Source organism: Trebonia kvetii (assembly GCF_007827045.1).
Classification (GTDB): Bacteria; Actinomycetota; Actinomycetes; order Streptosporangiales; family Streptosporangiaceae; genus Trebonia; species Trebonia kvetii.
Genome location: NZ_RPFW01000002.1, coordinates 393,059 through 450,729 on the forward strand (window position 1 = coordinate 393,059; position 57,671 = coordinate 450,729).

The window sequence follows — 57,671 nt, forward strand, 5'->3', positions numbered from 1 at the left end:
GACCGGGGCGGCACTCCCCCGGGCGCGGATGCCGGCACCCCGGATAACGACAACGAGGAACTGCCGCTGGCTGACCGTGTGCAGCGGGCGCTGGGCATCGAGGCGCACGGACGGATCCAGGCCGATGAGCCGCCCTGGTGGGTGCAGCAGGATCTCGTCGACTACGTCACCGGACTGCTTGGGCTTCCGTCCCGCTCCCCCTACCGCAGCGCGGAGCCCGGGAAGGTCCAGGCGATCGCCGGGGTGCTGGCTGAGCATGCCGGCAAGTCCTTCCTGTTCGCCAGGCTGGCCGCCGAGCAGCTGGCGTCCCGCTCCGGGATCGTTGACATCGACGATCCCGATTGGCTCGCGTCGATCAGCCACGGCGTGCTCGGCCTGTTCCGCGAGGACCTGCACCGGAGCCTGCCCAGCCAGGCGGAGCGCAAGAAGGCCGTTGACCTGCTCCGCGCCGTCGCTTTCGCTTTCGGTCCCGGGCTGCCTTGGGGAAGCGTCTGGCCGAAGGTCGCCAGTGCTGTCTCAGGCGTTCGCACCTACGGTGACGGTGACATTGCCTGGCTGCTCAACACCCGCCTGGGCGGGTACCTGGTCGCCGACCGCGCCGACGGCATTACCGTGTATCGCCTCCACCATGAAGACCTTCGCACCATCCTCCGCGATCACTCGACAGAACTGCTCGCGCCTTAACAACGAGCTTCATCGCATTCGCAGCAGGGCGGCGCCGATGTTATCCGCGGCTGGATGCAGCGTGGCGGCGAGGCGGGCATCCTCTCCGGCGCCAGGCGGCGCTCGCTATCATGCGGGCGGCGTTGCTGCCTGGGCCCGATTGGCGAGGACAGGACATCGAAACCGAGAGGGACGCAGCAGCGGCCGTGCCGGATACGCGGCTGCCGGTCCAGTTGGGGCCGGGAGAGCAGCACGAGGCCCTCGGCGTGGCTGCCCCCCAGCCCCGTTGCGCTGCGCGAGCGCGGCAAGGCAGCACGGCCCATGGCCCCGGCACGCGCATTGCGGCGCGCGGCTGGTCAGATCGGATTAGACGGCCAGCGGACTGTGACGACCACTGAGTCGTCGAGCGCTTCCCAGGAGTGGTCGACGCCTGGTCCCCACACGGCATAATCCCCCTGGCGTTCCAGCGTGAAGCTGGCTTCCGTGAGGTCGATTCTGAACCTCCCGCTGACGTGCAGGGCCAGGGTCGTCCGCTGATCATCGGCGGTCCACGCGCCCCGCTTGTGTCCCGCCGGGTGGATTGCCCATTTGACCTCTACGGCCTTGCTTGACCGTACGCCTTCGGCGGGGTCGATGAAGTGGCCGAGAATCCAGCCGCGCTGCTCACGGCCGTCTTCCTCTGCGTTTCCGCTGTACCAGTTGCCGCTCAAAAGGTGACCAGCCTTCCTTCCAGTATCGGGACAAGCGAACGGTACCGCGCCGATCTGCTTAGCCAGCCGCACTGCCGCCGGGCTGCCGGTTCAGCCTCGCGATCTGCTAGGTCGTGGCAGAGCAACCGTCAGGCCACGACCCCGCTCAGTGGCGAATATCGCCGGCAAGCGCTTGCGCACCTCATCGCATACCAGGACGCGGGCTCGAACCAAGGGCTGCCATATCGGCATCACAGCCGGAACCAAATGACCGTGCCGCAGGGTCATCCCGCGCGGGAAGTTGGTTCAGTCCATGAATACACCCAAATTGCGCAAGGTGATACGTCTTTGGCTCCCAAAGCGGCAGTGGAGCCTGTCTCGTAGCAATAACGATGCGCTGACTGGCCGCGGCGAAGGTGCGATGCCGTTAGTCTCACCGGCGTGCACAGTGAGCCGTTTCCAACCTGGTTATGCCTCGCGTAGCTGCAGTACGTGAATGGCCTTGGCGAGTTTCCCGGCGCGCCAGGGGCAGCAGCGGAGCTTGCGGAGGATCCTCCACGTCTTGAGCTGGGCATTCGCACGCTCGCCGGGCGCGCGGAGTTTCGCGTGTGCGCGGTTGGCTGCTTTCTGCGGTTCGGGTTTGTTCCGGCCCTTGTACGGGACTTTTGCCCAGGTACTCCCTTGGTAGCCCTTGTCCGCGAGGGTGACCAGGCCGGCTTTCTCCAGTTCGTCGAGCACGCCCCAGATCCACTCGGCCTTCTTGTCGTGCACCGAGCCGGGCAGCGCCCCGGACACCCACAGGATGTCCCCGTCCGGACTGGCGATGACCTGCAGGTTCATCCCGTGCATCTTGTGCTTGCCCGAGTAGAAAGGCCGGTCCGCGGCGAGACGGTCAATTGCGATAAGCGTGCCGTCGAGGATGACGTAGGCATGACCTGCCCTTTTAGCATCGCGGACTGCCTGCCGGAGTTTCGGCGCCCTGGCCGCGAGGAGCTCCACGACCTCGTTCACGTACCGCCAAGCCGTGGTCCTGCCGATCCCGAACCCGGCCGCGAGGTCGGCGAACGTCTCGCCCTTGCGCAGGTAGGCGAGCACGAGCAGCGCCTGCTGCCCCGGGTTCAGCTTCCGCCACCGCGACCCGAGCGCCTTCAGGTGCCGGCGGACGATCCCGGCCACGAAGTTAAGGGTCTTACGGGACAACGGCAGCGCAGCACGGTAGAAAAGCACGGAAGCCCCTGGTAGTCGAAGTGAAGCAAGTTTTGGTCGACTAGCTCACTTACCGGGGGCTTCCTCATGCCCGGCAGCGACACGCCGCGCCTACGCCAGATCGTGACGAACCCATTACACCCAGGATGGAATCAGCTCAGTGACTTCTATACGACTATGGCACAGATCCTGCCATTGCTGCTCCTTGCGTTGATCTGGGACTCGGCTTACCTGGAGCGACTGCATGGTCAGCAGAGGCAGAAGCGAAGAGAGAACCCTTCTGGAGTGCGGTTCTGGACCAAGCCTCGTGTGCGGGTGTACACGCTATTCGTTGCCTCTGTTGTGGTCGTCGCCATCGCGATCTCGCTACTTGTACCAGGCGGGATGTTGCCGGACAGTCTCGGCCTACGCATAACCTTGGCCTCTGCCCTGATCGTAGTGCTAGGGACCCTGCTGACGCGGATCTACTACGACGTCGTATGGGCTACTGCTCCTGGGCGGGATGACGAGGCTCGCGGCGATTGACAGGTCGATGATGGCGTCGTTCGTAGTTCTCGGTTCTGGCCGCAATTAGTGATGCGGCCGACTGCGCCCGGCTTGCCACTTACGGGGCCACCCTAGCTTGCTGCAGACCGCCCGTGGGGCGTGCAGACCGCCCGGCAGGAGGATCTGCGTGAGCGTAGCGTTGGCGTGCGGGTGTCCCAGCAAAGGCGGGATAGTCAGTGAACGACAAGCGGCAGCCGGTTCCACCGCCGACCTCAGCACGGGGCTGCGGCTGCCTGGAACCGGATGGAGGGTGACTTCCGAGAAGCCGGAAAGCTCGCCAAAAATCGCGGCGAGCGCCGGGAGTCATGATTAACTGAGCGCCAAGTTGGATCACAGGCTCGGCCCGCCTGCTCACCACCGGGATCACCGATTCTGGCCAGCCCGGCGGTACAGCCGGCAAGATTCCGCTTTGCGGCTGAATTCCTAGCGGAGCGGTTACCGCCCAGCTTCCTGGTAACCCGGGCCATGGAGAGCCCTGCCGGCTAACGTCGCCATCATGGCGGACAATACGGGCATAAGGCTGCTTGGATTCAAGGGTTTCAAGGCCAGCGAGCGCTTTCTGTGCGCACTCGAGGACGAGATCTGGGTGGCACGTTACGACCCGGAAACGGAACAGACGGACATACCGGTGCACCGGCCGGAAAAAATACTCTCAGGCGCCACTATGCTTGCTGAGCTTGCGCAGCCCAGCCGAGTCACCGTCGTGTCCGCGCACGCCGGATACCTCTTCAACGGCCGCCGTCTCGGCTTTTCGGGCGACGGCGACCAGGCCCCCGTCCTCACGGTGGACAACCTCGGATCCTTCACCCTCGGCGCCACCAGTATGCTGCTAATCGATGCATGCTGCTCCCCAGCCCTGGCCGCCGCGCTGGCCCCTCATGCCCGGCACGGAAGCCTGATCGTCAGCCTCGCCCACGAGCCGGACGAAGACCCGTTCACCTACGGCAAGGACAGCATCACCGCCATCGGCAGCGTCATCAGGGAACTCTGCCACGCCGCCACGCCGGACCTCAGTCCCGAGGCAGCCGCGCGGGCCGTCCGTCTCACCAATATTCAGATCTGCGCGCGCAATGACGCCGAGCGCAAGCGCGGAGTCGGCAACAAGAAGGCAATGCGGCCCCGGCTCCATATGCGCGAATGCTGATGAACTCGGCGCGTCCCTGCCCATCACCGGCGCCCGCCGCGCCTTCCGGCTGGCCGCGGCCGGGTACCGGGTGACCGGCACCCGGCAGCCAGGGGGCGGACAGCCCAGAGGCGCCGTAGCCTCGCCGGGTTACGTAGTGAGAAGGAACCAGGATGAGGTCAGATGGCTGGACCTGGCCAGGGGAACATTCCGGCTGCACGGGCCCGTGCACCGTCGGTAGGTACCGCCGAGCCTCCGGCATGTCCACCCGCGCCCGGTCCGGTGTCTGCCGTCCGCACCAGGAGAGGAGCGGACGCGGGAGGCGGCTCGCTGGCCCGCCAGAACATGGCGGCTATGTCCACGGCGGGCAGCCGTTCCCGCAGCTGATCGACAAAGGTCGCGGACTGGGCGGCATTGCCGCCTCGGCTTGCACCGACGACAACCCCAACGCGAAATCAGCTTGTCAATCGAGGCTAGTGTCCTGAGTCGATGATGCGTTGGCAGTAGGCGGCGAGGGTTTCGAGGATTTCGTCGGCGGACTTGGTCCACACGAACGGCTTGGGGTCCTTGTTCCACTCGTTGATCCACTTGCGGATGTCGGTTTCGAGTTCGGTGACGCTGCGGTGCGCGGAGCGGCGCAGCTTGCGGTTGGTCAGCTCGGCGAACCAGCGTTCGACGAGGTTCATCCAGCTGGAGCTGGTCGGGGTGAAGTGCAGGTGGAACCGCGGGTGCTTCAGCAGCCACTGGTGGATCGCGGGCGTCTTGTGGGTGGCGTAGTTGTCCAGCACCAGGTGCAGTTCCAGGCCGTTGGGGACGGCGGTGTCGATGAGCTTGAGGAAGCGCAGGAACTCCTGGTGGCGGTGGCGGCGGTAGGGCTGGGCGATCACCGAGCCGCTGGCCAGGTCAAGCGCGGCGAACAGGCTGGTCGTGCCGTTGCGCACGTAGTCGTGCGTCATCCGGGCCGGGGTCGTCGGCAGCATCGGCAGGCACGGCGCGGTCCGGTCCAGGGCCTGGATCTGCGACTTCTCGTCCACGCACAGGACCAGGGCATTCTCCGGCGGCGACATGTAAAGGCCGACGACGTCGCGGACCTTGCCGATGAACTCCGGGTCGGTGCTCAGCTTCCAGGTCTCCACGACGTGCGGCTTGAGGCCGAACGCCCGCCAGATCCGCGAGACCGACGACTGCGACAGGCCGGTCTCGGCGGCCATCGACCGGGTCGACCAGTGGCTGTCCTGCCCGCGGCCCTTCTCCGTCAGCGTCCGCGTGACCAGCACCTCGACCTGCTCGTCGGTGATCTTCCGCGCTGCCCCGGGCCGCGGCGCGTCGCCGAGGCCGTCCAGCCGGCGCTCCACGAACCGGACCCGCCACTTGCGGACCGACTCCCGCGACAGCCCGGTCCTGGCGGCGACCCGGGTCAGCGGCGCCACCCCGCCCTCCTCCGCGCAGGCCAGGATCACCCGGGCCCGCCCGGCCAGCGACTGCGACGCCGTCCGCTTGCGCGACAAGGCCTCCAGCGACGCGCGCTCAGCATCAGACAGAACCAGCGGAATCAGCTTCGGGCTCGGCACAAGCCAAGCCTACAACCTGCAAAGTCTTCAATGACTCGGGACACTAGGGGCTTATCTGCCTACGGCGGCCTGATACTTCTCGACGACCGTGGCTGGGACCCGGCCACGGTCCTTGATTTCGATGCCCTGCTCCTTGGCCCACTCCCGGACCTTGGCGGTGTCGACGGTGTCGTTTCCCCGCCGCAACCGGGGAGCGCGCCTCGCCGTGCCGGTTCGCCGCGCGTGCCTGATGTACAGCTCTAGGGCGCTGCGTAGCTCTCCGCTGTGCGCGGTGGTGAGGTCGATTTCGTATTCCGTGCCGTCAAGTCCAAAGTGGACGGTCCCGGCCGCTTCGCTGCCGTCGAGGTCATCAATGAACAGCGTCTGTATTTTTTGGGCCATGGAATCATCCTAATACCCTCAGATGAGGGAAATTGTGTAGCCCGGGCCGTGTGCATCTAGGCGGTTTGCAAGATCTCTGCCACCGTCTGAGCCGGATAGCGATGTGTCCGGCTGAGGCCAGTCAGGCGGCCTGCGGCGTCGGTACCTAAATCTCGGGAGCAGCGAGGTCGGTCTACGGGCCAGATTCGGGGAGCCAACGCGGTCGCGATCTGCGATCAGGCCGGCGAGTCAGCGCTAGCACTATCCGGTCGCGATGGCGTACCGCCGTTACGGGCGGATGAATCGGAGTATCTGCGGACTGGGAGGCCGCGCCGAAACGGATGATCGGCGGGATCCTCAATGCATCCCGTGGACCCGCTGCTATGCCTAAGGAGGGTCGGCTGCGGGCACCGGGCGGGAGGTTGCGCACCAGCCGGGGAGATGGCTGATCCTGGCTGTGCGGATGGTGATTATCGCGGCTAGGCCGTCTTTGTCTTGCTGAGCACGGGAGCCCGGGCTTTCGGGTGCCCGTCGAACCCGCCATGCAGCAAGTGCTGATCAGTGTTAATCGAGCCACAACGACCAGATGGGGATGTCCAGGATGTGCCTGCTGATCTCCGGGACATCGCGAACCGCCGTGCCGGGACGATCGATTGGCCAGAACTTATCGCAAAGAGTTCACAGCTCGGTGGCCACACCCTGCGCGTCAGGCCTGGTGCGCGGCGGCCGTCGGGCCAGCAGCCGGATGTGCGCGAAGCCGACTTCCACCAGCACCGCACCGAACCGGTCCTCCCACGACCGCAAGGCTGCCGATAGCAGTTCGGGGGTGTCGTACCCGTTGACGGAGCCTTCGTATCCGACCAGGGCCAGCACGTCGGCCGGGCGAGAGGCTGGGACCGGGCCGATCCGGGCCGGGCCGAACCGGCGAGGACCCGTGGGCGTGTCAGCCAGGTGGTCGCGGGCGACAGCCAGCACATCGGCGATGCGCTGCTTCTCCAGGTACTCGCGAAGCGGTCCGTTGTCCCGTAGGCCTCGTCCGCGGTCACCCAGCGGAATGGGATCCCCGCCGCGGCCGCCTGCTCGATCATCAGCTGCAGGAACTGCGGTTTCGTGCGGAACGCCGTACCCGCCGGAACGCCGGTGGCCGCGACCCGGGCCTCATCGCCGGCCCACGACCGGGGCAGGTAGAGCTCCCGGTCGATCAGGGCACGGCCCTTCGGGCCGGCATAGGCGAGGAAGACCCCGCCGGTCAGTTCGTGATCTTGCCCGCGGTTCCTGTGTACTGCCGCTGCACCCCCTGCCAGGTGCGATCCTTTCTTCTCAAACCCGGTGTCGTCGCTGAGCAGCACCCCGTCCGGGCAGCTGAGCGCAGCGGTGACGTAGCCGCTCACGTCGTCACGGACCAGTTCCTCGTTCCACCGGGCGGCGGTGAACAGCCGCTGCATCCCGGCCGGGTGCTCCTCCCGGCATGCTCCGCCAGCGACCAGCCGGTCTTGCGCTCCAGCCCCGACAGCATCCCGGCTACGCAGGCCCGCGCCCGGAGCCGGACCTTCCGCCGGAAGAACCGGCCCGCGACCAGCGAGAACGCATCATCAAGCCCGGATACCAGCCGGGCCGCCTCAATAGCGTCTACCCTGGCCAGCACGGCTACCCAAGATAATTCAGTCCATTCACAACTGAACCATCCCAGCGGTGGCCGCCCATCTTCAGCCAGATCCACCCGGGCCGATATCAGACGCCGTCTCTGCCTCAGCCGGCAAGATCATGATCTGCTACTGGAGTACTAATCAGCGCACCTCTTCCGAGCCAGCCGAGGTCGCTTTTCCGGTGGTGAGGTTGCTGCACTTTGGTGCTGCACGAGAGTGGCACATGCTCGTCGGTGTCCTCGCTGCGATCTTTGATCCCTGGCTGCCAGCGTCAATATGATGTACCATCTACCAGATATGAATGATCTCCCCAAGCGACGAATTTATTGGGAGGTATCTAGATGCCCTTGACAGTTATAAAACTTATACGCAACGCCACTGGTGCGAGGTGGAGTGTTTTGAATTTGGAGAATCCAGATGAAACGAGCGAGAGCGGCAAAGCAAGCTACACCATTTATCCAGGAGGAAGCTGGTCGTGTAACATACGGATTCCACAGGTCGACGCTGGATACGAGGTCAAACTTGGTGAGGGCATCCGCCATATCATGATCATCACTCCACGGCCGCGTTCGGACCTAAAAGAAACACGGCAATTTGCTGTTTGGCAGCAGGGTAACCACGTCCGATATTCAGTGTATGACGGCTGGTCAGGCAAGGGGACTTGGTCGGAAAACGGCCCGCCAGTGCCAGGGAACAATACTGTGGATGGTGATAGAAGTATCGACATAGTGGGTACCGATAGGTTTGATGCCAATCTACGATTCTACTAAGCAGATGGCTGCGGGTCGCTGTTGAGTGGTGACGGATCGGGACCCATTCAGCGGAGACGGTTCCGCAGACCGCTCCCCATTTCGTCTTGGCGATGCCCGGCCACCGCCACGCGACCCCCCAGAAAGCGCACCTAACTGGGTGATCTGCAGAGGCGAAGTACACCACGACCGACGGATATTCATCGCGCTAAATCGGCAGGGACAATGAGGCCGTGTCTGAAACGGCCTGGCCCTCCGGCGCCCGTGCCCGCCGCCCGCCCTACCTGGAGCAGCCGATGACCGGCCTCTCGGGGATGAGCCGGGCTGCGCGCGCCGCCATCCCCGGCGGCTGTGAGGAGACGGACCTGAAGCCCCGGGCGTCCGCGTGTACCGTCGGCGGTGCAAGGCCAGCCGTGAAGGCACCACGCGATGAAGAGGCCGGACGCGGTCGACGAGCTCCGCTACACCTTCCGGCCCCTTCCCCGCGCCTGCACCCCGCTGCCCGGCGAGACCGTCAGCTCCTACCTGCGCCGCCTGGCATCGGCCAACCTGATGGACCGCGAGACACGGCGCACGCTGGTCACGGGCGCCTGCCGCCAGGCCGCCGGGCCGCGCCCGGCGGTGCTGTCACGGCTGAGCGGCTGCCCGGAGCGCACGCAGCGGCGCGCCCTGCCCGAGCTCGCCTCCCCAGCCCCCGGGGCCGGCGCCCGGCGGGCATCCCTGCCGGGACGCTGGCCCGGGCTGCCTGCTCTGCAATGCCGCACGGTGCGCCGCGGGAGGCGCACAGGTGTGGCGCGCCCCGGAAGACGTGCTGTGCCTGCGCCACCGCCGGTGGACCACAGGTCTCGACCGAACCGGGCAGCAGCCCCGGCTCGACGGGCAGCCCGAGATACTGACCGCGTACCGCGCCTGGCGGCGGCTGGCCCGCGCGCACGGGCATACGCGGTAATCGACGCGTGGCGAGCGTCCGGTTCCTACGACTACACCCGGACTGACGGCTTCAGCGAAAGGATCGGGCGGTTCCTCGGCCCAGGCTGGAGCGTCTACATCAGCTCGCCGTTCGTTGCCGCGGCGAAGTACCCCCAGGCCGTCGCCCTGACGCGGCTGCTGGCCTCGCCCCACTGGACGGACCTGGTGACGGGCGACCATACCAGGGCTGGGCGCCCGGCCGGGGAGCGCAGCGCGCTCGGCGCCCCGGCCCTGCCCGGGCACCGGGGGAAGACGCTGGCCCCTGGCAGCTCCGGCGGTTCCACGGCGGGTCGCCTGACTCAATTTAGCTGGCCAACCTAGCCGGTTCTCTCCCCACCCACCGGCTGTCTCAATTTAGCTGGCCAGTCTGACGCGTTCTCTCGTGGGCTGCGCCGGCTGTCTCAATTTAGTTGGCCAGCCCAGGTCAGGGGCCTGGCCGCTGGCCAACTAAACTGAGACAGGACAGTGGGGGCGTTCACGGCTGCTATGGCACCAGGCCCAGCAGTGTGCTGAGCAAGCCGACACCGAGTCGGCCGTTCGGGTCGGTCTTGTCATCGGTCTCGGGGATCACGGCGGTGTCGGTGGGGCCGGCCCACACGGCGGCGCAGCGGCCCTGGCCGCCGGACTGGAGCAGGTCGCGCACCACGTCGAAGGCTGACTCGGGCTCGGCCAGGCGGGTCCACAGCGCCGTGGTCGTCGGCGCCCCGGCGGGGATCGGCACGCCAAGCCGCGTGGCGAGCAGTTCCTGACGGAACCGGGCGATCGCGGCGGGTGAGCCGGCGTTGTCCAGACGCCGGTCAATGGTGACGAGGTCGCAGCCACCGTCGAATGACATGCCGCGGCGGCGCCAGTGCGAGGTGCCGACGAGCGCGTAGGCGTCGTCGACGAGGACGACCGTGCCTCGGCCGACGGTGGTCCGGCCAGGGAAGCCGATCGGATGGAACGCGGCGACGCGATTGGTGTCGGCATTGACTAGCAGGTCGATCGCTTCCTTGCGCTGCTTGAGCGCGGCGCGGAACCAGTTCTCCTGCTCGACGGGGAAGTCGGGGAACCTCGGTACGCACACGATGACCTTGAGACGTGGATTGTCGGTGATACGGGTGGCGAGGAGGGTGACCAGGTCAACGAGGCCGTCTTCGGGATGGGTGTCGTCGGGCCGGGCCGTGCGGCCGAACATGGGCGACTCGACGAATACGTACTCGCGGGCCTCGGCGATGGCGCGGGCGATCGACCACATCGCGTCGCGCTGGCCGTCCTTGGCCGTTTGGATCTCGCCTTGCAGCTCGCGCAGGAGGCGCGCCTCGTTGGCGACGGCGACGACCGGCGCGGGGGCACCGAGCGCGGCGGCGACCTGACCCACCAGCGCCGGAATTGCCGTTCCGGCCGGCGGCAGGGGCAGGAACGACAGCTCGGGCGAGTCGACGAGCGGGGCGATCGTCTCGAGTACGGCGCCGGCCATGAACGGCTGGCCGGCCGGCGGCTCGGGGTCGGGGTCGGGCACATCCCAGTTGGCGCCCGCGGACTGCACGATCCAGCCGGCCGGCCCGCCGAGCGGGATGACCGGCAGGCAGCGCTTGAGTGCGTGGAAGGCGAGGTCGTAGGCGAGCTGGCCGCCGACGCGGACGCCGCTGATGTGCGCGTCGGGACCGGCCGGGTTTCCCGGATCGGCCAGGTCGGGACTCGCGCAGCGCGACTCGAGGCCGAAGCGGGCGCCGGTGAGGACGCCATCCCACGCGTAGACCTGCTGGCCGCCGGGGACCGACCCGAGCGCGAGGATCGTGTCGAAGCGCTCTTGCGTCGGCAGATGGGGCCCGATGCGCGGCGATGTCGTCTCGTTGGCTAGCGTGCGCACCCAGGCGATGACGTCGGCGGCCGTTGGCGATGCGGGCAGCGCGGGCAGGGCGGGCGGTGCCGGCACCTGCGGGTTGCCGAACGCCGTGGCCGGCGCGATCGCCGTGTTGCCGGGCGCGGCCAGCAGCGCCGCCACCGCCGCCGGCGTCGTGCCGCCGAAGTCGGTGAGGTTGCCGGTGAACGGCTGGGGTGCACCGAGGTCGAGGTGGGTGGCCGACAGCAGGCGGCGTGTACCGTCGCGTCCGACGGCCACGACGTCGATGGTGACCTGACCCGGGTCAGGCTCGCCGTCGGCCGGGGTGAGCAGGAACGGGTTGAGGAGCAGCACCGTGGCTTCGCCGCCGCTCGGCATGATCGCCGACCCGCCGTCGCCCCGGACGAACGAGGGATCCTGGCCGATGCCGCGCAGCTGCTTGAACGTCCGCGGGTACACGCGGACGTGCGTGCCGGCCGGCAGGGATCCCGCGGGGAACGACACGATCACGTCGCGCTTGGGACCGGTGGCAGGACTGCGCCACGTGGCGGTCGGGCGGGACGCGCCCGTGGCGTCGTACCGCCGGATTGCCGCGGTGTCGCCGGCGCTCGGCGCCGGCCCGGGCGGGAACGACGGCCAGTGCCCGGCGGTGCCCGCCGCCGGGGGCAGCGGCACCGTTGCCTCGATCACCGGCGAGCTAAGCAGCGCCCGCTGGTCGGGCCCGGCTGGCGGCAGGGCCGCCGAGATCGCTCCCATCGCCCCGAGCACGTCGTTGCCGTCGATGAGGAAATCGAAGTTCGAGGCGCTCTTGCGCAGCGACGGGATTGGCGCTTCGGCCGGCCGGCCGGTCTCGCAGGGGACGGCGGGGTCGCCCGGTGCGATGTCACGGTTACCGAGGAGGTGCCAGCCCAGGTCGACCGCGACGACCCGGAAGAACTGACGCGTCAGGCTCGGCGGGTTGGTGCCGGGGGGGAGCGAAGGCGCCGCTAGCGGCGTGGCTTGCAGGGTCCCGCCAGGTGCCAGCCCCCACAGCAGCGGCGCGCCGGCGGCGGCATCGTCAGCCGCATGAGCGGTAGCGCGGCCGAGGCGCTCGTCCGCGCCTAGGTCGACCACTCCCCCAGCCGGCACGGTGCGGACGAACCCGCCCGCCTGGTCGATCACCTCCAGCTCGCCGACGGCTCGGCGTGACAGGTAGGCGGTGCCGTGCGGGCTGACGACGTGGACGCGCACGCCTGGCCCAGGGAGGCCGGCAATCGTGGAGACACCGCCTGGCTGCGATGCCGAGCCGCCCGCTCCGGCGGCGACCAGGGCGGGGCGGAACTGCATCAGGTCGGCCAGCAGCGACGCCACCGCCACGGGGTCGATGATCAGGCCCCGGCGGTCGTGGAACGAGATGTCATGGACACCGCTGGTGCCGAGGGCCTCGCCGCCGCGGAACCATGACATGAGCTGCGGTCCGTCCGGGAACGTGACATCGTGGACCGCCATCGCTACCGGGACGGGGCGTTGCAGTGCGCCGTAGCGTAGCCGGACGATGGACTCCAGCCGGTGGACGGCCTCGGGGTGCAGCCGGAGCACTCCCGACGGTGACGTTATCGGGTCGCCTGACGGTCCGGCCAGCGTCACCGGGGACGACTCGAAGCGGAAGGTGCCCGTGAACGGGGCGCGCGGATCAGTGACCGACAGACGCAGCGTGGCGTCGTCGGCGGTAGCGCTGGCGGTCGACCACAGGGTAGCGAAGGCCGGCATGGTCAGGCCAAGCGCATCAAGTCCCTTGCTCTGGAGCTGGCTGGCCGCGTCGGCCGCGGTCAGCACCGTCACCGACGTGATTTCGCTCACGGGAATGGCACCACCCTCCCGATTTGGCGGCTGACGCTCGCCGTCGCGCCGTCTGGCGCCGCTATCGCCACGGTCACTTTGCCGGTGCGCCGGAGCCCGACGCCGATCGACGTGACGCCGGCTGAACGCGGCGTGCGCCGGATCGGGATCGCCTCGGCGGCGACGGCGAAGATGTCCTCGCCCGGCCGGGCGAGGGGGATGTCGGCGAGATTCTCGCCGACGCGGGCCAGCGGCCCGGCCACGGGACGGAACGTCACCGCGATCCGGTAGGGGCCGGATCCCGGCGCGGCGTCAGGCACCGAGGTGGTGAAGGCCACAAGCGTGCCGCCGGCTACCGCGCTGAGCGTCGGGGCGGTGATGTCCGGTGGCGGCACCGGCGGCACTGCCGGGACCTCGATCGTGTGCTCGGTGATGCGGCCGAGCGGATCGGTGAGCCGGATGCGCACCCGCAGAGTCGTGTTCGGGTCGGACCGGCGGACGAGAAAGTGCAGCGGGGTGCCCCCGTCCGTCGCGGGATCGCGCCACAGGCCGGAGAGCCCGGCGTCCGGCTCGGACGTGGGGAGCGCATCGAGCGCGGCCCGCGCAACGACGAGATCGACTGCGCTCGACGTGCCGGCCGAGTTGGTGGCCACCACGTCACCCTCGAGCACATGCGGGCCAAACGCGGTCACGGCCGCGGGTGCCGTGGTGATGGCGTCGATGCGGGCGGCGGGCGATCCGGCCAGCGGGAGCACGACGGTGAGCGCGCCGAGATCGGGCGGCGCGGACGGGGGCACGACAACCTGCCGCACGACGCTGGACTGCGACCTGACGCCGTACTGGCCGCGGTCGGCGTCGTCGGTGCCCCACGCCGCCGCTCGGTAGAACACGGGCTTCCACGAACCGGGGACGAGGTCGACGCCGGTGATGGTGCCGATCGGCTGCTCGCGACCGTCATCGGCTCGCGAGCCGGGATCGCCGGGCGGCGTCGCGACGACGGTATAGCCGCCGCCGCTGCCGGTGATGGCGGCCAGGGGCGGACCCATCGTGTCGAGCGACGTCGCCGCGTCCGCGACGCGGACGCGGTGCAGGTCGACCTTTGATACGCGTGCGCCCGCTGCCGTCTTGACGCGGACGCTCGCCGCATAGGGCACGGACTGGCCGTCACCGGCGAGCGACACCTCCAGCGCCGGCGGTCCCGGCGCTACCGTCTGCGGCGCGGCGAACGCGACGAATCGCTTCCCGCACTGGGTGTCGGTCGCCGACGGCCAGTCCGACTCCACGCCGCCGGCGCTGACGCCCAGTACGACGAACAGGTGGATGTCCTTCGTGCCCCGTGGCAGCGAGACCTGCGCCGAGGTACCGGTGACCGCGGCCGACGACGTCCGCGTGAAGGGGCGCCGCGCCGGATTCGCCTGGAATGCCGCTCGCAGCTCGGCGAGGCGCTGCGTCAGCGTCATGTCGCTCTTGACGGGCGGCAGGCCAGCGAGGGCACGGAACGTTGACTCGGCGGCGGTGTACACGCGGTACTCAGCCGAGCCGGCCATCGGCGCCCACTCAAGCTTGGCGTGGTGAAGGCCCCCGGCGTCGCGCAGGCTAGCGAGCCGCACTGCTTCGTAGGCTGACTGAATCACCGGGGGCCGCGGGTCAGATGCCGACGCCACGGCGGGCGCCGAGGACCACGGCCCGGCGCGGCCCGGCGCGGCATGCTCCGTGCCGCGCGCCCACAGCCCGAGGCCCCAGCGGCCGTTAACGTCGAAGTCAAGGTCGAATCCGGTGACCGTGAGGCGGTAGCGGCGCGGCCCGCGCAAGGTCACCGGCGCGGTGACGATCTCAGTCGAGTCGGCCGACAGATGCCGCAGGTCCGCTGTGAGCCCGTTCCCGGCGGTGACGGCGGTGATCGAGCCGTCAGGCGCGAAGCCAACCGACGCCAGGAGCCCGGACAAGGCGGAGGCGAAGGTGCCGGGTATCGCGGGCACCGAGAGGTCGTCGGGCGGGTCCTGGGCCCACACCTGACCGAAGCAGCGGCCAGCCACGTCGATCGTGCGCGGGCTGCGGCTGGCCCAGTCCCACGACAGGTCAACGGTGAGCGTGGCGGGGCACGGCCCCCCGGTGAGCGTCGCGTCGAGGCGCGGGCCGAGCAGGGTGACCTTCCCCGGCGGCGGCTCCCCCGCCTGGCAGGAGTCGCTCCCCCAGGGCGACCAGCGCCCGAAGATATCCTGCGTCGCCACCGAGTACCGCACGACGTTGGCGGGAAGCGTGCCGTCGATCGGGTAGGAGCCGTCGGACAGGGAACGTCGCAGCGGGTTGGTGGTGCTGACCGACGCGCCGGTCGGCTGGAGCGCGGCGTCGCCGGGGCGCTTGTCCATCAGTGCGACCGACGCCGACGCCGGCGAGCCGCCGCGGCGGGCCAGCGCCTGGCTGCCGAGGTGGAACGGCAGCTTCGCCGGCGTCGCGTCCCACGACACCGTGACCACCGGCTGGAACGGGCCGTCGGGTACGGCGGGCGACTGCACCCCCTGGCTCACCGCCGTCACGGCGGCGGGCGTGGCCGGCGGCAGGCTCGTGCTGACGCCGCCCAGCAGCAGTGCCGCCCACTCGGCGTCGTTGCCGAGAGCGTCGACGAACGTGGCGGTCACCATGAAGTCGACCTGCTGCGACAGGCTTGCGATTGACCCGGGCGTCCCGGCGCCGGCCACCTGGTCGCCCAGGATCGCGGCGTCGTAGGCGGTGCCGAACCCGGTAACAAGCGAAATCAGCGGATCGGTCACGGCACCGATCATCAGCACCCGCAGCGGGTTGAACGTCGTCTGCGCCGTCTGCCCCGTCGGGGTGGCCAGTGTCCGCGTGTAGGTCCGCAACTGCTGCCCGGAGGCGGCCGCGCTGTCGACCATGTCGACGAAATCGGGCAGCATCTCAGCCTGGAACACCTTGATCATCATGACCGGGTCGGCGAGCATCCACGACGGCGCTGGGGCACCCGGCTCCAGGTCGCTGTCCCAGCCGTAGAACGGGGCGCCGCGGTTGAACCGGTCAAGGGCGGCCGGCACCGGGTCGGTGAGCGCGCTGACGAGACCCTGCTTGGCGAGCAGGTCGGTGCCCGCGGCAGAGGTGCCGTCGCCGGGCAGGCCGACGATCTCGACCCTGGCCCACCCTTTCCCGTCCGTGGTGGAGTCGCCGAGCGCGAACACGCCGCTTACCGTGGTGCCGGCGGGGAGCAGGACAACCCGCAGGGCGGGGGCACTGAGACGCACGCCGGCGGCGCCGGCCGCCAGCGCCTTGATGTCGACGACAGGCGCCGCGGACGGCATGCCGTTGATTCCGAGCACCTGGCCGCCCGGGCCAGCGCTGGCCTCAACCAGCACCTCGGGATACGGGCCGTCGAGCAGCAGCGCCGGCGCGCCGCGGAACTGGAACGTCCTGAAGCCGATCTTGCTCGGGCCGACGCCGGCTGCCTTGCGGTTTCGCGTCCACACCGTGAACGGGGTCTTCGGGTACCCCAGGACCGGGTCGAAGAACCAGCGCAGCTGGAGCACCCGCGGGCTCGGCAATCCGCGCTTGCGGGCGAGTTCGCCGGCGGGAACCTGCTGCGCCTGAGCGGCGCTGACCGCCTGCCAGTCGGTAACGCAGCCGATGAGCATGAACCGTCGCGGGTCGACTCGCCTGGGCACGGGTCTACACCTCTTCCCACGGCGCGTGGTCTAGCGTGACGTCCACGAGACTGTAGGCGTGCTCTCCGCCGTCGAGGAACGGCAGGTCAGGCATTGCCACCGACACCAGGTCGACAGTCACGTGGCGGCCTCGCGAGCCCGGCGCCAGCACGATGAATGCCCGTTGATCGCCCGGCGCGTAGACGATGCCGGCGATCGCGCCGGGGTCACCCCCGCCACGCAGCGTCAGCCACTCGCGCGGCTCGAGGATCCACCGCTGGGGTGCGTCGGGCACTGTGGCGTCAGTGATCTCGCGCGGGTAGTCGCGCGACCGCGACAGCGGCTCCGTGGCGTCGATCATGATGGCGGCCGGCTGCGGGTCGGCCCCGCCGGCCTGCTGCCAGAAGACAACAACCTGGGGGTGGTCAGGCACGGGCAGCGGGTCGATCTGATAGCCGGCGAGATGGGTGTCAACCGCGCTTCCTTCCGGGTGCGAGCCGAGGGTCGCCAGCATCGCGGCGAACGCGTCAACCGGGCACGCCCGCGCGGTGCGCAGGACGCTCGACACCGACCAGGCGAAACCCTCAACCGTGCCGAAGCCGCCGGTGGTGAAGTGGCGGCGGAACACGCGCGGGCCGCGGGCCGACTCGGCGGCGCCTTGGTCAACCAGCTCGACGTCGAGGAGGTACTCCATGAACGGGTGGAGCGGAATGTCGAACTGCACCTCGCTGTGCTGGGTGCGCGTCTCGTCGACGTCGACGCACGGCAGCTGGCCGCGGGCGACGGCTTCGGTGAGTGCCTGATCCCATGGCGACAGCAGGGTCGCGGCGACAGGGATCAGGTTCGCGCCCGAGATCGGCAGCGGATGCGGCGTGGATCCGTTGCCCTGCGGGTGGTCCCCATTGGCTGCCTCGAGGCGGAGCCGCAGTTCCTTGCCGTACGCGCCGAAGAACCGGTCGACGTCATGGGTGTTGAAGACGAGGCGCAGTTTCTCCCGGCCGAACCAGCCCGTCTCATTGTCGCCGGGCATCGTCACCATCGTCCACGGGTCAAGACGCACCGGGACGGGGGCCGGCGTGTCGGTGTAGACGAGCTGAGTGCTGTCGGTCGGGTGGGTGGCGAGCGTGTCGGTGCGGAACCAGAACGTCTGGCTGCGCGGATGGCCAGCGTCGCCGAGCGTCGTGCTGTCACTGGCGCGCGTAGCGAAGTACTCGACGACGATGCGATAGCGCGAGCCGGGCTCGAGCAGCGCGTGGTCGCTGCTGGCCGGCCCGACGGCGTTGGTGAGAGTCGCGAGGTCCTGGCTGATCTGCTCCTGGTCCCAGTCGTGACGCGCGACCTCGGCCGCCGACCGCATCCCGACCGCGGCCACGAGGTAGCGCGGCGCGACAGTTCCCTTGGCTGCGTCGGAACCGGCCGTGGTCGAGGGCGTTTTCAGGCCGATCTCGACTGTTGATCCGGGATCGGCGGTCGACGGCACCGTGATGTAGACGGGCATGTTCAGCGTCGCGTCCGCCCATCGCACGAGGTCGTCGATGTCCGCGGCCCATGGCCCGGCCGGGTTGACCCAGTTCGGCGGCAGCACCGCACCGGCCGCGAGCAGGTCGCCGCTGCTGACCGCAACGCGGCCGGTCTCAGTCCCGCTGCCGTTAAGTACCCGCACGACCAGTGTCTTGGCGGCGGCGATCGCCCGGGGCACGGCCAGCAACAGGTCAAGCGAGTCGTAGGCGCCGGTGCGCAGCTGGATCACGTCGTAGAGGTCGCGCTTCTCCCCCTTGATGCCGGCCGCGGCCAGCGTGCTCAGCGCGGCCTTGTCGGTGAAGTTGCTCGCCAGCCCGTTGTCGAGCACCGGCGCTTCGAGGGCCTTCACCGGGCAGGCACCGCCCGAGGCGCCCGACGGCTGGGTTGCCGCGACGGCGGGACCGGGCGCTTGCAGGGCGAGGTGCCACTGCGACGTCGGGATCTCCAAGCCAGCCACTGCCTGCCGCAGCAGGTGATCGAGAGTTGCCGCACGACTGGCGCCGGCCAGGGCGTCCAGGCCGGCCCTCGCCCCCGCCTCCTTGGCGGCGAACACGGGCGACCGGCGCGCCGCCAGGGCGGCGCGATCGGCCGTCACGCCGAGCACATCGCGAATGTCCGGGCCCCCGGGCGGGGCATTGCCGTGATCGCACGGCACGGTCGCCCCGACCACGACAGCGGGGATGATGCCGCGCAGTTCGTCGAGTTGCGGCTCGCCGGTACGCCACCGCTCGCCGACGTGCAGTGTCGTGCCGGGCGGCACGCTGCGCTGGGTGTCGGCCGGGTCGGGCCAGGCAACGCCTTCCAGGTCCCACCCGGCGCCCGACGGCCCGAGCGGTTCGAGCAGGAACGTCCAGAGGACCTCGGCCGGCGGCGCGGCCGGCGTGCACACGGTGCCCCACCGGTCGGTGATCGTCCCGACCAGCTTCTCGGTGTACTCGATCGCCTTCGTCGCCGGGGCGGCCTGCCAGGTGAGGAGGGCGAGCTGCGCCGCCGGGCTGGCCTGCGCCGCCGCATTGACCGTCCACCATGCGACCGGTGCGGCCCCTCCCCCGAGCGCGGGCGAGTCGAGCTGGCCGTTGTCCTTAATCCGCTCGAGGCGCAGGCCGGTGATCTCGTAGTGGTACCGGTCGCCGGAGCGCTCGGCGAAACCGTCTGCGGCGACGCCGGGGGCAGTGCTGAGCGGGGTGCCGAGTCCGCCGATGGTGACGCCGGCCACCGGAGGCACGATCATCGAGATCACGGGAATGGCATCGATCGGCACCACCGGCAGCGCGCTGTCGGCGGGGACGCCGGCAGTCTGCTCCGGCGCCTGGCCGAGGCTGGTGTCGATGCCGCGATCGACCGCCGAACCCTGGGCGAGCGCCGGTGACCGCGACTGAAGCGTATGTGCTCAACAGTGATCAGTCAAACTTGAGTAATAAACTATGACTGGCTGTCTTATCTTCCGGCGCTCAGCATCCTGATCAGCAGCGTTCAGTCCGCGGCCAGCGCGAGCGGCTCGCCCGGCGGCGCTGGGCGGGCCCCGTAGGTGAGTGGACCTGCTTCGGGATTGATCTTGACGATGCGCCCGGGCCAGCCGCGGGGCGGCACGGTGGCTACTCCTGACAGTCATGGAAGGACCTCATCTGCGCTCCGAAGGAAGGTCTCGGTGCCGTGCGCGTGGCGCGCTGCCGTCCCGGTGAAGGAAAACCCGATCGTGATGGCCGACCAGGGTGCACGACTCTGGACAAGCCACTGCTGTGGGCGGGAAGACCAGGATGCGGCCCGCCTGCGGCAAGTACCGGAAGAAGGCCGAGCGCGGGATCGCCCTATTTCTTGTCATGGCGGCTTCCTGATGCCGGACCCCGCCGCCATCGCGGCCGCCGGTATAACTGTTCAGCCAACACTGCCCGCAACCGGACCCGCGGCGTGCAACCATGACGGCACGGGACACAAGCCCGCCTTACAAGTTGTCTTGGCCTTCCGCGCCAGAGCACCACGCCTGAGGGCTGAACCTTCACCGGGGAGACGGGCGGGACGGCCGCGACAGGCTGTCTGCACGAGCAAGGAGTGGGGGCTGGGGGGCCGCAAAGGACCTCCCTCGGCATCATGTTGGCTGGCTTTACTGCTTGGTTCCGCCGCTGGATCCGCCCGCGCCGCGGGAATTCCTACCCTGGCGCACGCAACGCCAGTGCACCGCATCCTTACCCGCCCCCGCACCACCCTGGGCAGTTGCCCGCACCAGGCCAGCAGGTACCGGTACCTGGTCATCGCAGCCAGCGGGGAGGTTCCCATGCGGCGCATCGCCGCGGGGCACCCGGTCCCGGCGTAACGCCCTGGCCACCCTCGGCGGCACCGGCCCCGTGGCCTGCACCCGGCCGGCCAGGCCCCGCCGCACCCGGGGTTGTCCCACGGTTTACCCCGGCTCAGCCGTCAGGGTGGCCGCCTGCAGATCGCACGCAGGCGGCCGCTCCGCGCAGCCATCGCCCGGCCGCGCCTCCTGCTCCGGCCCCGCGCGCCGCTGCCCAGCCGGCTGAGCCGGGGGATGCGGCCTGGATGCCTGCCGGGCAGGCCGCTCATGCTGGCGGGTACACCATCCACGGCGGGCTGGTTTACAGCGGATGCGGGCTTGCTGCTGAGAAAGGGGGGATGCCAGAGCCGGCGCTGATCGACCCGCGGCTGCCGGTCGACACGCGGAACCCTGACTACGCGGGCACCAAGATGGGCTACTGGCCGTCCTACGCCAGCATCCCGCCGGACTGCCGGGCCGCTTACCTGCACTGGCTGCTCGATGGCCGGCGAGCCCCTGGCGCGTACATCGGGTACGTCTTCCTGTACTTCTACGGGCTGGAACGCCGGCTGCTCGTGGACTCGCAGCAGTCACCGGCAGCCCGGGCCGAGCACCCGGTCCTTGTCCGGGAAGTCGAACGGCTGCTGCGCATCTACGGCTCGAACGGCTCGTTCAGCGGGTACGCCAGCAGCCTGCTCCGCTTCCTTTCCCTGGACGGCGGCCACCGGCGGTACCTGTCGGCACCACCACAGCAGCAGGAAGGCTGGGAGCTGCCTTTCGAGCTGCGCCTCGGTCTCGGGCAGCTCGCGGCCGATGGCAGGCCGGTGCCCGCCGGCTGGGCCCTGGCCTGGATTCGCCAGCATCCGGCAGCCTGGCTGCGGACGCCCGCGGCCCGCTGCCCGGATGAGTTCGACGAGCTGTTCACCCGCCGCTACCGCGAGCGTTTCGGTGACGGCATGATGCTCGAGCGCGGCGGCCCGCTGCTGCCGGCGGAGTACCGGCCCGCGAGCCCCGGGATCACCAGCCGGGACCGGCCGGCGGGGCTGCGGGTCCCGGACGCCGGCAACGCCGAGGCCCCGCTGGGGGAGCTGCGCGAGGTTGCCAGCGCCGTCTGCACCGAGCTCGACGCCTACAGCCGCTACCTCGGCCGCCACCCCGACGCCGCCGGGACGGCGGGCGCCCTCGCCCTGCTCCCGGCCGGGCTCGAACGGCCGGCCAGCGCCGCCTCCCAAGCGCTGGCAGCCTGGGCCCGGTCGAGGCTGGACCATGAGGACCAGGCGACGGTGCCGGCAGCTGACCTGCTGGCGCACTGGTCAGCGGCATCAGCCGGGGGCGGGTCCCCGAAAGCCGAGGCGGAGCTTCTCGCCCGGGCGCTGGAGCGGTCCGGCGTAGGCATGGAACCCGACGTCCGGTTCGGGGGGCAGGCCCCGGCGGCGGGCACCCGCGTGGTGCTGTTCCGCCGCGCAGCCGAGATCACTGCCGTGCCCGGCGCCGGGTACGCGGCCGCCGCCACGCTGATCGAGCTCAGCGCCGCGGTCGCCCTGGCCGACGGCCGCCTTGCGGACGCTGAGCGCACCGTGATCGCGCAGCGGGTCATGAGCCGCCCGGGCCTGGGCGAAGACGAGCGCCGCCGGCTGCACGCGCACTTCACCCGTGTCATCGTGGACCCGCCGGCACCTGCGGCACTGCGCAAGCACGTCACCCTGCTGCCCGCTGACCTGCGGCAGGAAGCCGGTGACCTGCTGCTCGCGGTGGCACTCGCGGACGGCAGCATCGACCGCGCCGAGGTCACCCGGGTCAACCGCTACTTCGACGCGCTGGGCCTGGACCGGCCCGGCCTGGCCAGCGGCCCGCAGGCAGCCGGGAACGGCGGGCTGACCCCGGTGCGGACCGCCGGGGCGCCCTCCCCCGGTTACGCCATCCCCCGGCCGCCCCAGCAGGATAAGCCTGTTAGTGCCGGCGTCGCCCTGGACCCTGAGGTGATCAAGGCCAAGCTGGCTGAAACCGAGCAGGCGGCGTCTATCCTGGCCGGGATCTTCACCGGCGAGGACACGTCGTCCTTCACGGCGCTGCCCGCCACCGCAGCCCCGGGCTCACCGTCCCCGCAGGCCGGGGGCCTGCTTCCCCCGGCACTGGATGCCGCGCACCGCTCCTTCCTGGCCCGGCTTGCCGAGCGGCCCAGCTGGCGGCGCAGCGAGGTCGCCAGCATCGCGGCAGGCCTCGGCCTGATGCCTGACGGGGCGCTCGAGGTCGTGAACGAGGCCGCCTTCGAGCTCGCCGGCGACCCGGCGACCGAGGGCAGCGACCCGATTGAAGTCAACACTGATGTTGCTAAGGAGATTCTGCGATGACTGACTCCGCGCCGGTGGCGCCCCTGCGGCTGCGCCCGCGTGACCGCGACGCCATCGTCAGCTCGCTGCGGGCCGGCGTGGTCCCGCAGCGCGGGTTCGCGCACATCCAGGTCGGGCGGGCCAGCGAGATCGCTGCCTTCGCCCGCGACCTGGACCGGGTCGCGGACGGCGGATCGATGGTCCGGTTCGTGATCGGCGATTACGGCGCGGGCAAGACGTTCTTCCTGCACCTGGCCGCCTCCATCGCCCAGGAGAAGAAACTCGTCACCGCCAGGGCCGACCTCACCCCGGACCGGCGGCTGCAGTCATCCGGCGGGGCGGCCCGCGCCCTGTACGCGGAGCTGATCGGCAACCTGGCCACCCGCTCGACCCCGGACGGCGGTGCCCTGCCCAGCGTCGTGGAACGGTTTGTCGCCACCGCCCAGTCTGTTGCCGGCAGCGGCGGCGTCAGCGTGAGCTCGGTCATCGCCGAACGGCTCGCCGACCTGTCGCAGATGACGGGCGGGTACGACTTCGCCCACGTCATCGGCCAGTACTGGGCCGGGTACGAGAACGGCAGCGACCAGCTGATGGCCGATGCGGTCCGGTGGCTGCGCGGCGAGTTCACCACCAAGACCGACGCCCGCAACGCGCTCGGCGTCCGCACCATCGTCGATGACGCCAACGTCTACGACATGATCAAGCTGATGGCGCGGTTCGTCCGGCTGGCCGGCTTCGCTGGGCTGCTGGTGTGCTTTGACGAGATGGTCAACCTGTACAAGCTCGCCAACACCGTCGCCCGCAACGGCAACTACGAGCAGGTGCTGCGGATCGTCAACGACTGCCTGCAGGGCCGCGCCGCCGGGCTGGGCGTCGTGTTCAGCGGCACCCCCGAGCTGCTGGCCGACACCCGCCGCGGCCTTTACAGCTACGACGCGCTGCGCAGCCGGCTGGCCGAGAACAACTTCGCGGTCGGCGGCCTGGCCGACTACACCGCCCCCGTGCTGCGGCTCGCCAACCTGGCCCCCGAGGACGTGTTCGTGCTGCTGACCAAGCTGCGCCACGTCTACGCCGGCGGTGACCCGGCCCGCTACCTGATCCCTGATGAGGCCCTGACCGCGTTCATGAGCCACTGCGCGCAGCGGATCGGCGACGCCTACTTCCGCACCCCCCGCACCACCATCAAGGAGTTCATCAACCTGCTGGCCGTGCTCGAGCAGAACCCCGGCGCTGGCTGGCACGCCATCATCGGCCAGGTCGACCTGGCCCCCGAGGCCAACCCGGACCTCGAGCCGCTGCCCGAGGACGACGCGCGGCCGCTGGCGCCGGTCACCGTGCTGCGCCCCGGTGGCGGTGACGATGACCTCGCCAGCTTCCGCCTCTAGCGGCCCGGCCGCCGCCAGCCGGGCCTTTGACCTGCTCGCTGAGCCGGTCCGCAGGTGGGTCTACGACCAGGGCTGGCAGACCCTGCGCGACGCCCAGGAAGCCGCGATCCCGCTGCTGCTGGACGGCACCGGGGACGTGATCATCGCGGCCGCGACCGCCGCCGGGAAAACCGAGGCGGCCTTCCTGCCGATCTGCTCCCGGCTCGCCGCCGGCCCGCCCCCGGGGCCGGGAGTGCAGGTGCTGTACGTGGCGCCGCTGAAAGCGCTGATCAACGACCAGTACCAGCGGCTGTCCGGCCTGTGCGAGCGGCTGGACATCCCGGTGCACCGCTGGCACGGTGACGTCCCCGCCTCACGCAAGGCCGCCGTCCTGAAAAAGCCCGGCGGGATCTTGCTGATCACCCCGGAGTCACTCGAGGCGCTGTTCGTCACCCGGGGCGCGGGGGCGGGCACCCTGCTCGCGGGCCTGGCGTACGTCGTGGTCGACGAGCTGCACGCGTTCCTCGGCACCGAACGGGGCGCCCAGCTGCGCAGCCTGATGCACCGCGTGGAACTCACGCTCAGGCGCCGGGTCCCCCGGGTCGGGCTGTCGGCCACCCTGGGCGACATGAGCCTCGCCGCTGACGCGCTGCGCCCCGGTGAGGCCGGCGGGGTCCGCTGCATCGAGTCGGCCCAGGGCGGGCAGGAACTGGCGGTGCAGGTCCGCGGCTACGTGGAAGCCACTCCCCCGGCTGGACAGGAAGACGGCGAGGGAACCCACCTCCAGCGGATTGCGGCAGACCTTTACCGGGTCCTGCGCGGGCAGGACAACCTCGTCTTCGCCAATGCCCGCACGGCGGTTGAACTGTTCGCTGCCCGGCTGCGTGAGCTGAGTGAGGAAGCGGGGGTGCCGAACGAGTTCCTGCCCCATCACGGGAACTTGTCCCGGGAACTGCGCGAAGACGCCGAAGCGGCCTTGCGGGACCCGTCGCGGCCGGCGACAGCCGTCGCGACTACGACCCTTGAGATGGGCATCGACATCGGCAGCGTCCACTCAGTCGCCCAGGTCGGCCCGCCGCCGTCGGTGGCCGCCCTGCGCCAGCGCCTGGGCCGTTCCGGGCGCCGCGGCGAACCCGCCGTCTTGCGCCTGTACGTGACCGAGTCGGCCGCCGGCCCCCGGACATCCCTCCCAGACCAGCTCCGGGCCGCGCTCGTGCAGAGCATCGCGATGCTGGACCTGCTGCTGGAGGGATGGTGCGAACCTCCCGACCAGGACGCATTGCACCTGTCAACGCTGATCCAGCAGGTCATGTCAGCCATCGCGCAGCACGGCGGCGTGACCGCGGCGGCCGCCTACCGTGCCCTGTGCGGGCCGGGCAGCCCGTTCACCGCGGTCACCCCGGCGCAGTTCGCGGCGCTGCTGCGCGGCCTGGGCGCGAACGACGTCCTCGTCCAGTCTGATGACGGCACCCTCCTGCTCGGCCAGGCCGGCGAGCGCACCGTCAGCCACTACAGCTTCTACGCGGCCTTCACGAGCCCCGAAGAGTACCGGCTCCTCATGAGCGGCCGCCCGCTCGGCACCGTGCCAGCCGACCAGGCTCTCTACGCCGGCGCGCTGCTGATCTTTGGCGGCCGCCGGTGGAAGGTGACCGCAGTCGACCACGTGCAGAAGATCATCGAGGTGACCGCTGCTGCCGGTGGCCGCCCGCCCCGTTTCGACGGCGGACACGGCGCGGTCCACGACCAGGTCAGGGCGAGGATGAGGTCGGTGCTCGCAGCAGGCCCTGTCCCGCGCTACCTGTCTGCCGCTGCGGTCTCCCTGCTCAACGAAGCCCGAGCCGCCTACGGCCGCTACAAGCTCGCCGAGCACATGGCCTTGCGGGACGGCGCGGACACAGTCCTGTTCCCATGGGCCGGCAGCCGCGTCACGCAGACGCTGGCAGCCCAGCTGACCGCGGCGGGTCTCGAAGCCAGTGACGACGGCCTGGTCATCACAGTGCTCAAGGCCGACCCAGGACAGGTCCGCGAGCGACTGAAGGCGGTGGCCGAAGCCGGGCCCGCCGACCCGGTGTCGCTCGCGCTCCGGGTCGCGAACAAGAAAGCCGCCAAGTACGACGACTGGATCGAAGACGGCCTGCTGGCCGCCGACTACGCCCGCCGTGCCCTTGACTGCCCGGGTGCCTGGCGGCAGGCAGGCGTCATCCTCGACTCCTGGCCTGCCGGGCTGTGAACCGGCATCCGGGGCAAGGCCAGCGCAAGAACCCGGGCCCGTGCGGGCCGCTCAGGCCGGGCGCTGCCGCTGCAGGTGCGCGAGCAGCGTGTGGTTGGCTTCCCAGCCGTCGGGGAACTTGGCCCTGATCCCGGGATGGGCCGGCTCGCTGGGCGGGTAGGCGTCGAGGAGCCCCGCGATGCCAGCCCGGGCGACGACGATGCACGCGTGCCGGTGCCGGGACGCCAGGACGCACAGCCGCCCGGCCTCGAGGTGGAACGCGGTCGCGTCGTGCCGCCCGCCGAGGGGGTGGAGGATGACGGTGACCTCGTACTCGGCGCCCTGCAGGCGGTTCGCGGTGTCGACCCGACCTGCCCGGCGATGGCGGGCGCGGTCTCGGCCAGGGCCTGGCGGACCTGCTGGGCCTGGTCGCGGTGGGTAACGCCGATCGCGATGCCGGCCGGGGTCAGCACCTTGCCGCCGGGATGGCGCTCGCAGGAGGTGACAGCCCCGCGGGAGATCAGCCGTGCCGCGAGGGCCGCCGCCGCCGCGGCTGCCTCACTGTCGGTGCGGGCAGTGTGCCGCGCGGGCAGCTCGTGCAGCGCCCACCCGGTGCGGGCGGCCGTGTCGAGGGTGTCATCGAGGGCGCCGCGCATCCCCGCCGCGGTGAACTCCAGGCGCCGGGCACCCGGCTCGGTCCCGGCCTGGAAACCAGCGAAAGGGTAGAAGGCGCTGGAGATGATGCCGGCTGCCGACGGGGGCAGGCGCCAGGAGACCGGGAGCCGGAACACCGGCTGCCGCAGCACTGGTGCCCCTTTGCGCACCGCTGCCGTCATCGCGCAGGACGCGATGATCAGCGTGTTGAGCGGCGGGCAGCGATCAGGTCTCCCGCGCCACTCCCGGTCAATCGCTTTCCGGGCGTCCCGCTGGCACCCACGCTGGCGAGATCACGGAGCCACCCGGCCGCCGTGCCCCGTCCGGGGAACGAGGGGCATGGCTGCGGGCACAGTAGGCCACCGGCCTGCTGCGCGCAGTCCCCGGCGTCAGCGGCAGGTCTTCGCCCGAACCATCGACGGCTGGATGCCTGCTGAGATAGCGGCTTGAGGAGCTTGGCCTTGATCAGGCGGGACGCGATCATCGTCACCGATCCAGGCGGCTTCGCCGGCTCGCGGATCCTGAGCCGGATGCGCATCCAGGCCGGTCCTGATGGCGATGCGCAGACGTGCCGCGCGGCGGCCTGAGCGGCCATGTTGTCAGCACCCGCCGAAGTCCTTTTGCATCTCCTCGTATTCGTCCAGGTGAGCCGAGTATCCGTCATGCAGCAGGTGGGCGAGCTTGTGCAGCTCGTTGACCTGCTCGTAGAAATTGACGTTCTCCTGGATCGGCCGTGCCCGGATGCGACTGTCACCCCGGCCAACCTTTGCGTATCTGTAGGACTCGCCCGTTCCGTCCTCGCTGTCCAACCAGGCTAGGAGTTTCCACGACTCGGGGTCGATACGGTTCTCCGGCCCGATCAGCGAGAGGTGACTCATGTACCTGTTGAGGCAGTCCGCCAGTCTCTTGATGTTGTGCGTGTGCAGCCTCTCGTTCAAGCTGGCGGGGCTGAGGTTCTCTGGCTGACGGCGATCTCGTGGATGTGCCACTTCGGCCGGGGCAGGTTGAAGTCGTCGTCAGGCTCGCGCATCCGTACAGCATGGAACTCGGACACGCGCAGCCGCTACAGAATTAGTCTTTGGTGGCCTTCGGACGCCGTGTCGGCGTGAAAGTGCAGGGGGCTGCGGGTCTGCGCGCGGCTGGGGTTGCTGGCGCTCCGTGGCCGGGGCTAGCGGGCCTGGGAGTTTCCGTCTTCGCGGGCCAAGTGCGGCGGGATGATGCGGGTGGTGCGGCCGCGCGCTCGCGTGGTCCTTCTATGGCGGGCCTGACCCGTGAATTAGTCTGAACGCCGGGAGCCTGCTTGAGGGCTGTGCATTGGCGCTTCGAGCCCGCGGATCAGATTTCCGCTTGCCCCCTGGCTCCTGCGGGCGGCCGTCACCTTTTTCCGCATCCCCACGATGGGAGAAGGCGATGGAAGAGGCCGACGACGAGCCGCTGTTCTGCGAGCGGGCCGCCGGGATCGACGTCGGCAAGCAGGCGGTGATGGTCACGGTCCGGGTGCCGAGCGAGACCCGGAAGGGCGGCCGGGCGCAGGAGACCCGGGAATTCGGCACGACGCGGCGGCACCTGCTGGAGCTGGCACGTTCTTCGATTACTCCTACGCGCGTCCTGTGGCGCGACCTGCAGGCATGGTGGGAGTAAGCCCGGCAGCTCCCCCGGCGACGGCAACGCCAAGGCCGCGCTGTACAAAAGGCTCCGCAGCTGCGTGCCTGCCAGCTCGCTACCGCAGCGGAACCTGTTCGACATATACCACCACATCCGCGCGGACCACCTCCCCGGCCTCTCGGCGCTCCTGCCCGAGGTCTGGCTGCACTGGGGCCCAAGACGGCCCGCGAGCGCGGCCCCCAGGCCATGCTGAGCTTCCGCATGGACTTCCTGCTCTTGCTGCCCCACGGCCACCGGATCGTGCTTGAGGTCGACGGCGCCGCCCACTACAGCCCCGGTGGCCGCCCGGATCCCGCGGTGTACGCCAGGGGCGCTCGCTCCGACCGCGAGCTCAGGCTCGCCAGGTACCTGGTCTTCCGCTTCGGCGCCGCCGAGCTGGGCGACGCCAGGAGCGCCGGCTATATGCTCAGCCACTTCTTCGCGGACCTGTTCCGGCAATATGGCGTGACGCCTCGCATATCCTGACCGTCCCGGAGTGCCCGCGTGGCGCTTGGGGCAGCGGCTCCCCTCGAGGAGAGGCAGCCGACTGACCGAGCGCTACTGCCGAGACCAGATCGCAATCCCGGGTTCACCCTGAACGGAGACCCAAGACTGAGTCTGCGCGGACAGCCGGACGACGACGGCCACGCAGATGGAACCACCTGGACCTGGCGCAGGGAATCCGCATCGTTGCGGCAGCACGCTCGCGATGTACAACCTCATTGAGCCAGCTCCACTTGACGTGCGGCGCAATGGCCCGCAGATGTGCGACCGCCCGGAGCAGCCGTGCTGGGCGTCATCTCTGTCGCGATCATGGCGTCCCGTTGGCTTGATCCAGCGCACAGTAGGTGTTGGGTGTGGGCTGCCCGAACGTCACTTGATACTGCGGATTCAGGGTGATTCTTGTGACTGTGCCCGTGACGGTGTGCTGATCGCCTGGGTTGAACTGCTGCGAGTAGGCTAGCGAACCGGAGTCCTCAGGCGAGCCGTCGCCGACCCCGCCGAACGGCTGGGCGGCTGAATCGTAGAAGTCGATGACTAGTGACGAAACATCCTCACCGGACACATCGCCGTTTTGGCCGCTGAACCCGAGAGATCCCAGCCTGAGGGTCACCGTCACATTCGGGTAGCTGTTGACGGTGCAGTTTGACGCCCATCCCGCGACCGGGTCAGCCAGCCCTCCCGGGGATGGCGACGATGAGCACGCGGCGACAGCCAGCACAGCGACCGCGAGCATGACCCTGATCATGGTCCATCACCGCCAATGGAATGATCGCGAGCACCAGGGCGACCGCTGTGGCACCGCGGCGACCACGCGCCTGTCCCCATCCTGATGCCGCCTGACTTCCTTCGGAACCCCGGCCGAGGTGATCCATGAGGGCGTCCGCTGCTGATCGTGTTCAGTCCCTTCCGGTGCACCTGGCCGGGTGCCTCACTTTGTGCCTGACATTATGTCCACGTAGGGTGCCCGGCGCCGCGTGAGCCTGCGACTGACATGCGACGCATTCCCGCCAGTTGACGTGCGACACGCCCTCGGCTGCTTTCCTGGGTCCGATCATGGCGGGCTGAGGAGCTGTGCCGCTATGGATTCGGCTAGGCCGATGCAGGGCCTGCCTGAAGGCTCGCGGCGGCGCCGCCCGCGCGACGCCGGGGCTGACATGGCGGCGTGCTGGCGGGCGGTCCCGGGCGGCGGCGGTCCTCAGACCCTCCGCAGCACGGCGACCACCTTGCCGATGATGGTCGCGCGGTCGCCGGAGATGGGCGGGTAGACGGGGTTGTGCGGCATGAGCCACACGTGGCCGTCGCGCCGGGTGAATGTCTTTACGGTTGCCTCCGCGCCGTCGCCGGCGTCGCTGTCGAGCATCGCGGCGACGATGTCGCCGTTGTCCGCGCCCGCCCCCCGGCGGACCACCACCCAGTCGCCGTCCGCGATCGCCGCGCCGGTCATGGAGTCGCCCGCGACCGTAAGCATCATCAGGTCGCCGTACCCCACCAGCAGGCGCGGCAGCACGAGCACGTCATCCGGCTCCTCGGCGGCCATGATCGGCGCGCCCGCGGCGATCTTGCCCACCCTTGGGACCCGGGCCATCTGATGCCCGCCGGCCGGGTCGTTTCCCCGGGCCTGGTGCCCTGCGCCCGGGCCGGGGCACGCCCGCAGCATCGTGGTGCGCGGCCGGCCGTGCTCGCGGACCACGATGCCCTGCTCCTCGAGCTTGCCGAGCTGGAAGGACACGCTCGACGCGCTCGACAACCCCGCTGCCGCGCCGATCTCCCGCAGGCTGGGCCCGTAGCCGTTGCGCTGCACGGCCTCCTCGATGAACCGCACGATCGCCTCGCGGCGCGGGGTCAGGTCCCCGCCCTCGGGACCAGCCTGCCCGGAACGTCCCATTTTCGAATCCCCCCAAGGTATCGATGCTGTTTAAGGCAACACAATAGCTTCCCAGTTCGAATATGAACAGCATGTTCGAACTCTTCATCGTCATTGCGGATCACGCCTGCCGCGGCCGCGCGGGCTTTCGCGGACGTCCTCGCCGAGGCGATCGAGGACGGCGGGGCGGTCGCCGTACAGGCCGAGGCCGACGACGGCTACGACCTGGGCGTCTGGTCCGATGAACTCGGCGCGATAGCTTCCAATCCGCTGCTGGTCGAACTGAAGATCTCACTGAGCCGTCAAGCCGTGCGGCAGGCGCGGGGGCTGGCCGAAGAGCATCCCACCGCCCGTGCCGTCCTGCTTGTCTACCTCGACCCCGCCGACCCGGCGGCGCTCCGGGACGCGCGTTTCCCGGTGCTGGCAGTTTCCCTGAGCGAACTGCTCGCCAGGATGAGAAACGCCAGCTTCGCCGAGGCTGTGCGCCTGCTCCGCAGCCAGAGCGTGCACGGCCCGGCCGCTCCGTGACCGCAATCAATCCCGAACGGGTTGCCGCCTTCTTCGCTGCCGGGGACCAGGCGACAACAGCCGCCGCGCGGGGCCGCGCCCTGGAAGACCTGATCGTCTACCTGTTCGAACTGATCCCGGGGATTACCGTGACAGCGCGCAACGAGCTGAACGCGTTCGCGGCCGAGGAGATCGACGTCGCCTTCTGGAACGAGGGAGACCCGTCCGGCCTGCGGCAGTTCGACCACATCCTCCTGGTCGAGTGCAAGAACTGGTCCGGGCCGGCCGGCTACCCCGAACTGGCCATCTTCCAGCAGAAACTCGCCAGCCGCGGCCGTCCCCTCGGCATCTTCGTCGCGGCGGCAGGCATCACCGGCGATCCCGCGGTCCTCACGGCGGCACACAGTGTCCTGGCGCAGGCGCTACAGCAGGGCCGCGAGATCATCGTCCTCACCCGCCGTGAGATCGAGCAGCTCACAGACACCGCCCAGCTCGTCCGCCTTCTAAAGCAGAAACGAGCTCAGCTGGCAGTCTCAGGAACGATATTCCAGGCAGACAGGAAGGGCTCCCCGCCCGTGGCGCTGGGCACCTGACCCGGGCCGACGGCCCATCAGCCCGATGCGCGCCAGGAGACGAGAAGGTGAAACGCCTGCGCGGGTTAGCGGGCACGGGAGACACAGGTGAGCCCGCCGCGCACGGGACCGTAGCGGTGCCGCTATCCGAGCTCGCCGTACGCTGCCCGCCGCGGTCCCCGGCTCGCCGCGGGGCGCCCGGCGGCTTCCGCGACACCGCGGGCCGCGGAAGGTGACCTCGCGTGGCCACCTTGCCCGTCGTAGTCACGCAGTGCCGCGATGACGACGGCGACTACCAGCCGGGCCAGTTCGTCATCCATCGGATCCTCAATCACCCGGTGTTCGTTACGCAGCAGCGTCCGCTTCACCGCGGACACGGCAGCCGCAGGCACGTCCGCCGGCGCCACCGGGAACGGACTGCGCGCCGGCTCGACGCTGTCAGCTCGCTGGCCCATCAGGTGCCCCTCCCGACGTGATGCTGCCGTCCCGAGCGGGGACAAGCCGCCCGGCCCCGGCCAGTGCCCTGCCATCATGATGCCCCGCCATCCGTCCCCGCCCGGAAGGCGGCCGCGACGCGGCCGGCTTCCCGCGCCAGCACCAACCCCCTGTCCCCCGCCAAGTGCGCCGAGCCAGCGCGCCGGGTGCCGGCGCCAGGGCGGCGCGCCGGGGCACGCTATTCGCGGGTTGCCCGGCTGGCCTCCGGCTGCAGCGGATCTGATTCCGCATCGGACACTACGCTCCGTGCCCGAGGTGCAACTTACAGTTAATTAGGCTTCGCGGCAAGTGCCGGCCTGCTGACAGCCGGCAAGAGCAGTGGGAGGCGTACCGGCAAGACGGCGGCTCGCGCTGCGGCCTGCCAGGTCACCCCCGGGGTTTTTGCGCGGGCGCGTCCGCTGCCTTATGCGCGAAGCGGCAGATGGCCCCCGCAGCCTCGCGCGGACGGGCCGGGCTGCGACTGCGCCATTCCAGGCGGCAGCAAGGAACGGATCGTCCCGGCAACTGGCGGCAGGCGCTCCCGGCGTTCCGGTCCGGTCCCGGGGGCACGGCCTCGGCAGCCCGTACCATTCCGCGGCTTCAGGCAGCCGGCCGCCGCGCTCCGCGAGCCGCCTGCCGGAGAGGAGCCAGGGCCTGTCCCTCGCACTACGACTCCCTTGCAGTCCTCGACCCGATGCGCGCCATGGCCGTACGCGTGCGTGGACTCCTTCGCGCCGAGGATGCATACCGGCCGGTCTGCTAAACGGACCCTCCGGTTATCTCACTCAACCTCGCATCAAGTCGCTATATTGCGATCGACCTATTACAGAGAGTGAGATGAGATAACCATGAGTGATGTGAGGGGGAGGTCGCCGGCAGGATTCACCCTGCTTTACCTGGGCGAGGCCGACGGCCGGCTCTGCGAGCAGAAGGTAAGGCTCGCAAACGCGGAGAGCGTCCGGTTCGAGCATGTCCGGCCCGTTCGCGAGTTCTCCTCTTACCCTGGCCAGCGAAGCTTCCCGGGGCTGTGGTGGTCATCAACGATGCAGGACCTGGTCGGATTCGAGTCCTGGCTGGAGCGGGACCGGCTCATGATGCTCGATTTCTCGCCCGAGGTCACGGCCTTCTCATCACAGCCGTTCTGGCTGACCTGGCCGGAGGCAGGAAAAGTTCGGCGGCATGCGCCGGACTACTTCGCGCGGATGGCTGACGGGACCGGGCTCGTGGTCGACGTCCGCGACGATGACGACATCGAGCCCGGGGACGCGCAAGCCTTCGCCGCCACCGGGGAGGCGTGCAAGTCGGCCGGCTGGGCCTACCAGCGGGTCGGAGCCGTCGACGCGGTGCTGGCGGCCAACCTGCGCTGGCTGTCGGACTACAGGCACCCCCGGAACCTGAATCCCGCTCATGCGAGCGCGCTCGCGGAAGCGTCCGCGCAGCCTGTTGCCCTGATGGAGGCAGCGCGGACTGCGGGTGACGCGATCGCGGTGCTGCCGTCAGCGTTCCACATGCTGTGGTCGGGCAGGCTGCGAGCCGACCTCGCCAGCAGCCCGCTGAGCGGCTCGACCACGGTGACGTCGGCGGGTGCGGGCCGGTGACTGTCTCCAGGCCGCCGGAGATCGGAGCGGGTGACGAGGTTCGCCTTGGCGATACGGCCGCCGCCGTCGTGGCTGTGACCGGCACCGCAGTGTGCCTGCGGGATGTCACCGGGGCCGGGTTCACCCTTGCCCGCGGCGAACTGCTCGCCAGCCCGGGCTTCCGTGTCATCACGGCGAGGACCGCGCCGCTTGCTCCGGCGGGGCTGCTGGACGGGCTGCCCGATCATGCCGTGCAGAAGGCGCAGTGGTGGGAGCAGCACATCGTCGAAGTCCTGGCCGGGGCTGCCCGCGGGGAGCCGGCGGGGACGGAGCAGGATCAGCGGGCCACCCTGCGGCAGCGGGAACTGGCCAAGGTAGCGGACCTGTGCTCGGCCGGCCACCAGATCGAGGTGCGGACGTTCCAGCGGATGCGGTTCCGGTACGAGAAGAAAGGGCTGTGGGGACTGGTCGATGCCCGGCTGACACGCCTGTCGCTACCGACAGGCCGGGCGGACGCGAGACTCGTCGAGGCCGTCAGCCAGGCCGTGAAGGCCGAGACCGACGCCTCCACCGGCGACGTCGACCGGCTGCGGCGGCGGACCGAGGAGATCCTCGCCGCCGCCGGGGTGGACCCGCGGCAGGTGATGCCGCGCCGGACGGCCTTCTACCAGCTGGTCAGCGTCGTTTCCGCCGGCAAGCACACCTTCGGGTCGGCGCGCTCTCGCCGGTCAGCGGCAAAGCCGCCTTACCGGCCGTTCGGGACCGTGACGGGGTTCCGGCCCGGCCAGTGGATGCAGGTCGACTCCTCGCCGCTGAATATCCAGATGCGGCTGGACAACGGGCTGACGGACCGGGCCGAGCTGACGTGGATCATCGACCTGGCAACCAAGACGATCCCGGCGGCGGTCCTGCGCCCCTCCACCAAGGCCGTGGACGCCGCGCTCCTGCTGGCACGCTGCCTGACACCGGAGCCCATGCGGCCGGGCTGGGCGGACGCGCTGCGGATGTCACGGTCGGTGCTCCCGCACCAGCGGCTGACCGACATCGACCAGCGGCTGGCTGACGCGGCGGCCCGGCCGGTGATCGTGCCGGGCACCATCGTGTGCGACCACGGCAACGTGTTCATCTCCCAGACGTTCCGCAACGCGTGCCGGGCGATGGGCATCAACTTCCAGCCCACCCACAAGGGTTCCCCGTGGGAGAAGGGCACCGTCGAGACGAGCTTCAACGCGGTCGACACGCTTTTCGCCCAGCACGTCGCGGGCTACGTCGGCAACAGCGTGGAGAACCGCGGCAAGGACGCCGGCCAGGCAGCGGTCTGGTCGATGGCCGAGTTGCAGGACCTCCTGGACGAATGGATCGTCACGCGGTGGCAGAACCGCCCGCACGACGGGCTGCGCGATCCCTTCTGCACTAGCACCGTGCTCACCCCGAACGAGAAGTACGCCGCCCTGGTCGAGGCCGCCGGCTACGTCCCGGTCGCGCTGTCACACGACGACTACATCGAACTGCTGCCGGTCACCTGGCGGAGGATCAACGCCTACGGGGTCAAGATCAGGCACCGCAAATACAACAGCAAGGCAGTGCGCCGCTACGCCAGGGAGCACTCCGGCGTCACCGGCATGGACGGCCGATGGGAGGTGCACTACGACCCCTACGACGTCTCCCGGATCTGGGTCCGCAACCACCGGGAGAGCGGCTGGATGGAGGCAACCTGGACCTACCTGCAGACGGGCCCCGTCCCGTTCGGGGACCTGGCCTGGGACCAGGCACAGCGGATCCTGGCCCGCCGCGGCGTCAGCAAGCCCACCGAGGAGCAGCTCGCCCAGGCTGCCGACAGCCTGCTCGACCGGGCCGGGAAAGGCCCCGGCCGCCCGCCTTCCAAAGCCCGGCCCGCCGCCGGCGAGGTCCGCCAGGACCTGCGGGCGGCGGCCCGCACCCGGGCGACGACAAGCAAGGACACCAAGGCCGCGTGGCCTGGCCGCGCGGCCCAGGCACCGGCGGCCACCCCAGAAATCAATCCCGGCGACGAGACCGGCAACGAGGGACAACAGGAAGGAGCAGTGACGAAGATGACCCCGCTTGGCATGTTCGACGCGGCTGAGGAGGCCAGGAGACGATGGTGACCGAAGACGCCAAGGAGACGACAGTGACCAAAGACACCAAGGAGACGATAGTGACCGAAGACGGCCAGGCCCCGGAAGAACCGTGGGCCGACAACGGGCCGCGTGAGCCGACGGTAACGCTGCAGCGATGGCGGCGGTTTGTCGACACCCCGCCCGCGAGCTTCACCCTGCTCCCTGAGCACCAGTGGCTGCAGCTGGGCGGCGCGAGCAGGGAGGCTTACGGCGACGCCCGGATCAGCTATCACTCAGAAATGATCGTTGTCGCTACTTCGCTGGTCCGTGATGTCGCCCGCCAGGGCCGGCTGCTGACCTTGCTGAACCGGCAGGAGACGGGCGCGCGCCGGATGATGATCCTCTCCGGGCCGCAGACAACGGGGAAGACAACTGCGCTGAAGCAGCTCGGCCGGCTGCACGAACTGCGCCTGCGGGCCAGGCAGCCCGGGCGCGCAGGTGACCGGATTCCGGTCGTGTACGTCTCGACCCCGCCCAAGGGATCCCCCGCAAGCTCGCCGCCGAGTTCGCCCGTTTCCTCGGGCTCCCGCCGGTTAAGCGGGTCTACAACACAACCGACATCACCGACGCCGTCTGCGAGGTCCTGATGAAAGCCAGGGTCGAGCTCGTTCTCGTCGACGAGATACACAACCTGAACCTGTCCACTGCCGCAGGCGAGGACATGTCCGACCACCTCAAGTACTTCACCGAGCACCTGCCCGCCACCTTCGTCTACGCCGGGATCGACGTTCCCGGCAGGTTGTCCGGACTGCGCGGCGCGCAGATCCTCGGCCGCAGCGTGGTGATCAGCACGGCCGCCATGCCCTGCGGCGAGGAGTGGAGCCAGATGATCGCCACGCTGGAAGACGCGCTGCGGCTGCACCGTCACAAGCCCGGCACGCTGCTGCGCAACGCCAGGTACCTCCACCAGCGCACTGGCGGCATGATCGGCAGTCTTTCGCACCTGATCCGCGCCTCAGCGCAAATTGCGATCCTCGAGGGAACGGAGTCGATCACCCGCAAGCTGATGCAGGACATCCCCGTCGACTACATTGCCCAGTAATGCGTCAGGTTAACGCGGACGGGACACCTGTCCCCAGTTAAGTTGGCCAAATCTCAAATGATCCGGCGAGGCCTGATTTTTGCTCGCGCCATGAAATTGATACAAGTCATGTCGCGTTCGGGACGACGGCCGAGGTTAGTCGCGTTCGCCAGGCGCTCCAGGAAAGCGCCGATGACGGCGGCCGCAGGCCGATGCGATAGAGAACGCCCCACTATGGCCAACAAATTTGAGACAGACGGCACAGCAGGAGTAGTCATGGTCATGGTCGTCCTCGCCGCGCTCCGCGATGTCGGCCTCGCCGGCGGCCTGGTGAGGCTGTCGTCAAGGGCCGCCGGCTGTAGTCTGCCTGGCTGCCCTGCGATGCCTCAGATCTTGGGGGCGGGCCAGGAGCTGAAGCAGGTACAGGTAGGCGAGATCTGCCAGGCCGGCCGGGATGTCGCCGTCGTGCGCCGCCAGGAGAACCCCGTCGGCCGGCTGCGGGCGCCCCCCGTACGCATGCCCGCCGTTGCGGAGCACCCGCAGGTAGGCGGAGACGGCCATCTCAAGGCTCATGACGCGTTCGGTGCCGTTCTTGTTCGGGACGAGCAGGCCGCCGTTCTGCAGCCTGGACAGGGCAAAGAACCCGTCCTGAAGCTGGCGCAGCGCGGCGACGGCCTGCGTGGCGCGCGGCAGGAGAACCCGGCCGGCTGCCTCGCTCATCAGGCCGGTCATCTCGCGTAGTGCCCGTTCGGCGTAGGACAGCTCGCACATCCTCTGAAAGCGCGGGCGGCGCAGCCCTTCCAGCATGTCCAGGGTGTCGAACAGCAGGAGCCGGCGTACGTGGCTGTCGCGGACGTGGGCTGACAGCGACTGGACGTTCCGGAACGCCTGCTCGATGCTGAGCAGCGCCTCGAAGTTGTCCTTCGCGCTGTAGGTCCCGTCCGCCTTGGCGTACCCCGCAGGGTCGGTGACTTCGGTGAACAGACGGTCCAGCGCGCCCGCCCACCAGGTCAGCGCGGCATCCATGTCGGCTGCGCAGACCTCGGGCCGCGGGCCGCTTTCCGCCCGGCCGTCGGGAATGAACAGCTGCAGCAGCTCTGACGCCTCGCCGCGGCGGCCGGCTACCGTGCGGCCGAACGTGTAGACGACCACGCCGCCGGCCCGCTTCCCGGGCACTGCCCAGACCCACGGGGACAGCGAAAGGAAAAGCGGCGAGAGATAGGCGCCCAGGCCGAGGCTCGTGTCGCTGAAGAGCCCGCGCGCCGCCCTGAAAAGGGGCTTGTCGGCCAGGACCGGCGGCTGCAGGACATGGCGCTGTCGTCTTCCATCTGGCGGAGCACGCGGGCCGCCCCGTAGCGCTTGGCCAGGGCATCGTCAACTTCCACGAGGTAGGCGGCCGCCTCGGGCAGGAGGGGCAGAAGGTGGACCTGCAGTGCCTGCCGGACGACGCCGGGGAGTTGGTCGTGGGGTGCCGCCAGCGTCGCTAGCGTGACCTGGTACATCAGGGCGGCCAGGTCGCCATGTCTCTGCGAGCTGATCCGGTCCAGCTCGGCCTGCACGCGGTCGCCGGGTACGCGCCCGTAGAGGCTCGGGCTGGGCGGCAGGCGGCGCAGCCGCGAGTAGGCGCCCGCCGCGGCCGCGTTGCGGCTGCCTGCCAGGCGGGTTACCTCGACCAGGCGTGCGGGCCGTCGCCGCACGCGCTCGTCAAGCCGGACATCCCAGGTTCCGGCGGCTAGGTCGGCGGCCTCCATGCGCCACCGGCACATGCGGCCGAAGTCCAGCGGGTTGCTTCCCGCCAGCCAGGCGGGCAGCCGGACCCGCACCGACCGGCGCGCGAGCTCAGCGTCGGCCTCCGGGTCCGTCGTGATCGTCACCGGTGCTCTCCTGCCCTGCCTTGCGTCCGGGCCCGCCCGGCTCCCCCTGGGAAGCTACCGTGACTGACCGCTGTGCAGGGACTGGTTTTTGGACGAGACCGTCGTTTGCGCCTGGCCCGGGCACCAGCGGCGCCTGGACCTGGCGGCGGTTGCGCGGTAAAAGTAGTTGGTCAGCAAGGGTCGATTATGGTCGTGAGCAGACTGACTTAACATAAGGCATTTATCGGCACATAGCGGACAGGGTGCCGGCGCCCACGCGGCAGGTCCAGCCACAGCAGGCGTGATGAGCGAAATGCCCGGCACGGTCCTGTCCGCTGATTTCCCATGGAAGGGACCGGACCGCTGTACGCGGGCAGTTACCGGCCGCACGCCGCATCGGTGGAAGATAGCCGGATTTAGGTCATATCTCTTGCGCCGGCAGGCGACTGAGCGTAATGTCCTGGTAGTTTCCGCAGGTCAGGGCTACGGGAGGTCCTGCGTGCAAGACGGCATCCAGGCCCAGCAGCGGCCGGCGGCGAAGTACAGCGCGCTGCCCGCCGCGGCGGCTGGGAAGGCCCGGGAATGAAGACCTGGCTCGGGTGCCTGGGGGGTGTCCTGCTGCTGCTCGCGGCACCCGGCCTGATCATCGCAGGGCTGGCGCTGATGGCTCACCCGCAGTGCGCCGGGCACGTGCTCACCGGCTGCCCCGGCGATGGCGGGACCAGCGGCGCGGGCGTTGCCCTGCTCGTACTCGGCATCCTGGACGTCGCCGTGCTCGTGGCACTCGCTGCGGCGAACGGGCACCGGCTCGACTAGTGATGAAGCTGTGCTTCCCGCCGGGCCCGCGAACCGGGACCGCCGCTCCCCTCCCCCGCAGCCCGTCCGCGGCGGCCCAGCCGAAGCCAGTCAGAGACGGTTACACTCCGTGTTATCGCCGCCAGCGTGCCGGCCGGGCAGCTGCACCCGAGCGGGCACAACGCCTGCCGGGTCATCGCTCCGGCGGTAGCGGACATCCATGACGGCGCTGGCACCAGCAGCTACTACCCTCTGGGCATGAGCCGCCGCTGGTCACAGGGCCGCCATCCCTCATCGCCGCGAGCTTGCCTGTTCTGCGACGCGACCGGTCCGCTGACCGATGAGCACGTATACGGGAAGTGGCTGCGGAAACTCGGCTACGCCGGTGAGGGCGTCCGGGTGACCAACCTGGACGCCGATCTCCGCCTCATCGCTAGCCCCGTCACCCGCACCCTCGACGACGAGGCCGTGCGCCTGCTTGCCTACGGTTACGCGAACGGCAACCGCGATGGCGACGGCGTCCCCGAATCGCGCCCGCTGAACGTCGTGGTACTCATGCCGAGGATGAACGCGGCACAGGCGTGGGCCCGGTACGCGAACCAGACCTGGCGCGTCGGCGACCTGGAAGCCGAGGTCACCGCGCTGCGGCGCGGGCACGTGGGACTCGTGGTCCTGGTCAACAAGCACGACGGCGTCGACCTGCCGGGCAGCGCCTGCGAGTTGCTGGTCATTGACTGCGTTCCGCGCCCGCTGGACGCCTGGGAGCGCCGCGAGGCAGTCGCCCTAGCCGACAGCCCGGCCGGCGCGCGAGGTGCAGCGGATCGAGCAGGGCATGGGCCGCGGCGTCCGCGACACCTGAGACCACTGCGCGGTGGCGCGGTTCGTCCGCCTGGTTCGCCCGCTGAGGCGGGCACCCGCCCGGCTGGGACCGGCGCGAGCTGCGGCGTGACCGCCAGCCGGCCAGCCTTCTGAGATTCACGCATGCCAGCGTAGGCAGTAGAGCTCCTCCTGGTGCGCGGCTTTCCCCGCGTGCCGTCCTAACCAAGCGGAGCCGTTCAGGGCCTCCTTATCCGGGATGCACTTCGCACCGGGGCCCCGTCCCGCGGGGTCCTGTCTGCCGACTGCTCCGCCAGTGCGCTCCTTAGCGATGGCCGGCGCGGCCCATCGCGTCCAGGCGGGCAGGCCGCTGGCCCGGCGGGCGCAGACGCGGCGCATGAGAAGGCCGTTGATGGCGGCAGACCAGCAGGTGACGGCTTATCCGTTGCCGCCGACCCGAAGATTGGGCGACTGGCGGGCACACGGCTACAACCGCGTAATTCCACGTCGTGATCGGAGGTGCCCGTAGGCGATCTCAAGGGCCACCATGCGCTTGTAAGCTGAACTGACCAGTGGGGCCGGCTCTGGGAGCGCGGGCCTGGCACGCTGCGGCGTGTCCGCCGCGACAGGAGTACGCCCGTGACCGCGGCGTCCCCCCGCCCATAGCGCCGCGATTAACGTCATCCAGCCATTAACAGGCCACGCCTGGCCGGATGCCGACGTGTGGACGAGCGGCGGGTCCTCACACGGTCCTTCGGGCCGCCTCCGTCGCCTTCACGCGCGGCCGTGAAATGCTTACGCGGGCCGCCCGCAGGATGCCAGCCGTCAGCGACCAGAGCCGGGGACTGCTCACCTGCCGGGCACGAACGGGAGCGAGCCAGTCTCCTCGTCCCCTTTTGCAGTCGACCGCCGCCAGTTCAGTCATTGGCTGGTTAACCCCGCCCCAGGAAAGCAAAAACCGCAATAGCCGCGCCTGTACCATGCTTTCGTGACTTCTCATCCCCTCTACGAGGTAACTGATGAGGACCTGCGGGTCCTCATCCTGGCCTGGTACCGTCGCGTACGGCTTGCGAACCAGGCACATGCAGAAGCCGGCTCGCACGCCAGGCGGAACAGCATGCTTCTGGGTATTCCGGCGGTCACCCTGAGTGCCGTAGTGGGAAGCGCAATATTTGCAACCATCGACAAGACGCCAAACAGGTACTTGCAAATAGCCGTCGGTTTGCTGAGCCTGACGACGGCAGTCTTGGCAGCGTTCCAGACATTTCTCCGGCTGGACGAGCAGGTTCGGGAACATGAGGTAGCGTCACGTTCCTTCGGGGCGATCCGCCGCGAGCTTGGGCAACTCGGCGCGATAGCGCATCACAATAGGGAAGAAACTGAGTCCCGGCTGGAGAAGGTGCGCGAAAGATACGATCAGGCATCAGCTGCCTCCAGGAACGTTCCGCAGAAAATATGGGACAGGCTAGTACTCCAGCCGTAGATCGTGATCTGGCTTAGATGGGCGGGAGCCGGGCCGACTGGGGCGAAGGTGGTCTGGGAGGCTGGTTGCATGACTGTTCCCCCGGATGGGCTGCCGGTGTACCGAGTCCTTACTGGCCCTGATGACGCGGCGTTCTGCCGTCGGGTCAGCGATGCGATTGCCTTGGGGTACCGCCTCCACGAAGGTCCCGCTGTGACGTTCAACGGCGAGCGAGTGATCGTTGCGCAGGCGCTGGTATGGCAGGGAGCCGGTGAGCTTCCTGCGGGCTAGCGCGCAGCACGCCCGGCCGCGGGCTCGTGATCGCAGGCGTGTCGGTGCTGGAAACTGGACGGCCACCGTCTGATCATCGCGGTTTGTGACGACTCGTGATGATCTTCTGGTGGCCGCTGGCCCCAGCGTAAACCCCGGCCGGTGGCTGGGGATACTCGATGACCTGATGGCCCGGGCGGGATCCCGTTTCCGCAGGGTGGAGCCGCGCAGGCGGGCGCGGGCGTTCGTACTTGGCCTGCTGTCGGAGCTGCCGAAGGTGAACTGCTGGACGATCGCCGAGCAGGCCGGCGATTCCTCGCCGGACGGGATGCAGCACCTGCTTGCCCGGGCGAAATGGGACGCCGGCGGGGTCCGCGACGACGTGCGCGGGTGCATCGTCGACGTCCTGGGGGATCCCGGGGCGGTGCTGGTCATCGACGAGACCGGGGACCTGAAGAAGGGCACCGCCACCGCAGGCGTGCAGCGGCAGTACACCGGCACAGCCGGCCGGATCGAGAACGCGCAGGTCGCGGTCTACCTCGGCTACGCCGCCCGGGGCGGGCGGGCCCTGATCGACCGGGAGCTGTACCTGCCGAAGTCCTGGACCTCTGACCTGGCCCGCTGCGCGGCGGCCGGGATCCCCGACGGCACGGCGTTCGCGACGAAGCCGCAGCTCGCGAGGCAGATGATCGAGCGGGCGGTCAGCGCGGGCGTGCCGTTCGCCTGGGTCGCCGGCGACGAGGTTTACGGAGATAACGGCTCTCTGCGCGGCTGGCTGGAAGAGGACGGCATCGCCTACGTGCTCGCGGTCGCCTGCCGGCACATGGTCCCCGCCGGCGGCGGCCGCACCCTGCGGGCCGATGAGCTGGCCGCCCGGCTGCCGAAACGCGCCTGGCAGCGGCTGCCGGCCGGGCAGGGCGCCAAAGGCCAGCGCTGGTACGACTGGGCCTGGATCACTGTCGCTGATGACCGGCCCGGGCACCGGCACCTGCTGGTGCGCCGCAACCGCTCCACCGGGGAACTGGCCTTCTACCGCTGCTACGGCCCGCAGCCGGTCACGCTCGCCGCCCTGGTCCAGACCGCCGGGCTGCGCTGGACCATCGAGGAGAACTTCCAGGCCGGCAAAGGGCTGACCGGCCTGGACGAGCACCAGGTCCGCCGCTGGACCTCCTGGTACCGGTGGGTCACCCTGGCCATGCTCGCCGCTGCCGTCCTGGCCATCGCCACCGCGACCGAGGACGCCGCCCCCGACGGCCTGATCCCGCTGACCAGGAACGAGATCGCCCACCTGCTCGCCACCGTCATCATCCGGCCCGGCCACGGCACCGCCCATCGGCTGCACTGGTCACGCTGGCGCCGCCGCCACCAGCACCGAGCACGGACCTGCCACTACAAACGGCAAGCGGCCCAAGATCAGTCAACATAACGATCTACGGCTGGAGTACTAGCCGTGAATGCAGGCACTTACTGGCCGGCGGAGTTCTCATCCTGGCCCGAAGCATCAGCGACCGGGGCGGCACAGCATATTCCTTAGCTTTTCCGGTCAAGGTGAGCACCGCAGCGGAAGCTACATTGGCGCCGGCCCTGCTACCACTCGCACGGCCTTAATGGAATCAGGCTGAAGCCGCAGTACCGTGTTTGTAGTCTCTTTGCCGGCGTTTGCACAGCCCTCGGGGCCGCAGAACACGACGCACGCAGTGCCATCATTCTGCGAGCTGGTAAACAGGATCCCATCGATGGAAAAGTCAGGGAGCCAGCGCAGGTACTCGGTGAGAACCTGCGTCGGGACGTATTCAATGTGCTCCCGACCGTCTGCCGTGACTGGCGCGCTCAGGTCCTCGGCAAATCCGTACATGAACAATAGCTCATAGTAATGCTTGCGACCGTCCGGGTCGAAGTAACTAGGCGCGGGCGGAAGGTTGGCCAGGTCAACCATATGGAGCGGCCGGACGGTCTCGAAGGCGCCTACGACCGCAAACCTCTTGCTGGTATGCGCACCTATTTCTGCAATCACCGTCGCTATGTCGTCGGCACCGTAGAACATTGATATGCCTGCCGGACTCATTCTGTTAACGGAAGCAGCATCGTCGGGCGGCGAGCCAAGGCTGGACGCGTCGTATGACCCGTCAGGCTCATCGATCATCCGGCCCCGGTAGAACACTCGCCCCGCCGGGACTTCCGTGAGAATATCCTGCGTCTGGATAATGTCGACCAGCTTTTCAAGGATTTCCGCTGCCCCATATTCGTCCGGATGCCGCGAGGACTCTTCGGGGATGGAAAGGAATACAAAGCGGGTCTTGTGCTTCACCGTCTGGCGGAAGTCATCCCATGCATACCGGAAAGCGTCGCCTGGATTCACGGCGCCTGGATCCTTATTCCAATGATTGTGCTCTATGCAATCGAAAATTTCTTGGAGGACGGAATCCGAGACGGCTCCCGAGCAGACATCCTCTGCCACTTCCTGCGACGTGTAGCGGCGCGTAACGTCATCATCCCAGTAAAGACTATCGTTCGACCGTACGTAAAAGAAGTGAATCGCTTCCATCACTGACAGCATCAGGAGTTCGAAGCTGGCCGCGATCGGGTCCTCGCCGGCTTGGGCCTCCCTGTCGCAAAAGCTGCAGGCATTTTCCGTCAACTGGTCAGCGACCTGGCTGCGCAGCCCTTCGTCGGTAATGCATTCGAGGCAGACCGACTGCTCGCCAGTATCACCGAAGCCGCGGGCTGCGAGTTCTTCGTAGTAGTCTTTCGTCCGCGACATAGACGGTTACCAGCTTCCCTCGCATCCGTGCCGAACGGCGACGCCGGGACTTCCGGGGCTCGAGTGGCGATCGTCCGCTGTGCAGTTTAGAGCTTGAGCGTCGGTTCAGTCCGGGCGTTGGCGATGACGGCTGGAAAGTGCGCCGGGGAGGGCGTCGTTCGCCTGCGGCCTGTCACCAGGGCGCACTGCGGTTAGCTTTTCCAGGTCGTCCGCGTAATGCTCGCCTGCGGGCATTACTGAACATGCTGGGGGACGTTCAACGCAACGGCCTGTTCTGCGCCATCTTAAGGAACGAGGCAGGATGCTGAGGGTTGCGGCAGCCCTGCCCCCTTCGTGATCGGTATGCGCGTGCCAGTCTGGGAGCGGCGGTGAGCTGTGACAGGTAAGTCCGTCGCGCTTCATCTAGCTGCCGGGCTTGGCCGGGTACGTCCAGATCCGGCCCTGGCGGGGATGTGTCCCGCAGTGGTTGATCCCGCTCGGCCCGGGGGACCGGGAAGCGGCGGGTTCAGGTACGCCGTGTGACTGGTGAGCCGGAGTCACCCGAGGCCGGTGACAGTCCAGGTGCTTCAGGTACGGCCGATCCGGGCAGCCGGGGCGCATGAGCCTGCTCTGATGCTCGATTTCTCGCAGACCGTGAGCGGGGTTCTCGCTGCCGTCTGGCAGTACCCGCTGTCAAGGGACTGGGCTGTGCCGTCGCCGAATGCGACCGGGTGCGGACTACAGGGCGTCCAGGACGGCCTTTCCCGTCTGGCCTTTCGGAAAGCCGTCTTGCCATCCTGGTCGGATAGCCCATCTAAAGTTACGCGCTTTCCGGCTAAGGATGTCCTAGCTGAGTATGTTTAGCTGCGATTCGGAACAAATTTCGCTGCTGCGGGGGGCCGCGTGGGCACCAGGAAACCGGCTCGGCGGACAGCATGGCTGACCGTGTCTTCCAGGCTGGCCTTCCTCGCCGCCGGCCTCGTGGCCCTGCTTGTCTTGGGGGCCCTGGCCGGACTCGTGGTGGACGCGCTCGAGGCAACCGCCCCGGTGATAGCGTCGTTCCAGGCCGATTGCGCCCCGGGCCAGTCGAACATCATCCTGAACTCACGCGCGGCCGATCCCAGGGCCTGCCAGTGGAATGATGCGGTGTCGCAGGATTTTTCCCGGACGCTGATGCTGCGGATCAGCGAGAATAAATCAGGGGCCTTCCATGCGACCACAACGATCACGACCGTCGCGGCCGACCCCCTGGTCAGAATGGTCCAGCAGGGTGACGGCCAGGACGCCGACGAATTTTACTCGGCTGTCGTCGGGTGGAGCGCTGCAGGGCAAGCGACGTTTGACTGGTCGGCGCCGACCGTAACGGTGAATAGCACTAGCTCGAAAGCCGTCATCTCCACGACGGGACAGCCGGCCAGCGGAATTCCTATTCCGTCCTCCGTGCAGCTGGTCATCGGCAATTACCGCATGCCGGCCACGGTAGAGGTCAGCACCCAGGACCGGGTCGTCGCCGGGGTGCCCGGCACCGCCGGGACTGGCACGGTAGCCAGCGAGAACGCTCACTCGCTCACGGTGCAGAACGTCCGCAACGAGCAGCTGCGAGTGAACTTGCAGCCCGGCGCCCCGCAGCCCTACTCCCGGCCGCCGGGGCCGGCCGGCGGGGCGTGGATCGGGCGCGCCGCGTCGGCCGCGTGGGCGCTGGTAAGCGGCTTCGCGGGCGCGATCGTCCCCGCGGGCGCGTGGATCGCCCTGTTCCTTGCCAGCCGGTTCGGGGCCTTCGGCGCTGCGGGCCGGAGACCGGCATGGCGCCGCATGGAGCGGGTACTCGGCGCTGTCATCGTGGCACACCTGGTGATCGCCGGATGCGGCCAGATAGCGACAACCGGCAGTACCGTCGCCAGCGCCCTGAATGATTACGCAAACCGCCTGGACAGCACGCTGGTAGTAAAAGCAGGACTGTGGAACATTGTTGAGTTTCCGCCTGTCGAGGGCGGAACTATCCTGCTGATCGTCATCAGCCTCGCCATCGCGGGCTGGGAGCCTCGCGGGGACTCCGACGGCCGTGAGCGCCCGCTGCCCTGGCTCCGCCCCCTCATTGCGGTGGTCGCGCTGGGGGCCGCCGTGGGGGGCTACGCGGCCATCGCCGGCGCGAGCATGCCGCCGGTTCCCGCCGAGGTGCTTCATGCCGGGAAGGCAGTGCCGGCCCCCAGTCCCTGGGCCCTGGCCGTGGAGATCCCCGTCGCCGCCGTGTCCATGCTGGCTGCCTTGTTCCTGGCGTCCGGGTGGGCCGCGGGCGCGGCCGTGGCCGGCCGGGCGGCCAGGGCCCGATGGGGCCGGGGCACCATCGGCGTGACAGCCCTCGTCATGTCGGTGGCACTGCCTGGCGCGGGGCTGGCCGGGGCGATTGCCATCACCTACGGGCACTACCCGATCGGGGGGGACACCCCAGCGCTGGCAGGCCCGGCAGTGTTCATCGCCGCGACGGCCGCGGCGGCGGTATTCGCGCTCGGGGCGGCCGCCGCGAGCCTCCCGTGGCGCCGGGCAGGCCTCCGGTACCGGCGGTACTGGATCGCCCCGCTGGCCGTGGCCCTGGCCGTTGCGGCGACGATCACCACTGACAGCGGCTATTTTCCGGCACTTCTGCGTTGGGGTGTCGTAATCATCACCGGCATGTTCATGGGGATGGCGGTCGCGCGCCTGGCAGTCATGGCGGTCGGGCCGCTTCGCCTCCCGGCGAGGGGGATGCCGCATCTGCGGGCCGTTGCCCTGCTGGCCGCGGTCATCGCCGTCCCCTGGGGGGAACTCGGCCAGCCCATCGCCCAACTCGGCTGGTGGGACCTGCAGACCTACGCCGACCGGATCGACGGGGTCCTCGGCCTGGTCCTGGTGGCGGCTGGCGTCGTTGCCCTGCGCCGGATGGGGCTGCTGCCCTGCCGGGACGAGGAGACCCTGGCGAGCCACCGGATACTCGGAATCGCCGCCTGGGTCGTGGCGCTGTCGGCTGGCTATGCCTTCGGCGGGGAAGGGAACCTGGCCACGGCGGCGGCGCTGGTCACGGCAGCCATCGGCGCCTGGCTCCTCATGCCGCGCAGCCAACTCAGCCGGGCCGCCGTCATCTTGAGCCAGCCCCGGGAAGACTCGGTCGCGGCAGTGCGCCAGTCCGTCGCAGCGGGGGTCGCGCGCCGCGCGCTTCCCAGCCTGGCCAAGACCATGCGGGATGAGGTAGCAGCCGGGACGACAGGCTTCGATGCGGCGCAAGAGAAGGTCACCGCACTGGAGGAACGCGCCGCCGCCGGCGCCGGGGAGTCGCCCGTAGCTGCGGACGAACGGGCGTTCGGCGCCCTGATCAGCGTCCGGCCCTGGGCGCGAGCCCGCTGGGGGCTTCGTTACGCCGTCCTGGCCGGCGCTCCCTGGGTGGTGCTCGGGCTGGTCGGAGCCTCCGTCGACCTCAGCGCGCCTGAAGGCTATCCCGAGCTGGCGCTCATCTCGGCGGTAGCACCGCTGGTCTTGCGCTGGGCCGGGTACGGCTTGCTCTTCGGCTACCTTTTCCCGCTCCTGCGCGGCCGGACAGGCATGGGCAAGAGCCTCTCGTTCTTCGCAGCCGCATCCGCACCGTCCATCCTCAGCACGCTGGCCAGCCCGCACAGCCATAGCCAGCAGTGGCACGCGGCGGCGATCCTGGTTATCCAGCTTCTGATCTTCGCCATGACCATGGGGCTCCTGGCCGACCTCGCTGTACTGCGCAAGAACGGGTTCACCCCGGGACGCCTAGTCGACCTGCACAGCCTTTGGGCCGTATCGGCCTGGGCATCGTCGGTCACGCTAGCCGTAGCCACGGGCATCGCCACCATCATCCTGGCCGGCCTGCAGCCGTTCGTGATCGGCATCGTCACCCCCAGCAATCCGAGTACTCCCAACACCCCGCCAGCGGCTACGAGTCATCCCTAGCACGCGCAGGCCCGCCCGGAAAACAGGGTCGCGCCGACGCGCTGCCGGCGTCGATTCGACGCGCGGGTTCCGGCCCTCGACGGTGTACTCGGGCCGCTGCAGTCGCGTGGTGACGCCTTCCGGTGACGTCCTGCGCCGCTGAGCAGTCCCGGCAGGATATCCCGCCTCCTGCGCGGCCGGTGAACAGGCAGGCGCCAGCCGGGACAGGCGAGGCAGCGAGTGCGTACGCCGGTCATGCGAGCACCCGGGGCGCGAAGGACCGGCGGCTGCCCGGGCCGCCCGCCGCATATGTCCGGTATACCGGACATCGCGACTCGCGTCTCAAGTGCCATTTCCACCCGGGATTTCTCGCGTTACACGGGACAGACGACCGGCGCGCTGGTGCAATTCCACGGTGCCCTTGAGGACGAGCGGACCCTCAGCCTGCGTGCCGCGGGCGGCGACCGGTCCGCCTTGGCTGCGCTACCGGGGCGGTGGGCCGCCACAGACAGGGCGTGGGCGCACGCGCAGCACGTCATCTACGCCTTGCAGGGCCTGAACCAGAACGTGATGACCGCCAGCGCGCAGCAGTTCCCGGAGATGGCGGCCCAGCTGCAGGCCGTCCGCAAGGGCGTGCAGGCTGGCCGGGAAACCCTGGCTCAGGTAGACGGCTTTTACACGAAATTCGGCGACCTCGGCGCGCCGTCGATGGTGCTGAACGCGACGGACGCGCCGGACGCCGCCGTCGCCGTGGACGCGCTGACAGCGGTGGACCTGCTGCCGGTCGTGGACCTGCACTCGTGCGCGGGACTAGGCGCCGCCTGGGCCGAGCGCGGGACCCTGACCACCGCGGAGCGGACCATGGTGGCGCGGCTGACCGGCGCGTCCCGCAACGACATGCAGTCGCTTGACAGCCGGCTGCCCGCCCGGGAGCAGTCGGCCTACCAGCGGCTTGCCGCAAGCAGTGCGTGGCAGGCCGCCACGGCAGGCGAGGACGAGCTGGCCGCCCGCGGACGCCTGGGCACCTCGGTGAGCGCCTGGCCTGGTCGCGAGCCAGACGCTGTCCCGGTCGGTGCTCCTGGGGCTGCTGGTACTGGCGCTGTCGGTGGGCGCGTTCGCGGCCGCATTCGCGCTGGCGAACGGGGTGGCCCGGCGGCTGCGCGCCAGCACGCTCGAGCTTGCCGACGTCCGCCTGCCGGCGATCGTGCGCCGCCTGGGCACCGGCGAGCAGATCGTCACTCCCCGTCCATCAGCAACGTTTTATCATCACGGTAGCGGTCACGAGTCGAATAAGTGGCCAAAATTCGAATAAGAAAGTTAATCGATAGGATCCGGCGATTCTGCTGCCGCTACGAGGGCGTTGAAGGCATCAACCCATTCTGTTACTTTGCGACAAGTTAACTCGGACAGAGGCGCCGCATGAGTCCGCGCCAAAATGACGCACTGCAGGTCAGAGGCACGATCATGCGTCAGGTCAACGCGGACGGGACACCGGCACTGCTGGCCTGGCACCCGGCTCACCCGCAGCCAGGTCTCCTGCACGGCGTCGTCGGCTTCGGTGAGCGACCCCAGCATGCGGTAGGCGATCGCACGCAGGTGCGGGCGCTGCCGTTCGAACTCCTCGACGAACTGGGCGTCCCAGGTTGGGTTGTCCGTCATTGTCAGCTCTTCTTGAACGCCTCGCGGCGGATCATCTGCCACAGTGTGGGTGCCCCTTCGGAGGTCGTCACCTCGATCGTCTTCCTGACGAACCTCGAGTCCCTGGCCTGCTCGAGCAGGCAGGCGGCGAGATCTTCCCTGCTGGTGAATACGCCGTCCAGGGGGCCGTCACTGACCTGGTAGGACGAGACCTGGCCGGCCTCGAAAAGCCCGGCGGACCGGATCACTGTCCAGTCGAGGTCGCTTGCGCGCAGGATGTCATTTGGTCACTGCCTGAACTTCAGCCACATCGGCCCGGACGACGATCAGGTGCGGGTGGGTAAAGGGGAACTCGGCCGGGCGGCGGGTCACGGCGGTGACCTCGTCGCCCGCGTCGAGGGCCTGCCTGACGAGCAGGCGGCCGGTGCCACCGTTGGCACCGAAAACGGAAAGTCGCATCGCGGAACTCCTACGTCAGTTGGCTGAACGCGGCGCCGGTCACGTCACGCCCCTACCGGGTTGTCGTAGCGCGGCACCCGCTTGTGACAGCACCTGCCGGACGGGCGTGACTGTCACCTTTTGACCACTAGGTCCGACTTCCTTGTTGGGCACGAAGAGCCTGCCCAGTCAAAGGAGCAGAACCTTGAGCACGTACGCAGAGACCCGGACCGAGGCATGGAACCGTAGAGCCGACCTGGGCGGCCAGGTTGACTTCACGATGATGTACATCGCCCACGACGCCTTCAGCCGCGACATCGCCCGCCTCATCACCGCCGCCGAAGGCGGCCAGGGGCTATCTTCGGCTGCTGTGGCGACATGGCGCCGGTTCAGCAAGCAGCTGCACGTCCACCACACAGCGGAAGACAAGGCCCTCTGGCCGCGCCTCGCCGCTGCGGTCGCCGAGCTGTCCGAGCGCCGGATCCTGGATGAGATGGAGGCTGAGCATGCCACCATCGATCCCCTGGTCGGGCAGATTGACGCCGCCATCGCCAGCGGCGACCGCGCGGCGCTGGCCAGCGGGCTCGTGACGCTGGGCAGTGGTCTGACCGCGCATATGATCCACGAGGAGACCGACGCGCTTCCGCTGCTGGACAGGCGTCTTGGGCAGGCGGGCTGGGACGCCTTCACCAGGGAGGTCCGCAGCCAACAGGGCGGGATCAAGGGTGCCGCCGAATACCTTCCGTGGGTGCTCGACGGGGCGACCGCACAGCTGGAGGTCACGGTGCTGCGGATGCTCCCGCCACCCGCTCGCTTGCTGTACCGCCGGATGTGGGCGCCCAGGTATCGCACGGCGGAACGCCTCGGGTGAGGCGCGGATCACGAGTGATTCATCGCACGTCGCATCACCTACGGCACGGTAGGAGGTGAAGATGTAACCGTGAACTCCTCGCCGCGGGCTGCGTCTGCCCCTGATCACCGTTACCTCCTCGACAACGCGCAGGCCGAGGCGGGCGAGCGGTTCGTCGCGCTGGCGGAGCTGTTCGACGGCGTGACGCGCGGGCATTTCGACCGCCTTGGGGTGGGGCCGGGATGGCGCTGCTGGGAGGTAGGGGCTGGAGGCCGCAGCATCCCCGAGGCGCTCGTCGCGGCCGTCGGACCGACCGGGTACGTACTGGCGACGGACATCAATCCAGCGTGGCTGGACCCGCATGGGACCTACGAGGTACGCCGGCACGACATCGTCGCGGATCCGCCGCCGGGGACGTTTGACCTGGTGCACGCCCGGCTTGTCCTCGTCCATGTGCCCAACCGCGCTCGAGCGCTGGCAACGATGGTGGCGGCGCTGCGGCCCGGCGGCTGGCTTCTGGTGGAGGATGCGGACACCGAGCTGCAGCCGCTGGTGTGCCTCGACGAAAGCGGCCCGGCGGAGCGGCGAGCCAACCGGCTGCGGCATGCCTTCCGGGAGTTGATGACACGCCGCGGCGCCGATCTGCGCTACGGCCGTACGCTGCCGAGGACGTTGCGCGAGGCCGGCCTGGTCGACGTCGCGGCGGCGGGCAGTTTCCCGGTCGGCGGGGCGGTCCTCGACCGCCTGGAGATGGCGACGATGCGCCAGGTCCGCGCCGAGCTGGTCGCCGCCCGGCTGGCCGATGAAGCCGAGATCGACGCGCACGTCGCGGCCGTCGGCGCCGGCGCGCTCGATCTCACCCTCGCACCGCTGATCTCGGCGTGGGGACGTCGCCCCGACTGAGGTGATCCTGGTCGCCGGTGCGCCGAGCTCGGCCGCGAGCGTAACTGCTCAGCCGACGACTGGTCGCCTGTGCGTCAATCGGGGTATCGACCTGTTCGCGAGGATCCACGCAGGTCCGCAGCGACAACCTGGAGGTGACCTGATGACCGCACCCATGAGCTGGCCGTCCCTGCCGCTTGAGCAATGGCAGCCGACGCGCGACACCGTTCACTTGTGGACTCAGATGGTCGGAAAAACCCGCCTCGCGCTCGCGCCTCAGGCCAACCACTGGTGGAGTTCGGCTCTGTACGTCACCGCCCGCGGCCTGACGACATCCCTGATGCCCTACCGTGGCGGCGGTGCGGAGATCGAATTCGACTTCACTCGTCACGAGCTGATCATCACTACCACTAACGGCGCCACGCGCCGGGTGCCACTGGGACCGCGGACGGTCGCTGACTTCTACGCCGAGTACCGCTCGCACCTCGATGCCCTCGGCATTGACGTGGTCATCCACCCGATGCCGAACGAGATCCCCGACGCTATCGCCTTTGACGCCGATACGGTCCATGACCAGTACGATCCCGAGGCCATGCACAAATTCTGGCTGTCCCTTGTCAGTGCGCACCGGGTCATGAGCCAGTTCCGTGCCGGGTGGCGGGGAAAGGACAGCCCGGTGCACTTCTTCTGGGGCGCCTTCGACCTGGCGGTCACCCGGTTCTCCGGCCGGCCCGCGCCCAAGCACCCGGGCGGCATCCCTAACTGCCCGGACCCTGTCATGGCCGAGGCCTACTGTGCTGAGCTTTCCAGTTGCGGCTACTGGCCCGGCGCCGCCGCGGAGGGCATCTTCTACTCTTACGCTTATCCCCTGCTCGAGGGGTTCAGCGAGCAGGGGGTCTCCCCCGACATGGCCTATTTCGACGAGCAGCTCGGCGAGTTCGTCCTGCCGTATGCCGCCGTCAGGACGGCCAGCGACCCTGAGGCCTGCCTGCTCAGCTTCCTGGAAACGACCTTCCAGGCCGCGTACCAGCTGGCTCGATGGCCTTCTGCTGACGGGTAGCCGAGCCCCGGGTTGGCGATCGCGCGACACCTCGCGTCTTCCAGTCACTACGGGCCAGATTCAGTGAGTGGGAGAACTTTTGGTTCAGCCTGTTTCACTGAATCTGGCCCGTAAACAACGGTCAGGACCTTCTCAGCGGTCGCTTGGGGCGAGCGCCGCCCCGCTGACCGGGCGCTGCGGGGCAGACGTGCCGGCGACCGCGGGGTCGTCGCGGCGGGTCCGGATGGCGAGCGCAGTTATGGCGAGCATGACCAGCGTGAACCCGGCAGCGACGAGGAACCCACGGCTAATGCCAGCCGCAAGGGCGTCGTGATACAGGAGACACGCAACTGGCCAGGCCTCGGGGCGTGACCCAGGCGGGCCGCTGCGGCCGCGGCTCGAGCCAACTTGGCCGCGTAGGGTGTTCGCCGCCACGGTCCAGGTCACGGTGCCGAGCACGGCCAGTCCGATCGCGCCGCCGATCTGCTGGCCGGCATTGAGCAAACTGGAGGCGAGGCCGGAGTCCTCATCGCGCACCCGGTTGAGCGCGACCAGGGAAAGCGGGACGAACACCGTGCCTATGCCGGCCGCGGTTAGCACAATTGGACCAAGCAAACCGCCAACATAGGTCACATGCGCGCTGATACGGGAGAACCAAAACAGCCCGATGGTGGTGCACGCGGCGCCCGCCAGGAGCAGCGGCCTGGCCCCAGTACGGGCGATCAGGTTGCTGACGATCCCGGAGGCCACCGCCACGGTCCCGGCAAACGGGAGGAAGGCCAGGCCTGACCTCAGCGCGCTAAAGCCGAGCACCACCTGCATGAAGATGGTCAGGAAGAAGAGTACGCCGAACAACACGGTCGCGACGATGAGCATGATCACGAATGCGGCCGAGCGGCTGCGGTCGGAGAAGATGCGCAGCGGCATCAGCGGGTTGCGGCTCCGTCGCTCGATGACCACGAAGCTGACGAGCAGTACCGCCGACGCCGCCAGCGAGGCCAGTACTTTCGTGTCGGCCCAGTGCGAAATCCCGCGCTGGTCGGTGCCCGCGCTGGACAGGCCGTATACGAGCAGCGCCACGCCGGCGGTACCGGCGATAGCCTCGCTGAGGTCGAAGCGGCCTAGGCGACGGGCTGACTCCGGCAGGACGGATGTCGCGGCGGCTATGCCGATGCCGATCGGCACGTTCACGAACAGCACCCACCGCCAGGACACGTAGGTGGTCAGCAGCCCGCCGAGAACTAGGCCGATCGCCGCACCGCCCCCGCTCATCGCGGCATAGACGCCCATCGCCCGGTTTCGGGCCGGCCCCTCGGCGAAGGTCGTGGTGATCAGTGCGAGTGCGGTGGGCGCGATCATCGCGCCGCCGGCGCCCTGAACCGCCCGCGTGCTCAGCAGCCAGGCCTGCGAGGTGGCAAAGCCACCTGCCAGCGAGGCAGCCGAGAACAGCAGCAGCCCTGCGACGAGCACCCGGCGGCGGCCGAGCAGATCCCCGGCCCGGCCGCCAAGCAGCATCAGCCCGCCGAAGCTGAGCGCGTACGCGTTGACCACCCACTCCAGGCCCGTTCCGGAGAACCCGAGCGCAAGCGTCCCTGCCAGCGCCAGGCGCCCGCGACAGCCTGCAGCCCGTAGGCCATCGCGTAGGGATCGCCGCTGGCCAGGCTCGCATCCCGCGCCGCCTCGGACTCCTTCATGGCAGGCTCGGGTCCGGACGTGGACAACAAGTGCAGGCACTGCGCTGCCAGGCCGTGGAACCGGGCCCGTTCGGCCTGGCTGAGATCGCAGTCGTCCAGCTCCCGGCGCGCCTCCTCCAGTGCCGCCTGAACGCGACCCTGGTTGAGGATGGACTGAGCCAGGACCCAGCCCAGCTTCCCCCGTGACCCGCGGTCAGGGCCGACGGCAAGCGCCTTCGCGGCGGTCGCCTCGGCCGCGGTGTACCGGCCCGCGCGCAGCAGCGCGTTCGCCAGCGCGAGCCGCAACGGGGCGGCCAGGTCGCCTGCCGCCCCGGCCGTGTCGCATACCCGGGCGAGCAGGTCGGCTGCCAAATCCGGAGCGCGGGCAGTGAGCTGACCGGCCGACCTGACCAGCCACTCCACGGTCCTTGGGTCGAGAGTCGTGCCAGCCAGGAGGTGCTGGGCGGCTCGCTCCACCGGGACCCCGGCGGCCGCCAGGGCCTGTCCGGCTTGCAGGTGCAGCGCGCTGCGGGCGGACGCGGGCAGGCTCTCATAGAGCGCCTGGCGGATTACCTCGTGCCGGAACGCCAGCCGATCGGACTCGGCGGCCAGCACGCCGGCCGCGGCAGCCTCCTGGATCACGCCAAGGAATTCCAGTGGCGGTGTAGCCAGCACGGCCGAAAGCTCAGCAACGGTAAAGCTTGGCCCGAGAACTGCCGCGAGCTGAAGGATCTGGCGCGCCTGACTGGACAGTCCTGCCAGCCGCCGGGTGACCACCGCGATCAGCGACTCGGGCATGGTGGCGCTTGCTCGGGCATCTGGGCCGGTGCCCTGCGCTTCATCCGGCGCCTGCCCGGAGTTACCCGTGAGTGTTCGCGCTAGCTCGATCACGTACAGCGGGTTGCCCCCCGCAGCGGTGACCGCGTCGCGCAGGCCTGCTCCTGCCTTGGCGCCGACCACCTGCCCCGCCAGCGTGGCGATCGACGTCTCGTCAAGCGGGCCAAGCGTCAGCGCATCCGCGCCGCGGGCCTCCCAGCTGCGCACTAGGGGTGCCAGATCAGCTCCACGCCCACCGGAGCGTCGGGCGGCGGCCAGCAGCAGCGGCAGCTGACCAGCTACCCGGCCGAGCCGGTGCAGCACCAGCACACTCGCCGAATCGGCCCACTGCAGGTCATCGACCGCCAGCACGACAGGAGCCGCCGCGCACCACCCGTCGACCAGCCCCAGGATCGCTTCGGTGACGAGGAACTCGGCATCTGCCGCTGGAAAGGTGCCGCCCGCCGGGCGGCCAGCGCCTCGGATCAGGCCGGCGATCTCGGTCACCTGCGGGTCGGCAGAAGTGCTGGAAAGACCGAGGCAGTTCGAGACGGCCGCGAACGGTACCCGCATTTCCAATTCCTCGGCCGCGCCGGAAGCGAGCCGAAGTTCCACAGGTCGTGGCCGCGGTGCATGTGGCCTGGGTTGGCCTCGGCGAGCTTGCGCGGGTTGGGGCCGTCGCCGGTCTCGTCCATGACGACGTAGGTGCTGCCGTCCGGGCGGGGCATGAGCAGCCGCCGGCTCCGCCGGCATGCTCAGCGCCCTGTCCGGGCACGACGTCGACGTGGCGTTCGCCGGTTCCGCCCGCCCCCTGCCCCGCGAGTACGCCAGCCGCACGCTGCTGCACGTCCCCCAGCTGCTCGCGGTCCCCGCCGGGCACGCGCTCGCCGGAAAGCGCGCGGTCGGGATCCGCCAGCTGGAGCACGAGACCTTCATCGACCTGCCGCCCGGATTCGCCATGCGCACCGTCGCCGACGAGGTCTTCACCGCCTACGGGATGCGCCGCGCT

General features: G+C 69.3%; 49 protein-coding genes and 2 pseudogenes (2 of these 51 running past the window's edge). 29 read left to right on the top strand and 22 right to left on the bottom strand.

The genetic code is table 11. The annotated features are described in order from the left end of the window. A protein-coding gene (locus tag EAS64_RS10510; protein ID WP_145852750.1) for an ATP-binding protein crosses the window boundary here: on the top strand, nucleotides 1-684 show its 3' portion. 1,344 nt of this gene lie to the left of the window's left edge; the window shows 684 of its 2,028 coding nt (coding positions 1,345-2,028); its start codon lies off the left edge, out of view; its stop codon occupies nucleotides 682-684. 335 nt (nucleotides 685-1,019) lie between these two features. On the opposite strand, the gene EAS64_RS10515 is transcribed toward EAS64_RS10510, so the two are convergent. Together EAS64_RS10515 and EAS64_RS10520 are read right to left on the bottom strand one after the other, a co-directional pair. Further along, nucleotides 1,020-1,373: a signal peptidase I gene (locus tag EAS64_RS10515; protein WP_145852751.1), complete on the bottom strand. Its 354-nt coding sequence runs from the start codon at nucleotides 1,371-1,373 to the stop codon at nucleotides 1,020-1,022. A 447-nt stretch (nucleotides 1,374-1,820) separates the two neighbouring features. Beyond that, complete coding sequence (locus EAS64_RS10520; protein ID WP_145852752.1) at nucleotides 1,821-2,579, bottom strand: transposase family protein; 759 nt, start codon at nucleotides 2,577-2,579, stop codon at nucleotides 1,821-1,823. A 1,021-nt stretch (nucleotides 2,580-3,600) separates the two neighbouring features. Between EAS64_RS10520 and EAS64_RS10525 the strand changes: the two genes are divergently transcribed. Then, a complete protein-coding gene (locus tag EAS64_RS10525; protein ID WP_145852753.1) occupies nucleotides 3,601-4,248 on the top strand; it encodes a hypothetical protein in 648 nt (215 codons plus the stop codon). Between the two features lie 452 nt (nucleotides 4,249-4,700). On the opposite strand, the gene EAS64_RS10530 is transcribed toward EAS64_RS10525, so the two are convergent. From EAS64_RS10530 to EAS64_RS43455, 5 genes and pseudogenes are all read right to left on the bottom strand, one after another. Then, the gene (locus EAS64_RS10530) at nucleotides 4,701-5,798 is read right to left on the bottom strand and encodes an IS630 family transposase (RefSeq protein ID WP_145852754.1); all 1,098 of its coding nucleotides are present in this window, start codon (nucleotides 5,796-5,798) and stop codon (nucleotides 4,701-4,703) included. Between the two features lie 51 nt (nucleotides 5,799-5,849). Next, entirely contained in the window at nucleotides 5,850-6,179 is a 330-nt protein-coding gene (locus EAS64_RS10535; RefSeq protein ID WP_145852755.1) for a histone-like nucleoid-structuring protein Lsr2, read from the bottom strand. Nucleotides 6,180-6,836: 657 nt separating this feature from the next. Further along, the gene (locus EAS64_RS43450) at nucleotides 6,837-7,133 is read right to left on the bottom strand and encodes a DUF4253 domain-containing protein (RefSeq protein WP_222849185.1); all 297 of its coding nucleotides are present in this window, start codon (nucleotides 7,131-7,133) and stop codon (nucleotides 6,837-6,839) included. Nucleotides 7,134-7,210: 77 nt separating this feature from the next. Further along, a pseudogene (locus EAS64_RS47390) lies at nucleotides 7,211-7,603 on the bottom strand (transposase); the annotation flags it as partial. Continuing rightward, nucleotides 7,546-7,803 carry a hypothetical protein gene (locus tag EAS64_RS43455; RefSeq protein WP_187365932.1) on the bottom strand — a complete coding sequence of 86 codons (258 nt, stop codon included), beginning with the start codon at nucleotides 7,801-7,803 and terminating at the stop codon, nucleotides 7,546-7,548. The gene EAS64_RS43455 and the pseudogene EAS64_RS47390, both read right to left, overlap by 58 nt. Before the next feature lie 1,179 nt (nucleotides 7,804-8,982). Between EAS64_RS43455 and EAS64_RS10545 the strand changes: the two genes are divergently transcribed. Further along, nucleotides 8,983-9,843, top strand: coding sequence for a hypothetical protein (locus EAS64_RS10545; RefSeq protein ID WP_145852757.1), 861 nt, complete (start codon nucleotides 8,983-8,985; stop codon nucleotides 9,841-9,843). A gap of 163 nt (nucleotides 9,844-10,006) precedes the next feature. On the opposite strand, the gene EAS64_RS10550 is transcribed toward EAS64_RS10545, so the two are convergent. Genes EAS64_RS10550 through EAS64_RS10560 form a run of 3 tightly spaced genes read right to left on the bottom strand, consistent with a single transcriptional unit; the run spans nucleotide 10,007 to nucleotide 19,552 of the window. Continuing rightward, a complete protein-coding gene (locus tag EAS64_RS10550; protein WP_145852758.1) occupies nucleotides 10,007-13,186 on the bottom strand; it encodes a phospholipase D-like domain-containing protein in 3,180 nt (1,059 codons plus the stop codon). Beyond that, on the bottom strand, nucleotides 13,183-16,836 hold the full coding sequence (locus tag EAS64_RS10555; protein WP_145852759.1) for a hypothetical protein: 3,654 nt from the start codon (nucleotides 16,834-16,836) through the stop codon (nucleotides 13,183-13,185). Before EAS64_RS10555 ends, EAS64_RS10550 begins: the two co-directional genes overlap by 4 nt. Before the next feature lie 4 nt (nucleotides 16,837-16,840). Further along, nucleotides 16,841-19,552, bottom strand: a complete 2,712-nt coding sequence (locus tag EAS64_RS10560; protein WP_187365827.1) for a hypothetical protein — start codon at nucleotides 19,550-19,552, stop codon at nucleotides 16,841-16,843. Between EAS64_RS10560 and EAS64_RS43460 the strand changes: the two genes are divergently transcribed. The 7 genes from EAS64_RS43460 to EAS64_RS46680 all read left to right on the top strand — a co-directional run bounded on the left by EAS64_RS43460 (nucleotide 19,536) and on the right by EAS64_RS46680 (nucleotide 27,749). After that, nucleotides 19,536-19,715, top strand: coding sequence for a hypothetical protein (locus EAS64_RS43460; protein ID WP_187365828.1), 180 nt, complete (start codon nucleotides 19,536-19,538; stop codon nucleotides 19,713-19,715). The two genes, EAS64_RS10560 and EAS64_RS43460, sit on opposite strands and share 17 nt — an antisense overlap. Nucleotides 19,716-20,506: 791 nt before the next feature. Beyond that, a complete protein-coding gene (locus EAS64_RS43465; RefSeq protein WP_187365829.1) occupies nucleotides 20,507-20,647 on the top strand; it encodes a hypothetical protein in 141 nt (46 codons plus the stop codon). A 224-nt stretch (nucleotides 20,648-20,871) separates the two neighbouring features. Then, nucleotides 20,872-22,956: a tellurite resistance TerB family protein gene (locus EAS64_RS10565; RefSeq protein WP_187365830.1), complete on the top strand. Its 2,085-nt coding sequence runs from the start codon at nucleotides 20,872-20,874 to the stop codon at nucleotides 22,954-22,956. Then, nucleotides 22,953-24,320, top strand: a complete 1,368-nt coding sequence (locus EAS64_RS10570; protein ID WP_145852762.1) for an ATP-binding protein — start codon at nucleotides 22,953-22,955, stop codon at nucleotides 24,318-24,320. The genes EAS64_RS10565 and EAS64_RS10570 overlap by 4 nt, the downstream gene beginning before the upstream one ends. After that, nucleotides 24,295-26,529: a DEAD/DEAH box helicase gene (locus EAS64_RS10575; protein WP_145852763.1), complete on the top strand. Its 2,235-nt coding sequence runs from the start codon at nucleotides 24,295-24,297 to the stop codon at nucleotides 26,527-26,529. Before EAS64_RS10570 ends, EAS64_RS10575 begins: the two co-directional genes overlap by 26 nt. Before the next feature lie 135 nt (nucleotides 26,530-26,664). Beyond that, on the top strand, nucleotides 26,665-27,234 hold the full coding sequence (locus tag EAS64_RS10580; protein ID WP_145852764.1) for a hypothetical protein: 570 nt from the start codon (nucleotides 26,665-26,667) through the stop codon (nucleotides 27,232-27,234). A 389-nt stretch (nucleotides 27,235-27,623) separates the two neighbouring features. Then, the gene (locus EAS64_RS46680) at nucleotides 27,624-27,749 is read left to right on the top strand and encodes a hypothetical protein (protein ID WP_281283231.1); all 126 of its coding nucleotides are present in this window, start codon (nucleotides 27,624-27,626) and stop codon (nucleotides 27,747-27,749) included. 12 nt (nucleotides 27,750-27,761) lie between these two features. Here EAS64_RS46680 and EAS64_RS10585 read toward each other — a convergent pair whose 3' ends face one another. Beyond that, nucleotides 27,762-28,040 carry a hypothetical protein gene (locus EAS64_RS10585; RefSeq protein WP_145852765.1) on the bottom strand — a complete coding sequence of 93 codons (279 nt, stop codon included), beginning with the start codon at nucleotides 28,038-28,040 and terminating at the stop codon, nucleotides 27,762-27,764. A 532-nt stretch (nucleotides 28,041-28,572) separates the two neighbouring features. On the opposite strand from EAS64_RS10585, the gene EAS64_RS10590 reads away from it, so the two are divergent. Further along, nucleotides 28,573-28,803 (top strand): hypothetical protein, encoded by a 231-nt coding sequence (locus tag EAS64_RS10590; protein ID WP_145852766.1) that lies wholly within the window; start codon nucleotides 28,573-28,575, stop codon nucleotides 28,801-28,803. A 225-nt stretch (nucleotides 28,804-29,028) separates the two neighbouring features. After that, nucleotides 29,029-29,292 (top strand): hypothetical protein, encoded by a 264-nt coding sequence (locus tag EAS64_RS10595; RefSeq protein WP_145852767.1) that lies wholly within the window; start codon nucleotides 29,029-29,031, stop codon nucleotides 29,290-29,292. Between the two features lie 325 nt (nucleotides 29,293-29,617). Here the strand turns inward: EAS64_RS10595 and EAS64_RS10600 are convergent, their stop codons facing one another. Next, nucleotides 29,618-30,043: a hypothetical protein gene (locus tag EAS64_RS10600; RefSeq protein ID WP_145852768.1), complete on the bottom strand. Its 426-nt coding sequence runs from the start codon at nucleotides 30,041-30,043 to the stop codon at nucleotides 29,618-29,620. A 462-nt stretch (nucleotides 30,044-30,505) separates the two neighbouring features. Continuing rightward, the gene (gene lexA, locus EAS64_RS10605) at nucleotides 30,506-31,195 is read right to left on the bottom strand and encodes a transcriptional repressor LexA (RefSeq protein ID WP_145852769.1); all 690 of its coding nucleotides are present in this window, start codon (nucleotides 31,193-31,195) and stop codon (nucleotides 30,506-30,508) included. Nucleotides 31,196-31,288: 93 nt separating this feature from the next. Between lexA and EAS64_RS10610 the strand changes: the two genes are divergently transcribed. Beyond that, nucleotides 31,289-31,702 carry a hypothetical protein gene (locus tag EAS64_RS10610; RefSeq protein ID WP_145852770.1) on the top strand — a complete coding sequence of 138 codons (414 nt, stop codon included), beginning with the start codon at nucleotides 31,289-31,291 and terminating at the stop codon, nucleotides 31,700-31,702. Beyond that, nucleotides 31,699-32,274 (top strand): restriction endonuclease, encoded by a 576-nt coding sequence (locus tag EAS64_RS10615; RefSeq protein WP_145852771.1) that lies wholly within the window; start codon nucleotides 31,699-31,701, stop codon nucleotides 32,272-32,274. The genes EAS64_RS10610 and EAS64_RS10615 overlap by 4 nt, the downstream gene beginning before the upstream one ends. A 122-nt stretch (nucleotides 32,275-32,396) precedes the next feature. Here EAS64_RS10615 and EAS64_RS10620 read toward each other — a convergent pair whose 3' ends face one another. Beyond that, nucleotides 32,397-32,708 carry a hypothetical protein gene (locus EAS64_RS10620; protein WP_145852772.1) on the bottom strand — a complete coding sequence of 104 codons (312 nt, stop codon included), beginning with the start codon at nucleotides 32,706-32,708 and terminating at the stop codon, nucleotides 32,397-32,399. Between the two features lie 867 nt (nucleotides 32,709-33,575). Here EAS64_RS10620 and EAS64_RS10625 point away from each other — a divergent pair. Genes EAS64_RS10625 through EAS64_RS44635 form a run of 4 tightly spaced genes read left to right on the top strand, consistent with a single transcriptional unit; the run spans nucleotide 33,576 to nucleotide 37,484 of the window. Next, nucleotides 33,576-34,325, top strand: a complete 750-nt coding sequence (locus tag EAS64_RS10625; RefSeq protein WP_145852773.1) for a TnsA-like heteromeric transposase endonuclease subunit — start codon at nucleotides 33,576-33,578, stop codon at nucleotides 34,323-34,325. Next, nucleotides 34,322-36,430 (top strand): TnsB C-terminal domain-containing protein, encoded by a 2,109-nt coding sequence (locus tag EAS64_RS10630; RefSeq protein ID WP_222849186.1) that lies wholly within the window; start codon nucleotides 34,322-34,324, stop codon nucleotides 36,428-36,430. Before EAS64_RS10625 ends, EAS64_RS10630 begins: the two co-directional genes overlap by 4 nt. Further along, on the top strand, nucleotides 36,424-37,029 hold the full coding sequence (locus EAS64_RS44630) for a TniB family NTP-binding protein (protein ID WP_222849187.1): 606 nt from the start codon (nucleotides 36,424-36,426) through the stop codon (nucleotides 37,027-37,029). The genes EAS64_RS10630 and EAS64_RS44630 overlap by 7 nt, the downstream gene beginning before the upstream one ends. Next, complete coding sequence (locus EAS64_RS44635; protein ID WP_222849188.1) at nucleotides 37,029-37,484, top strand: hypothetical protein; 456 nt, start codon at nucleotides 37,029-37,031, stop codon at nucleotides 37,482-37,484. Before EAS64_RS44630 ends, EAS64_RS44635 begins: the two co-directional genes overlap by 1 nt. 321 nt (nucleotides 37,485-37,805) lie before the next feature. Here the strand turns inward: EAS64_RS44635 and EAS64_RS10640 are convergent, their stop codons facing one another. Together EAS64_RS10640 and EAS64_RS10645 are read right to left on the bottom strand one after the other, a co-directional pair. After that, entirely contained in the window at nucleotides 37,806-38,639 is an 834-nt protein-coding gene (locus tag EAS64_RS10640) for a hypothetical protein (protein ID WP_145852774.1), read from the bottom strand. Next, nucleotides 38,585-39,337: a hypothetical protein gene (locus EAS64_RS10645; protein WP_145852775.1), complete on the bottom strand. Its 753-nt coding sequence runs from the start codon at nucleotides 39,335-39,337 to the stop codon at nucleotides 38,585-38,587. Before EAS64_RS10645 ends, EAS64_RS10640 begins: the two co-directional genes overlap by 55 nt. Before the next feature lie 561 nt (nucleotides 39,338-39,898). Here EAS64_RS10645 and EAS64_RS10650 point away from each other — a divergent pair. The 5 genes from EAS64_RS10650 (at nucleotide 39,899) to EAS64_RS10670 (ending at nucleotide 44,085) form a co-directional block, all read left to right on the top strand. Continuing rightward, the gene (locus tag EAS64_RS10650; RefSeq protein ID WP_145852776.1) at nucleotides 39,899-40,132 is read left to right on the top strand and encodes a hypothetical protein; all 234 of its coding nucleotides are present in this window, start codon (nucleotides 39,899-39,901) and stop codon (nucleotides 40,130-40,132) included. Between the two features lie 126 nt (nucleotides 40,133-40,258). After that, entirely contained in the window at nucleotides 40,259-41,083 is an 825-nt protein-coding gene (locus tag EAS64_RS10655) for a hypothetical protein (RefSeq protein WP_145852777.1), read from the top strand. A gap of 832 nt (nucleotides 41,084-41,915) precedes the next feature. Next, on the top strand, nucleotides 41,916-42,410 hold the full coding sequence (locus EAS64_RS10660; protein WP_187365831.1) for an SLATT domain-containing protein: 495 nt from the start codon (nucleotides 41,916-41,918) through the stop codon (nucleotides 42,408-42,410). A gap of 69 nt (nucleotides 42,411-42,479) precedes the next feature. Next, complete coding sequence (locus EAS64_RS47130) at nucleotides 42,480-42,680, top strand: DUF1737 domain-containing protein (protein ID WP_145851113.1); 201 nt, start codon at nucleotides 42,480-42,482, stop codon at nucleotides 42,678-42,680. Between the two features lie 166 nt (nucleotides 42,681-42,846). After that, complete coding sequence (locus tag EAS64_RS10670) at nucleotides 42,847-44,085, top strand: IS701 family transposase (protein ID WP_145852305.1); 1,239 nt, start codon at nucleotides 42,847-42,849, stop codon at nucleotides 44,083-44,085. Between the two features lie 141 nt (nucleotides 44,086-44,226). Here EAS64_RS10670 and EAS64_RS10675 read toward each other — a convergent pair whose 3' ends face one another. Further along, nucleotides 44,227-45,420: a HEPN-associated N-terminal domain-containing protein gene (locus EAS64_RS10675; protein WP_145852779.1), complete on the bottom strand. Its 1,194-nt coding sequence runs from the start codon at nucleotides 45,418-45,420 to the stop codon at nucleotides 44,227-44,229. 924 nt (nucleotides 45,421-46,344) lie between these two features. On the opposite strand from EAS64_RS10675, the gene EAS64_RS10680 reads away from it, so the two are divergent. Next, nucleotides 46,345-49,347 carry a hypothetical protein gene (locus EAS64_RS10680; protein ID WP_145852780.1) on the top strand — a complete coding sequence of 1,001 codons (3,003 nt, stop codon included), beginning with the start codon at nucleotides 46,345-46,347 and terminating at the stop codon, nucleotides 49,345-49,347. A 381-nt stretch (nucleotides 49,348-49,728) separates the two neighbouring features. Then, on the top strand, nucleotides 49,729-50,601 hold the full coding sequence (locus EAS64_RS10685) for a nitrate- and nitrite sensing domain-containing protein (protein WP_187365832.1): 873 nt from the start codon (nucleotides 49,729-49,731) through the stop codon (nucleotides 50,599-50,601). 237 nt (nucleotides 50,602-50,838) lie between these two features. Here the strand turns inward: EAS64_RS10685 and EAS64_RS46685 are convergent. The 3 genes and pseudogenes from EAS64_RS46685 to EAS64_RS44650 form a co-directional block, all read right to left on the bottom strand. Further along, nucleotides 50,839-50,985 (bottom strand): annotated as a pseudogene (locus EAS64_RS46685) (sigma factor); the annotation flags it as partial. Nucleotides 50,986-50,987: 2 nt separating this feature from the next. Then, nucleotides 50,988-51,242, bottom strand: coding sequence for an NAD(P)H-binding protein (locus EAS64_RS44645; protein WP_342782044.1), 255 nt, complete (start codon nucleotides 51,240-51,242; stop codon nucleotides 50,988-50,990). A 1-nt stretch (nucleotide 51,243) separates the two neighbouring features. Next, the gene (locus tag EAS64_RS44650; RefSeq protein ID WP_222849191.1) at nucleotides 51,244-51,423 is read right to left on the bottom strand and encodes an NAD(P)H-binding protein; all 180 of its coding nucleotides are present in this window, start codon (nucleotides 51,421-51,423) and stop codon (nucleotides 51,244-51,246) included. Nucleotides 51,424-51,607: 184 nt separating this feature from the next. On the opposite strand from EAS64_RS44650, the gene EAS64_RS10700 reads away from it, so the two are divergent. The 3 genes from EAS64_RS10700 to EAS64_RS10710 all read left to right on the top strand — a co-directional run bounded on the left by EAS64_RS10700 (nucleotide 51,608) and on the right by EAS64_RS10710 (nucleotide 54,194). Then, entirely contained in the window at nucleotides 51,608-52,273 is a 666-nt protein-coding gene (locus EAS64_RS10700) for a hemerythrin domain-containing protein (protein WP_145852782.1), read from the top strand. 69 nt (nucleotides 52,274-52,342) lie between these two features. Further along, nucleotides 52,343-53,155, top strand: coding sequence for a methyltransferase domain-containing protein (locus EAS64_RS10705; protein ID WP_145852783.1), 813 nt, complete (start codon nucleotides 52,343-52,345; stop codon nucleotides 53,153-53,155). A 142-nt stretch (nucleotides 53,156-53,297) separates the two neighbouring features. Beyond that, entirely contained in the window at nucleotides 53,298-54,194 is an 897-nt protein-coding gene (locus EAS64_RS10710) for a DUF5996 family protein (RefSeq protein WP_145852784.1), read from the top strand. 132 nt (nucleotides 54,195-54,326) lie between these two features. On the opposite strand, the gene EAS64_RS10715 is transcribed toward EAS64_RS10710, so the two are convergent. Next, nucleotides 54,327-55,724 (bottom strand): MFS transporter, encoded by a 1,398-nt coding sequence (locus tag EAS64_RS10715; RefSeq protein ID WP_187365833.1) that lies wholly within the window; start codon nucleotides 55,722-55,724, stop codon nucleotides 54,327-54,329. Further along, complete coding sequence (locus tag EAS64_RS10720) at nucleotides 55,688-57,235, bottom strand: ATP-binding protein (RefSeq protein WP_187365834.1); 1,548 nt, start codon at nucleotides 57,233-57,235, stop codon at nucleotides 55,688-55,690. Before EAS64_RS10720 ends, EAS64_RS10715 begins: the two co-directional genes overlap by 37 nt. 178 nt (nucleotides 57,236-57,413) lie before the next feature. Here EAS64_RS10720 and EAS64_RS10725 point away from each other — a divergent pair, with 178 nt between their 5' ends. After that, nucleotides 57,414-57,671 carry the 5' portion of a LysR family transcriptional regulator substrate-binding protein gene (locus tag EAS64_RS10725; protein WP_145852786.1) on the top strand. It continues 255 nt past the right edge of the window, so the window shows 258 of its 513 coding nt (coding positions 1-258); it begins with the start codon at nucleotides 57,414-57,416; its stop codon lies off the right edge, out of view.

Coding starts and splice junctions, on each gene's coding strand:
- EAS64_RS10525 (WP_145852753.1), top strand. CDS start 3,601: ATGGCGGACAATACGGGCATAAGGCTGCTTGGATTCAAGGGTTTCAAG.
- EAS64_RS10535 (WP_145852755.1), bottom strand. CDS start 6,179: ATGGCCCAAAAAATACAGACGCTGTTCATTGATGACCTCGACGGCAGC.
- EAS64_RS10545 (WP_145852757.1), top strand. CDS start 8,983: ATGAAGAGGCCGGACGCGGTCGACGAGCTCCGCTACACCTTCCGGCCC.
- EAS64_RS43460 (WP_187365828.1), top strand. CDS start 19,536: ATGGTGACGCCGGCCACCGGAGGCACGATCATCGAGATCACGGGAATG.
- EAS64_RS10565 (WP_187365830.1), top strand. CDS start 20,872: ATGCCTGCCGGGCAGGCCGCTCATGCTGGCGGGTACACCATCCACGGC.
- EAS64_RS10570 (WP_145852762.1), top strand. CDS start 22,953: ATGACTGACTCCGCGCCGGTGGCGCCCCTGCGGCTGCGCCCGCGTGAC.
- EAS64_RS10575 (WP_145852763.1), top strand. CDS start 24,295: ATGACCTCGCCAGCTTCCGCCTCTAGCGGCCCGGCCGCCGCCAGCCGG.
- EAS64_RS10580 (WP_145852764.1), top strand. CDS start 26,665: ATGGGCCGGCTCGCTGGGCGGGTAGGCGTCGAGGAGCCCCGCGATGCC.
- EAS64_RS10585 (WP_145852765.1), bottom strand. CDS start 28,040: ATGAGTCACCTCTCGCTGATCGGGCCGGAGAACCGTATCGACCCCGAG.
- EAS64_RS10590 (WP_145852766.1), top strand. CDS start 28,573: ATGGAAGAGGCCGACGACGAGCCGCTGTTCTGCGAGCGGGCCGCCGGG.
- EAS64_RS10595 (WP_145852767.1), top strand. CDS start 29,029: ATGGACTTCCTGCTCTTGCTGCCCCACGGCCACCGGATCGTGCTTGAG.
- EAS64_RS10600 (WP_145852768.1), bottom strand. CDS start 30,043: ATGCTCGCGGTCGCTGTGCTGGCTGTCGCCGCGTGCTCATCGTCGCCA.
- lexA (WP_145852769.1), bottom strand. CDS start 31,195: ATGGGACGTTCCGGGCAGGCTGGTCCCGAGGGCGGGGACCTGACCCCG.
- EAS64_RS10620 (WP_145852772.1), bottom strand. CDS start 32,708: ATGGGCCAGCGAGCTGACAGCGTCGAGCCGGCGCGCAGTCCGTTCCCG.
- EAS64_RS10625 (WP_145852773.1), top strand. CDS start 33,576: ATGAGTGATGTGAGGGGGAGGTCGCCGGCAGGATTCACCCTGCTTTAC.
- EAS64_RS44630 (WP_222849187.1), top strand. CDS start 36,424: ATGGTGACCGAAGACGCCAAGGAGACGACAGTGACCAAAGACACCAAG.
- EAS64_RS44635 (WP_222849188.1), top strand. CDS start 37,029: ATGAAAGCCAGGGTCGAGCTCGTTCTCGTCGACGAGATACACAACCTG.
- EAS64_RS10650 (WP_145852776.1), top strand. CDS start 39,899: ATGAAGACCTGGCTCGGGTGCCTGGGGGGTGTCCTGCTGCTGCTCGCG.
- EAS64_RS47130 (WP_145851113.1), top strand. CDS start 42,480: ATGACTGTTCCCCCGGATGGGCTGCCGGTGTACCGAGTCCTTACTGGC.
- EAS64_RS10670 (WP_145852305.1), top strand. CDS start 42,847: ATGGCCCGGGCGGGATCCCGTTTCCGCAGGGTGGAGCCGCGCAGGCGG.
- EAS64_RS10675 (WP_145852779.1), bottom strand. CDS start 45,420: ATGTCGCGGACGAAAGACTACTACGAAGAACTCGCAGCCCGCGGCTTC.
- EAS64_RS44650 (WP_222849191.1), bottom strand. CDS start 51,423: ATGCGACTTTCCGTTTTCGGTGCCAACGGTGGCACCGGCCGCCTGCTC.
- EAS64_RS10710 (WP_145852784.1), top strand. CDS start 53,298: ATGACCGCACCCATGAGCTGGCCGTCCCTGCCGCTTGAGCAATGGCAG.
- EAS64_RS10720 (WP_187365834.1), bottom strand. CDS start 57,235: ATGCGGGTACCGTTCGCGGCCGTCTCGAACTGCCTCGGTCTTTCCAGC.